Below are 57,671 nucleotides of genomic sequence, written 5' to 3'. Positions count from 1 at the left end.
ACCGTATGGCCCATAGGTCTGAAGTTTGTGGGAAAGATCGCCACTTGCAACGACAACAACGTTTCTCCCGGTATTATCTACAGCCTCTCTGATTATCTGGCCAAGTTTATAGTGATCTGTCAACGGAAGGCCCGAAAGCCCAACTCTGATTATCTTTCCTTCTTTGTATTTATTTCTGATAAACCATAAAGGAACCATTGTGCCATGGTCAAGGTCTCTGTCAATCTCTCCCATTGTTCCGGCAGGAAAATCCATCTTTACTGCAAGCTTTTCAATCTCATCCACAAGCTTTTTGTCATATTCTTCAATAAATCTGACCTGTCCCGCACCAAATTGCGCCATAGAACCTGTCGTTGCACCTCCGGGAGATATATGAAAATAATCAGCATACATAGTAGCATGCGGACTTGTAATGATTATAGTTTCAGGATGCATCATTGCAATTAAGTCTGCAACCTTTTCATAAGCCATTGATGTTTCTATTATCTGCGCTTCGCCGCCTCTTCCAACATCAGGAATAATAAGAGGTGGATGTGGCACCATAAACGCTGCTAAAATAGGCATAAAAATCTCCTCTTTTTGATCTCCTCTTTTTTACGGTTTTTTATAGCTTAAACTCACATCAAATGGTATCATTAATTTACAATAATGTGGAGTATATTTGTAGTCAATATCAGATGATTCTATCGCTTAGTATCGCATAAGTGGAGGTGACCGGATGCCACTATCTGTATCACATTTCTGACATTTGAACCAGCTTTTTCTTTAAACATCTGTATCTCCAAGCTCCTCGAGAACCGACTGGTAAATATTCTCATCTGTTGTTCCCGGGTCGGTTCTTAAACGAAATACTCGCTTGATCTTTAATGTAACACTGTTTCCATTTGCCTTTTGAATTGAGCCAACATTGGCGCTTATAAAATCTGCCAGATTATGCAGTTCTTTTCTGTCTTCAATTTGTGTCATTATTGCAAATACCGCATTTTTAGGTCTTGCAACAGCACAACCCTGTTTGGTTACTTCAATTATCTTCTTGCCGATCTCAAACAAAACCTTATCAGCAGTTTCTTTTCCATAAGTATTTATTATTCGCTTCTGATTCATGTTACAGAGCATTATAATGCCATAATTCTTGCCAAAATCATTGAACTGGATCGCATACCCTATCATGGCATCCAAACAGCCTCTGGCATTCATCAGATTTGTAATCTCGTCAACTTTTGATGGTCCTTTGGTCTTATTAACTCTGGCAAGTTCATCCTCACTATCAATGAAATAGCCGACAAGTCCAATGATCTTACCCTCATCATAAAGTGGCATCTTGTTACACATAATATTGTGAACAACACCATTTACTATGCACTGTCCTGCAGCATCTTTTACGCGGAGACCTTTATTTATAATGGCTTTTTCGGTATTGTTGTAATCATCATCCACATGCCACTGCATTTCTTCGTCAGTCTTACCGATAATGTCATCCCTTGACCTTATCCCATAAAAATCAAGGAATGCCTGACTGACTTCTTTAAATCTTCTATTCTTATCCTTAAGGAAAAACTTGATGGAACTGTTCCATACAAGATTTTCCCATATATTATGATATATCTTTTGTAATCCCAGTATGGAGTTAACATCATTGGAAACATTATGCCCTGGTGTCAACCCATCAGGCAGTGTTTTTATACAAAAGAGGTATTCTCCTGCTCCCATTCCGGTAAGCATCATAACGACAATTTCACGCCACTCGTAGGTTCCATCAGTCTGCTTTATTTTGAATGCCTCTTCTATATATCCAACTTTGTTCTCTTCTATCCTGTTTCGTAAAGTATTAAAATCAAAGAATTCTTTAAACTGGTTTCTTTGATCAGGAGCGACATAATCAAGTGTAAATGTACTAAGACCATACCTTAAGCTGTCATACAAATGATTATTATCTTCTTCCACATACCTAAAGCTACCCACTAGCGGTGTAATGCTGTCGGTATCAGGATTAATGAGATGGACCACTTCGTATAAAAGATTTAGTTCCCTGATTCTTGTTTCAATTCTGGCAGCTTCTTTCTGATCGGACGATAAATTCGTAACGTCCATTACCATCCCTTTAATCAGATATCTGCCATCAAGATGCGTAAGAACCCGGCCAATAAATTTCATATACTTGCCATTTGCAGTAAAATAGAAAATCTCTCTATTCCCGCTTTTCTCCAAAATATTTGCAAATTCGCGGAATTTTTTTGCAAGCGGCGAAGCCATATTGTAAAGACGCCTGTCAATCTCTTCATAGGAATCCTTCATGCTCATGGTACAATTCTTTCTGAAGGGCTCATTCATGAACAGTGTCTTAAAACTAACCCCATTATCAATTACTATTTCAAGCGGGCTGTCTGTATCTCTTACCGCAAAACTGGCAATATCAAGGAAGTTCTTCCACTTACGCTCCTCGAAACGTATGTTTTTTTCCTCCATATGCCTTAAAAACTCATCAAGCGGTTCCGGCTTTCCATAAAAGTAGCCCTGTATTCTGGCACAGCCAATCGACTGCAAAAAATCGAAATGTTCCTGTTTCTCAACACCCTCAGCAAGGGTCCTTATACCAAGGTCCTTTGCCATAGTAATAGCTGACCTTAATATCTGTTTGGACTTATCTGTAAATGTGGACAAAAAACGCATATCCATCTTGATAAGATCAAAATCAAAGTCTTTTAGCAGTGTAAGTGAAGAATATCCGCTTCCAAAATCATCCATCCAGACTTCATAGCCGGTACTCCTGAAATCACGGATTACCTGGCTCATAAGGTTTTCATCGGATACAATCATGCTTTCAGTAATCTCAATATGAAGCATATCCCTCGGAATATCGTATTTTGCAACGAGCTGCTCCACAAAATAGACCATATCCAGCATTTCAAAATCAAGACGCGAAAAATTAACCGATACTGGAACTACCGGCTTATTTTTCGCCATGAGATCATGAATATCCCTGCAGACGCACTCCACCATATAGCAATCAAGTTTATGAATCTGCTGGGTATTTTCAAGGGCACCTATGAACTTATCGGGAGGCAAAAAACCTATTTTAGGATCAATCCATCTTGCCAAAGACTCTGCTCCGCATAGTTCCTTAGTGATAGACCTGATTACCGGCTGGTAATAGATTTTGATCCATCCATTTTTAATTGCCTCATCAATATTTTGAACCACATAATCAAAAGCATTGAGATTTTCAGTATCCGCCATAAAAACTCCATTTTTTACCTGCTAATGTACCCGGCTCACATACAATCAAATATGAGCAGTGTTGCACACCAGGGCTTGCAAATTTATAATGTTGAATACCCAAATCCGTTGCATATCGCATCTACAGGAATTCCCTGTTTGCACAAAGGACATGAATCCTGCGGATAGCTTGCATAATCAGGAAAATCTCTCATTGTAAAGAGCGCTCTGATAGGAATATCTTCAATCTGTGTTGCAATCGAGAACACAGCAGATATTCCAACAATCTCACCACGGTAGAATCTGACTGAATCAAGCGCAGTCTTTAAAGTTCCTCCGGTAGTTGCGGAATCAATAAGGATGAGAACCTTTTTCCCATCGATCATATGCTTGTTATTATCTCTAAACATCATCTGTCCGTTGACATTGTACTCGGGCTGAGTGATGTACATAGTCTTATGAGAATTCATGGAAATAATTCCGGCTTCTGTAAGCTTATTTGCCAGATAAGAGCCCACTACTTCCATTCCATTGAGGCAAAGGATAGTATCGATAACATCGGAAGCAAGGTACATCTCTGCCAAAGCCTCACCTGTAGCTCTTGCTTCTTTCATTCTGGCTTTGGTATCACACAGATCCATATAATAATTGACATGCGAATGTGGTGTAACGAAATGGCCCGGTGTTATTCTCAAAATAACGCCACTGTTCCCTGCATACTCAACCTTTGTGTAATTTTGCATTTGCTTACCTCCCCTTATTATTAGGTATTAGAAAGATGTTTTAACTGCTAAATACAATTACCTCAATTATGAAATTATAATAACATTTAATCGTACATAAATCGACAAAAAACCACTTAGTTATTAAAAACTAAATGGTTTTTTAATATATTATTTATTTTTTTTATCGCCTTCTCTTAATTTCTTAATTCCTTCAATGGCAGTTTTATAAATTAGGGCCATATGCCTCGATGCCGGGTCGTTCATATCGCACTTATGCTGCATCAGATTAAAATGCTGCAGTGCCTCATCTATGACTGATTTGGAAATAACATACCCGTCACAATACAGTGTACCGGTCTCAACATCGAATCTCGACTCTTCAAATCTCGTTTTAGCATATTCTCCGGCGCCCATACTTGCCGCGAGCTGATTGATCAAATCTGTTCTGCTATCTGCCATAAAGTCTCCTCCTCTGCATGTATCTAACCTTAACAGCGGTAAAAACGAATAACATTTCGCACCTTTATGGAAAGATTTTAACATATATAAAAACGGTAAATCGTAAAATTTTTATAACATTTAAAATGTCAAAATCGTTTCATGACAGATAGCACATTAAATCAATATTTAAGCTCTTTTCATACCTACAGCTCTCAATTTTAAGCCCTGAATCTTTCCGCATATAACTTTAATCCGCTTCTCCTCTGCGTTCAGATCAAAGTAGTTGTCAGAAAGAAGCAGATCATCATTATCATTCATGATCTCAACGCTCTTAGCATATGCCTTCGCTGATACAATGATCTCATCCCCTTCAACTCTGTATGAAAGCTGAGGATCAACAAATTTAAAGTGCTTAGGTGGGCAGAACAGAACTGTTCCCTCCGAGATTACTTCATTATTCCGGTTCACGAGCTGATAGCTTACATAGTTCTCATGCAAAAGTGCATGATCAAGGCTCTTTTCCTCAAACCAATATGAAGAAAGCGGATCCACCTTAATATCTTCCTCATGCTGCTCAAGGATCTCTGCCCTGGCATTTCTAAGCTGCCACTTCATCTTAACATTAGCACTTTCAAGCTGTTCATTCTGAACGTTTAATCGTATCGACTTTCTTATCGGCTCAGCATCATCATTGACTGAAACTCTCTGGTCCAGATAACCTTTTTCTTCACAGGATATGAGAATCGGCGCAAAGAATCTCTTTGCATAGTATTGAAGCGCTTTCCATCTGCCCTCATAATCTATTGATGCCCAGGATGCAACCGGCCAGCAGTCATTGAGCTGCCAGTACACTGTCCCCATACATCTGCCCCTGTTTCGGCGGAAATGCTCAACGCCGTAGCGGATTGCCTCAGCCTGTAATAGTTGTGAATAATAAACAAGCTCGTCAAGACTTTCAGGATAAAGAAATGTCTGGCTCATATAATTCATTATTTTCCCATTGGCAGCTGAATTACGCTGATGTTTCTCCATTACATAGGAAAAGATATTTCTGTCCTCAGGTTCAGTAAAGGTCTCTATGGTCTTAACTGACGGGAATGACTGGAATCCAAATTCCGACAGATATCTGAAATGGAACTGACGGTACGCTGTAAATGGCTGATTTCCATGCCATACTTCCCAATAATGCGCATCACCCCTGTTTTCATCATTTGGATCATCAAATCCACCGCCTGAGGATGGGCTTGCCGGCCAGTAGTATGTCTGAGGATCTTCTTCCTTCATAATTTTTGGGAAAAGATATTCATACATCTTTACGTAATCTGACTTGAGCGTATGCTTAGCTCCCCAGTGCTCCTGTCCTACGAAAAGCTCCATCTCATTATTTCCGCACCAAAGGCCAAGACTGGCGTGATGTCTTAATCTTCTGACATTTTGTATGATCTCTTCTTTTATATTTTCTTCAAAATCTTCTGTAAGACGATAGACTGCGCAGGCAAACATAAAGTCCTGCCATACCACAAGTCCAAGCTCATCGCAGATATCATAAAAATCATCTTCCGGATAGTATCCGCCGCCCCACACTCTGATGCAGTTAAAGTGTGAATCAGCACAATGCTTCAGAAGAGTTCTGGTGCGGTCCTTATTTACCCTGCTCAGAATATTATCCTGCGGTATATAATCTGCGCCCATGGCAAAAATCTTTACGCCATTAACCACGTGCGCAAACTCTTCGCCGTATTCATCCTTTTGTCTGGAAATAGACATTGTCCTAAGACCAATTCTCTTTTCCCAGATATCAAGAACTTCTCCGTCCTGTGACTTCAGTTCAATTTTCACAGTGTATAACGGCTGCTCTCCATATCCATTAGGCCACCACAGCTGTGGAGAAACGATATTTACACCTTCAGAAGCATCCTTATCTGTGATGATTTCTTTCCCGTCTGGAGAAGTAATAGACACTTTCGAGGTGCAACCACTCTTTTTCTCCGTTGTTATGTCAAAAGAAAGCGCAACTATGTCCTCAAGGTGTTTCTGCCTGATATATACGCTCTCAAAGCGGTCCTTGCTGATTCCAAGTAAGCTTACAGTGCGCATGATACCTGCATCTGGGAGTCTTGGGCCCCAATCCCAGCCAAACATATAGTGAGCTTTTCTAAGCTTTGGAAATCCCTTGCTGCAATCCTCTGTTCCCAGTACAGGATCTTCTTCAAAAGCTTTTTTTATGAACTTATTTGGAGAATGAAGAATAACCCTTAATTCATTCTCGTCCTTGAGTATTTCTTTTACCTGATACTCGTATGTCCTGTGCATATTGCAGACGCTGCCAAGGAGAGAATCATTCAGATAAATATCTGCAACAGTATCGATCATCTCAAATCTTAATACTACTTCCTCATGGCTTCTTAGCTCATCTGAAGAACTAACCGCAAATCTTGTGCGATATTCGTAGTCATAATCCATGAGCTCTCTTGCTGCATCCTCATTGTCCCTATAATATGGATCCTCCATAAGGCCATTTTCCAGTAAATCTGTATAAACTGTGCCGGGCACTACTGCGCTATACCATTTATCCTGATCTGTGCGCCTCATCTCCCAATTGTCATGTAAATTTCGCTTGATCATTTTGTAAACCCCTTTCAACTTTCTATTATACACTACCTATTTTGATAATTTATCTTCATTTTTCTTATGAAATAAGGTAATATTGAACAGATAGATTGTTTTTTTTGAAAGGATTGTATTTGTATGGGGAAGAAGTCAATACGCGAAAATAAAAATGTTTTTTTCGAAGCTCGTGAGGATGCGGGACTTACAAGAGCACAGGCAAGCGAGCTCATGGAAGGCATCAGCGAAAGCCGCATAGAGAAGATGGAAACCGGCAAAACTGCCATTTATCCTGAAGATGTAGTAGATATGGCTGCAGCTTATAAACGTCCTGAATTATGCAATTATTATTGCACACACGAGTGCCGTATCGGAAAGGCTTCTGTTCCTGAGGTTAAGGTTTCATCCTTATCTGAGATAGTGCTTGGAATGTTATCTGCTCTTAACTCATTAGACAGACAGAAGGATCGATTTATCGACATCACAGCTGATGGCGAAATAACCGAGGATGAGCTTTCTGATTTCGTTCAGATCCAGGAACAGCTCAACCAGATAGATCAGACTGTAGAAGCTCTCAAAATCTGGGTTGCAGGAACAATTGCCGAAGGCAAGATCGATCCTGTCAAACTTGAGGAAGCGGCTTCCAAATTGAAAGCTCGTAAATAAATCGAATGATCATATACAACCGAAAACCCATCTTCCTTACCAGGGGGAGATGGGTTTTCGGTTGTATGCATAACTATTCACTTAAATCAGCCAACTAAATTAATACTGCCTATTTTACGAATAATAAGTGCTTGACTTCAATCCGGTTTTATAATATATTGTCCTTGTCACGGAAAACGTTTTCCTTAGGAGGACGCATTATGAATTTAGGATCTATATATCACAGAATGTCAGAGCAGTACTGCTATTGTCTTGACAATGAACAGCTTATTATCAATATAAAAACCGGCTACGATGTGGACAAAGTTTACATCATTTATGGTGATCCCTACGATGCCGGAATAATGGGTGGAAATGAGCGTTGGAATGGTCAAAAAGAAGAAATATATTTTAAGAAAAGACTTAAAAACCACATCTGGTGGACAACAACTCTTGTCCCCAAATACAAGCGCTGCAAATATTACTTTGAACTTCATAGCGGCGAAGAATGCATATATTTCTTCGAAGATGGTTTCTATACTGAAGAAGAAATGAATCAGGATGGTAAGACTCTCTCCTACTTTATAATGCCCTGGATGAATCCTTCTGATGTATGCAGAACCCCTGCATGGGTAAATGATACAGTATGGTATCAGATTTTTCCCGAGAGATTCTGCAACGGTGATCCATCCATAAGCCCTGAGAATACTCTCGCGTGGCACACAGGCGAAATAAGAAGTTTCGATGATTACTATGGCGGCGATATAAAGGGAATAAGAAATAAAATTCCTTATCTAAAAGATCTTGGCATCACCGGAATATACCTAAATCCAGTTTTTGAGGCTCATAGCAACCATAAATACAACACAAGAGATTATAAAAAAGTTGACCCTTGCTTTGGTACCAACGATGACCTGAGATGCCTTGTAGATGAAGCTCATGCAGCTGGGATCAAAGTTATGCTTGATGCTGTTTTCAACCATACCGGCTCCGACCACCCCATGTGGGAAGATGTACTGAAAAATGGGCAGAACTCTAAATATGCAGACTGGTACATGGTCAATAAGTGGCCTGTAACGCAGGGACAGGATACCAGGGACGGCAGATATTACTCTTTTGCATTTGCTGAGTACATGCCAAAGCTTAACACCAATAACCCTGAGGTTCAGGAATATCTGCTTGATATAATCAGGTTCTGGATTGATACATTTGACATAGATGGGCTTCGTTTTGATGTAGGTAACGAGATTTCCCACTCTTTCCTCAAGGCTATCAGATACATGACAAGCCACATGAAGCAGGATTTTTACCTGCTTGGAGAAATCTGGCACGACTCAATATCATGGCTTCTCGGTGATGAGTATGACTCTGTAATGAACTACCCTCTTTCCACGGCCATTGCAGACTTCTGGATTTATAAAAATCGCGGAAGAGAAACCTTTGAGTATGACATTAACCGTTGTTTTACTATGTACTATTCCCAGGTAAATGATGTGCTTTTTAACCTGTTGGATTCCCATGATACCAACAGACTTCTTGATAAAGCACAGCACAATTTGGATATCTTTTATCAGCAGCTTGCTGTACTCTTTACCATGCCTGGAAGTCCCTGCATATACTACGGCACAGAGGTTGCCATGGATGGTTCCTATGATCCTGACTGTAGACGCTGTATGCCTTGGGATGAAATCGTTGCAGGGCAAAAAGATACTGAAATAAATGAGATGAAAAAACTGATTTCCATGAGAAAGACTTTTCAATCCTGCAAGAGTAGAAATTTCCATTTCCCAAATGACATTCCCAAGGAAAGAGTTATCTCTTATCTGAAAATTGGTGAACAGGAAAGCATCCAGGTATACTTAAACTGTGAAGAAGAGGCAGTTACGATTCCATGTGATAATGATGCCTCTATCATCTATTCAAGAAAATGGACAAGCAGTCCTGATGGAAATGGAATGCTTGAACCAAATGGGATATTGATTATAAAGAAATAGTTACATCTAAGAATGCGTGCAAATAGGCCATTTGAAGTCGAATGCGACGAGTACCTGTTTGCACGCATTCATTATTCCATTCAAGATTGTAAGACTGTTATTTTCTGCCCTTCCTATAACATTCCTGACACACAGCATATTTGTATGACCACTTGAGTTTCTTACCACAGCACTTGCAAGACTTCATACTGAGCTTCTGCATATCAAGGATAGTAAATATCTTTTCTGAAATAGTTCTCTTTGTTTCAAGGATTAATTCCAGATCCTCTTCATCGCCAAATAGCCTGGTAAAAGAATAAAGGAAATCATATACTGCACTGCTTGTTTCCAAAATCTGAAGAGCCTGCTTATATTTAGGGCTTATTCCTGAAGTATCAAACCTCTTCATAGTTCCTTCCAAATCTACCGCTCTCTCTTCAGCTACAGCGCTATAGAACTGCTTGTACACGCCAAAAATTTCTTCATTCTTTATGTTGATTGGAATTCTGATAAACTGCCGGATTAATTCCCTATCATCTTTGATATCCTCAAGAGCACGGGCAACGGTAATCTTTTCAGCTATATCTCCTTTGTCATAATAATTTGCTGCAGGAATCTGATTCCATAGTTCCAATATAGTTGATATTTTCCCATCTTTTTCCAAAAACTCTTCCGGAATATTTATCATGGCCCTGCTTATAGGAACCGCATCATAAAAAACAAGATACTTGATAATGTCGTAGTCATAATAGGAAGTTACATATCCAACATCATATTTGCCAAATCGGCCTGCACGACCGGCAATCTGCTTAATTTCAGACACGGTAAGCGGGCGCTCTTTTATCCCATCAAACTTAACAGTCTCCAAAAAGACAACTCGCCTGATCGGAAGATTCATGCCCATTCCAATGGCATCAGTTGCCACAACAACATCAGTTTCCCCATCTGCAAACTTACCTGCCTCTCTGTGCCTTACGTCATAAGGAAGGGAACCGTATATGATGCTGCATGTTAATCCACTATCCTGCAGTTCAGCCGCAACGCTGTGCACATCTTTTCGTGAAAAGACAATAAGAGCATCTCCCTTTTGAACATATTCAGGGAATCTGAAGTTTGAGGCTTCCTCATCCATTTGAAGTGGAGTCTTTCTTTCATGATGCACAATCTCTACTGTATCGCCGCAACTCTTTATCATCCTTGTAATTAGTTTTTCAGCATCAGGCGAAGCACATACATGAATCTTTTTTGCCCGAAGCCCAAGAATTGCTGCTGTCCAGGAACCGCCACGCTGACGATCAGCTACCATCTGTGCTTCATCTATGATAGCCATATCCCATTCTTCCTTAAGGCTCATCATCTCAATTGTAGATGACTGATGGAAAGAGCCCGGCATAAGAATCCTCTCCTCTCCTGTTATCATGGAGCAAGGACATCCATTGCCATTCATGAATTCATACTGTTCATAGGCAAGAAGACGAAGTGGTGCCAGATAGATGCCACTATCAGCTGCCATAAGTTCCTGAACTGCCTGATATGTCTTTCCGGAATTAGTGGGACCTATATGAAGCACAAAATGCCTTTTCATCTGCCTTGCAAGAGGAAACAGTGTTGTATAATCATCAGGCGTTGACTCCTGGATATTGTGATAAAGGAGCCTCTTGGCTTCCATCACTTTCTTGATTCGCTCTGCAGCTTGAATATAATTGCGATTATGTGAAAGCTGCTCATAGACCACCATCTCATTGAGATGTGTCCTTATATATTCCACAATCTCTTTATCACGTTTGTTCTCGCGCAGATTATCCATAACGATTGGTACGCCAATATTCTCATTGACAGACATGGCAAAATCAACCAGCGGCATATTGTCGCAATTAAGGATAACACCATAGATTATCCTTGCATAATTTGGCACCATCTCTCTTAACATATCTACGTTAAACTTCTTAGGAAGATATTCGCAGAATTTCCCTATGTTCCCTTTATGAACTTCCTGCCTCTGACTTCGGCCATAAGGGCCTTTTAGCATCATGAATACTCTTCTTATTGTCAGCTCATCAAGAAAGGCATCATAAACAGCACTTGAAACATCATCGGAATGTTTTTTCCAATACTCAGTAAATTCTTTTTTAGGAAAAGCTTTCTCTGCCAGAAATTTCTGTTTCTTATCGTTTTCTTTTTTAGCTTTAAATGGGTTGTATCGTCCTTTTTTTCTCATTTACTTCCTTTGTAGAACTAATTATATACAGTGATTATTTCATTCAGTCTAAGTCAGCAAAAACTTGTAGTGCTTCTCAGACCTTTACTGAATAATTATAATGTATAATCCTGTCTTTGACAGTTTTAATACCAACTAAAGACGCCAAAAGCCTTAATACATCAGGCTCTTGGCGTTATTTTTGTGATTCTTGATATATAGTAATATTACCTTTGCTTGCTTTGTTTTTCTATAGTTCTCATATCAGCTTTAGTAATGAATTCGTAATCGGTTCTAAAACCGCATACTTTATGAAGGGCATCAGTAAGTTTATCACGAATGTAAGTTGGCATGTATCCCTGTCCCTTAATGTCTGCAAATTTTATTGATTTCAATTTATCCAAGATTTCTTCACAGGTGTATTTGTTTTCAAGTTGCTTTTCCAATAAACGATAAACAAGTAATGACAGGAAACATATCAGGAAGTGGGCTTCTATTCTGTCATCTCTTCTGATATAGACAGGTCTTGCAGCGAAATCTGTTTTCATGATTCTGAAGCATTCCTCGATCTGCCATCGTCCCTCGCTTACTTTCAAAATATCCTTAACATCATCGTCTATAAGATCTGTACAGACAGCGTAAAGACCGTCATATCCAGCTTCTTCGGCAACCTTTGTCTCGTCAAGATAGTAATGGATATCGGCAACTTCGCCATCTTCAGTACATGCATCCTTCCATATAAAACGGGCTGGATCATTAGGATTTTTGCGATTCTTTTTGAGCTTTCCTTTTTTTATCATGGCTTCAGCGCGCTGAACCTGAGCCTCTCGGATTGCCTTTTGATAAGCTGCATATTTGGGCGAATAGGTGATTATGAGTAGCTGATCGATATTTCCGCTGATATAAGGGATTTTTTTGTAGTACAACTCATCAGAATCAGTACTTTCAATTTCTGCAGCAGAAACCTTTTTATTATCCGCAAGCCTTTTAAAACCATCTTTACTCAGTGCGAGTTTTTTGTTTTCTGCATCAAGTTTTTTTATTGACTGGGTGGCATTTAAATCGTATTCGTACTGATGACGTTGTTTGATTGTCTTACAGATCTTATCCAGCTGGAGCTTGTAGTAAACAGCCTGAGGAAACAGATAACCGCCTTCAAATAGTTTGCGCTGTGCATAGTCTAATTCTTTATCTGCGTGGAAAACAACCTGAACAGACTTTGTTTTGCGTGCCTGTTTGTACTTCTTGGTTTCGGCAGCAACTTCGCTGCGGCACCAGGCAATAACATCATCACGAGTTGGGCCATGATCCTTTATTAATTCTGAAAGTGTGCCGAGTTTACGGACAGTAGCAGTGGTGCTTTTTCCAGAATTATCAATAAAGGATTTGGAAATATAGAATGATTCTGAATTCTTGGACTTTGAGATTGTAAGTTTCATGAATAGTATCCCCCATCCCTTATTATACCACAGATCACTATATATCACTATATATTAAAATTTGACAAAAAATACAGACCAGATGTGGTCTGCAACTATTTTTGATATGATTTAGGTTTCAAACTCCCGTGCAATAAAAAACAGACGAATTTAGATTCAAAAAAGCGTTTATTTACGCAAGTTTAACAAAAGTTTAATTATGGATAAATTTATTATTTATATATATACATGTAAAATATATTTGTACATGAATCTACGTACAATAATGTTTATTAATACATTTATAAATGGAGGGTAAAAATGGGAACAGCTTCAACTATTGGAAATAATGGAAAAAACAATTCGAGTGTAAAAAAAAGTATTGGAAAAACATTATTGATGTGTTTACTGCCTGTGATTATCATTGGAGTAGTTGTAATTATTCTTATTCTATCATTCAATGCTAAAGCTACAATTGAAGATGTATCTCTTATGGATCTTCAGGCTGAAACACAGGCTAATGCTTACAATATAGGAACCGGATTCAGAATGCTGTTGGCAAAATTTGGTCAATATTGTGATACCATGGAACAGGTTCCTTTTGAAGATGAGGAAGCAATTCTAAAATATATTGAGCCCTCTACAAATTACACAATCATTAACAATACAGGAATTTACATTGGTTATGAGGATGATACTTATGTTTTTGCCAATCATACCATACAGGCTCCTGACTGGAAGCCTACACAAAGAGATTGGTATAAACTTGCACAAGGACATGAGACATTTATTGAATCTGATCCTTATGTTGATTCATCTACCGGGCAGCTTTGTGTCTCTTTTGTAAGACAGAACAGTTTTTATAATGGAATGGAAGGAGTTTGTGCTGTTGACGTTTTCCTTGGTGATATTCAGAATGAAGCATCAAAATATACTCCCATGAAAACAGGTAATTCTATGATACTTGCCGGGGATTACATTATCAGCTATGTTAATCAGGATTTAAATGGTAAAAAAATATCTGAATCAGGAAATGCTTTTCTATCTAGCGTTAAAGCATATATTGATTCCGGTAGTACTGCGGTTACAAAAATAAAAAATCCGTTAAGCGGACTTGAATATTATGTTTGCTATTATAATATTCAGGGTACAAGTTGGAATATGGTTTCTTCTGTTCCTGTAAATGATGTTTTGGCATCATCCAACAGATTTATGATTATTGCAATGATAGCAATGATTGCATTGATTTTCATAATCACAGTTATTATTTTGATCACAATAAGCAGAGTTATTACTAAGCCTGTTAATAGTCTTTCTAATAGTATAATTAAGATTTCATCAGGGGATTTTACTACGCAGATGCCTCAAGATAAAGGTGATGAAATTGGTCTTATCAGCAAAGAAATGGAAAATTATGTTCAAGTAATGAATGATACAATTTCTAATATACAGGAGAGAGCGGAACAACTACAATTTGACTCAAACTCTTCAAAGGATGCTTCAAGTAAGATGACTGAAGGAGCTAATGAGCAGTCTAAATCGATGGAACAAATCCAGACAACAATGGATGATATTTCAAATGCAGTAGGAGAACTTGCTAATAATGCAACTATGCTTGCACAGTCAGTTGCAGAATTAACCGATAATGGAAATAAGACAAATGAGATAATGCTAAGTCTTGTAGATCAGGCTGAAGTTGGACAGAATGATATGAGCAATGTTCAGAAGAATATGGAAGTAATAACATCTTCCATGAGTGATATGAATGATGTGGTTTCTACAGTAGGAGATTCTGCAGATAAGATTACTGAAATAGTAGGGATGATTGATTCTATTTCTGAACAGACAAACCTTCTGTCACTTAATGCAAGTATTGAAGCTGCAAGAGCCGGAGAAGCAGGAAAAGGCTTTGCTGTTGTTGCTGATGAAATCGGTAAACTTGCTCAAAACAGCCAGGAAGCTGCTAAAGAAATCAGCGATATTATCGCAGAGATCACAAATCTTATTAAAGATCTTGCCGAGAAATCTCAGGCAAATATGGAGGCTATTACCAATAGTAGTGGAGCAGTTTCAAAAGCTGGAGATAGCTTTAGTAAGATTAATCAGGAGCTCAATAGTACAGCAGACACAATGCGCAACATGATTGGAATGATGGCAAATGTAAATGACATAGCATCAAGTGTTGCTGCTATATCTGAGCAACAGTCAGCTAGTTCTGAAGAAATAACAGCTACTGTAGCCAATTTGGCAGTAAGTGCTCAGGAGATTGCTGATGAATCAAAGGGTGTTGAGAATGTTGCAAATTCTGTATCTGATTCAGCTATATCCATCAATGAGCTGCTAAGCAGATTTACCATACGATAAGAAATGCAAAATTAATCGTGATTTAATAGTAATTTCACTGATAAAATCCTGCCTTTGACAGTTTTAATACCAACTAAAGACGCCAAAAGCCTTAATACATCAGGCTCTTGGCGTTATTTTTGTGATTCTTGATATATAGTAATATTATACCACAAAATCGCTATATATCACTATATATTAAAAATATAATTTGACAAAAAAATACAGACCAGATGTGGTCTGCAACTATTTTTGATATGATTTAGGTGTCAAACTCCCGTTATAATAAGCTGTTGACAATTCCCTCAAACTGATTAAAATTAAAATACGACCAAAAAACACTATGTGTTTTTGTAGGAGCGTTGCCATGGCACCGCTCCATTTTTTTGTCTCCTTTTGAGCCTCTAATACATTTACTCAAAAATCCTCTCCGGCATAGATTTTGATCTATACTGCATTTCACTGACCTTATAAACAGTAATGAATGCCTGAGGATCCACCTTATCAATAAAAGCCATGAGCTTTTGGAATTCACCTTTATCTACTATAGTAATTATCTCATTGTGCTCCTGCATTCTATAAGCACCAATGGCTTTATAAATACTTGCTCCGCTGTGAAGCTCATTAAGTATGTAGTCTCGTATTTCTTTTTCAAAGGGTGAAACAATGCAGACTCTTCGCTTAAGCTTCTGATCAAAAATGAAATGATCCAGAATCATACCGTTAAAATATGTTCCAAGAATGCTCAAAAGCAAGGTCTTTGTATCATAAACAAGAATTGAAGATGCCGCAACGCATAATCCAGCTGCTGACATAGCCTTTCCCAGGTCAATCCTCAGATACTTGTTAAGTATCTTGGCTACAATATCTATTCCTCCTGAAGAAGCATTTCTGTTAAAAAGTATCGCTATACCAATGCTCACGAAAAATATATAGCAAACTACATCAAGTGTCGCATCACCGGTAAAAGATACAAAATTTGGGAAACATTTTTCAAATATCCCGATAATTACTGGCAATAAAATCGATGTGTATATTGTCTTATAACCAAATTCCGGTCCGCAGGTAATAAAACCGATTATCAGCAAAAATATATTCATCACCAATGTTATCACCGATACACTCAATGGAATAAAGTTCGACAATACAATTGCAAGACCTGCGATACTGCTGACCGAAGCATGACTTGGCATAAGGAAAAAGAAAACTGACGCTCCAATTATCGTTGTAGCCAGTGTTAGAATACATATCTCCTTCATCAATGCGACTGTTTTCATATTTTTACAATTCCTCTCGTGAATATTCTTAATAATCTCATGTTCATATTTGGTTGATTCACCAACAAACCATTTTATCATCTGATTCTATTATAGTCATCATAAAGTCGCTAGCGCATATTTACATAATCAAAAAGGCCAAGATGTATTAGTGTACTATCTAGCTCATATTCAATCAAATATGAACAAGCCAGCACACGAGAGTTTTAACACGCTTATAAATTAATAGTTGTATATCAAACAACTAATTGATTATTGGATTGCTTAAGTTCCTTCGATATAATGAAATCACACCGGTGAATTCTACTAAGGAGATATCAAAAATGAGAATTATGTTAGGCACCAAAATCAAGGAATTGCGTAAAAGAGATGGGAGAACACAGGATGACCTTGCTACTGCTTTAGGCATAACAAATCAGGCTGTATCTCGCTGGGAAGCAAACAAGGCATATCCGGATATGGAGATGATACCTGCCATTGCCAATTACTTCCACGTTTCAATTGATGAACTGTTCGGTTACAACAATGATCGTGAAAGTACTCTTTCAAGATACATTGAGAAAGCGAACAGACTATTGGAGCCAGGTTTTAAACCTGACAAAAAGCAATTAAAAAATCACGAACAGTTTCTTCGAGAAGCATTGTCGGAGTTCCCTAACGAATGGCATTTACAGGAAAGACTGGCTACGATTCTTTGGATAACTACTTCGGTTGATAAAAGAAAAAAAGATGATACAGCCACATTAAAAGAAGCTGCTGAACTATTTGAGCAAGCTTATCAGAACAGTGACGATGCTCACATGAAAGAGCGTATTCATTCCTCACTTATTGGCGTACTTGGTACACTCAGAGATTATCAGAAGATAAAAGAGATTGCAGGTCAAAGTTCTTCTTTATCAAGTTGCAGAGAGTTGGTACGTACAGTGCTGTTACACGACAGCAATTATGACCGATATGTAAGTGAAGCTTTTCTTGCACTACTTCATCAACTGGCAGATGTGCTAAACATGAATTTTGAACACTTTGCAACTACCAACAATCCGGAGATCTATCTTTCGCTTGTTATGCTTTATAAGTCTGCTTTTGGAGATGGTAATTATGGATGGTTTAATAGCGATATATGCTTGCTTTACTTGAATGCAGCACGTATTTGTAACAGAAATAAAGATTATGAACAAGCCATAAGCTGCTTTGAAAAAGCCCATGATCATGGTGATTGCTTTACAGAAGCCGCCAAAGAGCCCATAAAAAGGCCGACCAGTGCAGGCATAAGTAACGCAACTGAATTGCCTTCCCGTTTTGTCTATATCAATGAAGAAACTTTTAAACAGTATATCGGGCTTTTCGCAGAGGAAGTAGTTTCAAAATTGCGGAGTGATTCCAAGTTTGCAGCAATCTTTTAAAGCGGAATAAATCAACATTTGTAGGCCATGTCTGCATATGTTGATAGCATTTCGAAAGGATTGGCGTGAAAAAGATTGTGCCATCTTGCTATCACTCATTTACGTTGCATCGCAAATACTATATCATATAAGAAATAACTGACCTGGCAGACATAGCTACTAAATGCAATACAAGTTTTGATCAATGGGGTAAAAAATGGGGAACTTAGAAGACGCAAAGAAAATATTTCCTAACAATATCTTCTTGAAAACTCTGAGCCACCCGTAAAACCAACATTTCCGAATGGACACCTTGAGGCTGGGCGTACGAAAAAGTCATAATGAAAGGCCACCACACTGATTAGTGCGATGGCCCATTTTAATACCTTATTTATTCCTCGTCCTCATTAAAGACTTTCTTAACTGCCAGAATGACATCTGTCGCCTTAAATGGCTTAATTATGAAGTCTTTAGCGCCTCTCTTGATTGCCATGACAATCATATTTTCATACTTTTGATCAGAGCACATGATGACATTTGCATTAGCATCATAATTTATTATCTCTGTCAAAGCATCAATGCCGTTCATCTTGGGCATATTAATGTCCAGAATAACTAAATCCGGCTTTTTCTCCTTATAGTTTTCAACCGCCTGAACCCCGTCCGTTGCTTCTGCAATAATCTGATATTTCTCAGGATCAAGAGCAGACTTGATCATCTCTCGCATAAAATTTGTATCATCCGCAATAAGTATCTTTTTTCTCATAGCTTTTGGTCTCCTTTTTGCAAATCCTGACACTTATATTATGGCTACATATTTATGTTTTTTCAAATAAAAACAATATAAAATTATGAAAAATATGTTTTACCAACATTTCCGAATGGATACCTTGGGGCTGGGCGTAAAGAAAATCTGTGTACGTTATCAGTCTTCCAGCAGATCAATGTCGTAAGTAACTCCATCAACCTGGATTTTCTTCACCCTGGAAATTGAGCTGAAAACCTTCTCATCCACATAGTTAAATTTATCAGGAGTCTGACCGGAAACCAATGTATCTATCAAAGCCTTTACTCTTGGACCATGCATCGGATTACACTCTGCAATGCAGGATATCTTGCCTTGCTTAGCGTATTCTAAAGCCTCAATATTAACACCATCAAAAGAAACAACCATGATATCGCCATTTTTGATATTAGGGCCAGCTTTAAGGCCTGCAGCTTCAATAGCATCTATTGCCCCCATGGCTTCGTTATCATTCTCACAATAAACAATATTTATGTTATCAAAGCGCTTTAATAGAGCAGCCATAACTTCGCGCCCCTTGGTTTCTGTGAAATCACCGGTTATTTCTTCCATGAGATCCCAGCCATTTTCCCTCGCAGCATTTGCAAGGCCTCTTGTTCTTCCAATCTGAGCTGTTGAACCAATTGTTCCCTGAATATTCACAATGTGCAGATCCTCAGGGACCATACCTATACTCTCCGTATAACTCTTAATCCAGGCAGCCATTTTCTTGCCTTCAAGCTCAAAATCAGAACCAACCCAGCAAGAATAAAGATTCTTATCCGTAACATCTACTCTTCTGTCAACCAGGATAACAGGAATTCCGGCATCACGAGCTTCCCCAAGAACTGAATCCCATCCACTTTCAGTGACAGGAGCCAGGACTATATAGTCAACTCCCTGCTGAATGAACATTCTTATGGCTGTTATCTGATTTGTCTGCTTCTGCTGACCATTTTTATAGAGCAAAGCATAATTATCATCAGCCGCAAAGGAAGCCTGCATGGATCTGGTATTGGCGTTTCTCCAGTCGGATTCTGCCCCAAGCTGAGAAAACCCAACAGTTATGATACTATCCTCTTCCTGTGGGTTTCCATCATCATTATTTGTTTTATTTTTTAGAGCGGTGCTCCCGCAGCCCACAAAAAGAGCGAGCAACAGGAGCATAATCATCGCAAAAGAAGCATTTTTTTTCATAAAATAATCGTTCCCGGATTTATTTTCATTTCTTCTTTTTCTGAGCCATAACAACACTCTGGATCAGCAAGAATATGCAAAGCATAGCTGCAATTGTGATACCTGTCCACCATGCATCATCAAGACCGGCTGAAGAAACGATTGCCTGAATAGTGCAAAGTGACATAACACCAAAGAGCGTGCCTATAATATTACCAACACCACCTGTAAGCATTGTTCCACCGATAATTGAAGAAGCAATCGCATTCATTTCCATGCCCATCGCATGGCTTGCAGAACCGGAACCAACATGTAAAAAGTAAACGTATCCGGCAATTCCGGCAAGAACGCTGCAGATAAGATGTGACAAGAACTTGGTTCTTCTTACATTTATGCCAAGCATCAGTGCGCTCTGCTTATTTCCGCCAACTGCGTAAAAGCTTCTTCCAAGCTTGGTAAAGCGGAGCACCATAAATAATAATATCACAATTATAAGCGCTACAATTACACCAATTTCAACATAGGCCGGAACATAGATTCCTTTTCTGGTATAAGATCCCATTCCCGGAATAATGATTCTTGTGTCCTTAAGTGCTGTAAACTCAGGGTCTTCAACGTTAAATGGCGCAGTATTTACGATAGTTGTCATTCCTCTTGCAAAGAACATTCCGGCAAGAGAAACAATGAATGGCTGAATATCAAGCACAGCCACAAGGAAGCCCTGGACAAGTCCATACAACAATCCGATACCAAGTGCAATAAGGATAGAGCCAAGAATACTTCCATCATGATAATCTAGATAAACTGCACAGCACATGGAAACCAGCGCAACCACACCACCTACTGAAATATCAATACCCCCGGTGATCATTACAATGCTTAATCCGCAGGAAGTAATTATCAGGGCAGCATTTGAATTTAAAATATTAAACAGCATCTGTGGCTTTGTAAAGCCTCCGCCCTGAAAGATAATTGCTCCTAAATACATAAGGAAAAAGATTACAATTGTTATTGTAAGGAGCAGGTTTGTATCACTTAATCTGTTAAAAATACTTGTCTTTTCATTCTGCTTTTTCATTCAGGCTGCCTCCTTTCTTGCCGGAGCCAGCTTTTTTACCATATTTCTAAAATACTCTCTTACAGTCGGAGCTGAGAATACAACGAGCAATATTACTACTACTGCCTTATAAGCTGCAAGCGCATCAGACTGAACGTTGAACTTATACAATGTAGTAGTAAGGAACTGAATTACATACGCTCCAAGAATTGATGCCCACATGTTGAATTTACCGCCTGAAAGTGCATTTCCACCAAGCGCAACTGCAAGGATTGCATCCATCTCGATGTCTTTTGCCACAACAGAGTAATTGATAGTTGACAGACGGCTGACCTTGATAAGAGCAGCAACTGCAACGCATAATCCCAGGATAACAAAAGAAAGAACCTTAATTGCTGTTGGATTGATACCATTTAATCTTGCAGAACTTTCGTTGATACCTACAGCCTGTGTGTAAAGCCCAAGATTTGTAAACTTAAGTACAAGGGCAATGATGATAATGCAGCCTATTACGATAAATACTGTCGTAGGAATCGGAATTCCAGGAATAAATCCGCCAAAATATGAGAATTTAGGGTCCGGAACTATAGGAAGCTCATTATTATTTATCCAGGCTGCAATTGATCTTCCTGCTGTAAAAAGAATCAGTGTTGCGATCATAGGCTGAATCTTAAATACAGCAACAAGAATTCCATTAAACGCGCCACAAAGCATTCCCACTACGCAAGCAACCAAAAATGCTACGATGATCGGTGCCTGAATTGTCTCAGGTCTTGAATTACCGCCGCACAATACTCTTAACATTGCAGAACCTGCAATCGCAATAGTTGCGCCAACAGAGATATCCTGTCCACCTGAAGCTGCAGTTACAAGTGTCATGCCTATTGCAAGAATTCCAAGCTCTGAACCATAATCCAAAATGGTGATCAGATAACCTGAAAGTACAGGATTTCCTGCATTATTTGTTCCTAATGTAATCTTAAAAAAGCCCGGGTCATTTACCAGATTTATTACCGCCAAAAGAATCAGCGCAATAAGCGGTATAAAAAGCTGGTTGCTCACCAGTCTCTTAAGTATATTTTGATTTTTCATACTGAACTCTCCCCTGCTATAGTGCTCATAATCTTATTCTGAGTAAGATCATCACCGGATAGTTCCCCAACTACCTTCCTATCTCTCATTACAATAAGTCTAGAGCATGTTCTAAGCATTTCGTCTGTCTCTGATGAAATGAATGTTACACTCATTCCCTCTTTTGCCAGCTCTAAAACGAGCTTCTGAATATCAACTTTGGTTCCTACGTCGATTCCTCTTGTAGGCTCATCCAGGATCAGATATTCCGGATGCATCAAAAGCCACCTTGCAAGTATGACTTTCTGCTGATTTCCGCCTGAAAGAGATTTTATCGGTGTCTCAGCAGAAGCTGTTTTAATATTTAATTTCTTAATATACTCTTCGGCAAAAGCATTTGCCTGCGCCTTGCTAAATGGTTTGAAAAATCCGTTCAAAACCTGCAGAGCCAGTATTATATTATCTTTTACAGAAAGATCCCCCACTATACCATCAATCTTTCTATCCTCAGGAAGATAAGCAATACCATGTTTCATAGCTTCGATAGGCTTGGTTATCTTAACTTCTTTTCCATGCATCTTAACCTTGCCCTTCAAGACTTTGTCAGCGCCAAAGATTGCTCTTACGCACTCACTTCGCCCTGAGCCAAGAAGGCCTGTAAATCCGTTTACTTCACCTTTTTTGATAAAGAAGTCAAAAGGCTTGATTCCCGCATTGCTCTGAAGTCCCTCAGCTTCAAATATCTTTTCCTGCTGATCTGTGCCTTCATAGCTGCCATTTTCGCCCTTTATATCTGACAGATCATCCATTTCCTTGCCCAGCATCTTTGCTACAAGCTGAACTCTTGGAAGATCTTTGATTTCATATTCACCGACAAGCTGACCATCTCTTAAAACAGTGATCTTGTCACAAACTTCATACACCTGATCAAGGAAATGAGTAACGAAAATAATTCCTACTCCCATAGCCTTCAGATCTCTCATAAGTCCAAAGAGCTTTTCAACTTCCTGTTCGTCAAGTGATGATGTAGGCTCATCCAAGATCAGAACTTTACAATCCATATCTACAGCTCTTGCGATAGCTACCATCTGCTGTACTGCTATTGAGCAATTTGCAAGCTGCTGTGTTGCTTTTGCAGGGATATCAAGCTTTTTCAAAAGAGCCTCAGCTTCCCTGTTCATTTCTTTCCAATTGGTAAAGGTCCCCTTACCTCTTCCAATAAACATATTTTCAGCTACTGTCAGGTTTGGACAAAGCGTTATTTCCTGATAAACAGTACTGATTCCGCAATTCTGCGCATCCTGCGGAGAATGTATATGTACTTCACCTTTTCCCTCAAGCGTGATTGTTCCGGCATCCTTGGAATAAACACCCGTGAGTACTTTTATAAGCGTAGATTTTCCGGCGCCATTTTCTCCCATCAGAGCATGGATTTCTCCCTTATTTAAAGAAAAATCAACATTCTGAAGAGCCTTAACACCCGGAAATTCCTTATAAATCCCTCTCATTTCCAGAACTCTAGATTCTTCCATACTTTCCGTCCCTTATCTAAAAATTACGCGGTGCGGAAATCCGCACCGCGTGAAGTTTAACTTTATAATGTTTGTTCAGGCATCTTTTATGTGAGATCAGATACCGTAGTTGTCAACATCTTCCTGTGTGATTGTAGAAGCATCAAAGCCCTTCTCATCCATGATGATTACTTTCTGTGAAAGCTTTCCGCCACTCTCAAGAGTCTTGATGATATCATCAATGTAGCTAGCCTGGAAAGGATTGCACTGTCCATCATAGTTCCAGTTCTGAGCAAGGAGTTCTTCAAGAGCCCACTTGTTGCAGTCAAAGCCCATAACAACAACGTCTTTGCCAACACCGTGTGAGATACCAGCTGCATCAAGAGCTGCTACAGCGCCCTTAGCCATATCGTCGTTCTCTGCATAGATTACGTTGAATGCTGTTCCTGCATCGATAACTGACTGAACGATCTGCTGTGCCTTTTCTGCGTTCCACTCAGCTGTCTGCTGTTTAACAATGTTCCAGTTTGATTCTGCTGCAACCTTTGTATCAAGAGCGCCACTACGTCCCTGCTGAGCTGCACTTCCCATAACACCCTGGATATGGATTACGTTGTACTCTGAAAGATTCTGACCTGCAAGCCAGTCAACTGCTGTCTGGCCTTCTTTAGCCATATCTGATACGATTGAAGCCTCGTAAAGACTATCAGGAGCATCGATTGTACGGTCGAAAAGAATAACCTTTACGCCTGCATTCTGTGCATCCTTAAGAACTGAATCCCAGCCTGCTGTATCTGCAGCTGAAAGAAGAAGATAATCTACATCGTCCTGAATGAAATTCTGAGCTGCCTGAATCTGCTCATCATTCTTTAAGCTGTATGCAAAAGATGCATCATAGCCGTTTGCCTCTGTAAATTTTGCCTTAAGATCGGCATCGTTAGCTGTACGATAACCTGATTCATTAGGGTCATTATTGATAATACCTACTTTGATAAGCCCACCGCTTGAAGCTTTTCCGTCGGTGGATGCAGCCTGCTGTGAGCTTCCGCAAGCAACAAGGCCGAGTGTCATGGCTGACGCCAAGAGTACTGACAATACTTTTTTCATCATAACTAGTTTTTCCTCCTAAAACCCGTTTTTCTTTAAGGGACCATTCCCTTTCATGCATTAATTGTAAGTTTTTAAGAAAAAAACGCCATAGAATTATAAACTAGAAAAAGTTAAAAATTTTATTATTGCCAGCTCAGCGCTAAATTTTGTTTCATTTTTTTATCATTTCGGTTAAGATTTTCGGCAAATGGATAAGTACATCTGTACCCTTGTCCTTAACACTCTTTATGGTTATTCCATATTCGTCGCCGAAATTCAGCCTGATTCGCTCATTAACGTTATATAGTCCATAGACAGTTGCCTTATCCGGGCTGTCCTGTTTAAGGCCAAGTGTCACTTCGCTCAGCCTGTTTTCATCCATTCCTATTCCATCATCACTTACATGAATGACAATTCCGTCCTTCTCCTCAACACCGGTAACTGTAATCTTGCCCCCGCCTCTGCGGTTTTTAATACCGTGATAAAGAGCATTCTCCACGATTGGCTGAATAGTGATCTTGGGAATGCTGTAGTTATAGATATCTTTGGCAACATTTATCTCATAACTAAGAATATCCTGATAGCGAACCTGCTGGATCTCAAGATAACTCTTTACATGCTGCAGTTCTTCCTTAATGGAGACAATTTCTTTTCCCTTGTTGAGAGAGGTACGGAAGAAATCAGAAAGGCTCCCCACCATGCTCACAACCTGCTTCTGATTGCCTGCCTCTGCGGACCACACAATGGCATCCAGCGTATTATAAAGGAAATGCGGGTTTATCTGAGCCTGAAGCAGCTCAAATTCTGCCTTTCGAAGCTGCTTTTGTTCCTCTTTTACCTGCTCCTCTATAGGCCTTGTTATCATGAGCGGCCACCAGAAAGAAATCATGATAATGCTCACAAGAAGTATAATAAATATAACAATTGATATCTCAAAAGTATGGATAAAAAGAGCCTTATTCTTGGCCTGAGTTACCTGAAGCTGACGATTTTCATAGTAGATATACTCATTGATAGTTTCCTGCAGCAATGACGTAACGATCTGAACATCGTTCTCCCAAATAACCATGTTGGCTTCATATTTGTTCTCATGCTCGAGATTTTCTTTTATCCTGCCAATATATGTATCTAAGTTGTTCAAATATTTTTCAGCACTCTGAAGACGCTTTTGATTATCGTGATTATCAGTATAATCCTTGAGTCCGTCAACAATAGTCCTCGCATCCCAAAGAAGCCTTGGCAGCGCAGATGATTCCCAGGATACGTTCCCCACGATCAAAAGATATGTCTCATAATCAAAATCGTCTTTAAAATCCAGACTAAACTCGCTGGCTGTAACCACCGAACTTAACATGTCATTATTTCTTTCATTGACCATCCACAGATTATGAAATGCAAATAACATGAAAACTATATTGGGTAAAAGAAGTGCCAGATAAGATAGCCTTATTTTATTGGCAAGCTTCGAATCATGCTTGTACTGTTTATATTTAAAGAACATCAGGTTGCCTCCGATCACATTAGTGAATTATTTCTGTCTGAATAGTCACTTACATTCCACCACGGTACTGAGTTATAGTCACACCTTGTGTCTTTTTAAATAAATACGAAAAATAATGTGGATCCTTGTATCCAACAAGCAGCCCTATCTCATTGCTCTTTTTGGAGGTTTTATCCAAAAGTTCTCTTGCCTGGCTCATTCTGTAATCCGTCAGGTACTTAATAAATGGCTTGCCTGTCTCCTGTTTAAATACTGCGCTTAAGTGATTTGGAGAAAAATTCACATGCGCTGCCAGGGAATTCAATGACAGATCATCTTCGCTGTAATGCTCCTCGATATAGGCAATAGTCTCTTTTACCAGCTCATGATATCTGCCGCAGTTCATGGTATCCCTTATCCCGACTGCCTTAATTATGATATTCACAAGATACTCATTGGTACGCTTCTCGTCTGCAAGGATTTCAGGCGTAGGAACAGCCATTTCTTCGTCCATGGCATCCTTTGTAATTTCCAGCTCATTTTCAACAAAATCACATACACAAAAATAAAAATCCATCGCGATATACTGCCTTAGCATGGTAGATTTTATCGCATTGGGACCCATTCCGTTAAAAAACTCCTGTAAAAAGACCTCTGCCTCCGAGCTCTCGCCCCTTCTCAGAAACTCTTTAATATGTTTCCTATCGATATGTTTAGGATCAATTTCAGAAAGGATCAGATCTTCTTTGAGCGGGTGCAATGCCTCTTCCGAGCCCACTAAGAAGCCGTTGTCAGAAGTCAGATAAATATGCGCAAACGCTCTGCTAGCCCAGTTAAAAGAAACAGGAATCTCCGTAACCCTGTTTACCACTTGTCCAACACCGCCAAAATATCTGATATGGTGGTACTGCTCCATTATCTTTTTTATCTCGTCTATACAATTAGTAATGACATCTTGCAGTTCTTCGTCCGTCTGACCTCTGACAAGAAGAGCTATTCCCTCAACATTTAAGTCAAAATACACTGCGCCAAATTTCTCTGAAACTGCCCTTATCTGCTCTTCAATCTCAACCACGCTGTTGGAATACTCACTTATATCATGCCTTGTGGACCATACCTTTAAAAGAATAATGTTGTAATACAATCCCGATATGTCGATTGAGAGCTTTTTGGCTCCGTCAATAAGCTCAGAAAAGCCCTTTCCACCTCTTAAAAGGCTCCTGAAAAACTCCTGCTTATCAAGTTCCAGCCTTTCCTTCATCTCCTCTTCATATCTGCGGGTCGCTTCTCTCTCCTGCTTCTTTTCCTCAATCTTAACAGCCAGGGCATCAATCTCTTTAAGCAGATTGTCGCCGCTTATAGGCTTGGAAAGGTAACAGGAAACACCAATTCGAATTGCCTCCCGCGCATACTGAAAATCTTCATATCCGGTTAAAAGAATAATCTCAATCCATGGAAATTCTGCCTTGATAAGGCGGCTAAGTGACAGCCCGTCCATAAAAGGCATCTTGATGTCGGTTATAACGATATCCGGCTTAAGCTTCTGGATCATAGAATAAGCAATCTCACCATCAGATGCTTCTCCGCAGAAGTCATAGCCGTGCGCCGACCAATTGATATTATTTTTGATCCCCTCTCTGACGACAAATTCGTCCTCAACCAAAAACACTTTTATCATACCTAAAACCCCGAACTTCTTCCCCATAAAACGCAACTGCGTTAAGAAATATCTTAACACGAATCTGACTGATTTTCACTGTAATTTTTTATAGTATTTTAATTGGAATGGAGCCTCTTTTGAGTGATAATAAATATGTGTTATTGCGTTTTGTTGTTTGGAAGAAGGATAAAAAAATTGCAATCAAAAAAAGCTATTTCAATACTTCTAATAAACATAATACTTGTCGTATTCTCTTTATCCGGATGTGGAAGCAGCAGCGTTCCGGAAAATGCGAATTTTTCTCAGGAAGAAACAGTCACTGTTACGGATACCCACTCTGATGATGGCCGCACTGTCATTGGCATTTCCATGCCCGATATGCTCCTTGAGAGATGGAACCGCGACGGCGCATATCTTATGTCCCAATTTGAAAAAAACGGCTGTGAAGTAATCTTAAGCTTTGCCAACAACCTTATTGATACTCAGATAAACGATATACGCTCAATGATAGCTTCCGGAGCGGATCTTCTTGTCATCGCCGCTGTAGATGGCGCAGCAATTTCAGGAGTTCTCGATGAAGCAAAAGCCGCAAATGTTAAAGTGATAGCATATGACAGACTAATTATGTCCTCAGATGTGGTTGATTACTATGTCTCTTTTGACAACTACGCAGTTGGAAGAATGCAGGCGAATTATGTCATAGGAACACTTGGCGTCAGAACTGCAGAAAAGCCGCTTTATATCGAATTTGTCAGCGGAGATCCCGTCGACAATAACTCCAGATATTTTTATAAAGGAGCTATGGATACACTGTCAGAATTCTTAGAATCAGGTATGCTAATCTCCCTTTCCAATCAGACTTCCTTTTATGAAACTGCCACTGCTCAGTGGTCCTCCGACATTGCTCAGCAGCGTCTTCAGATACTCTTAAACTCCTACTATCCCGAGGGGACAAGGCTCGATGCTGTTCTATGCGCAAATGACTCAACAGCTCTTGGAGCTGCAAGAGCAATAGAAGCAGACTATGCAGGTGATAATCAGGTGGTTTTGACCGGACAGGACGGGGATATCGCCAATATCTACAATATAATCAATGGAACTCAGAGTATGACTGTCTTTAAAGACCTAAGCGAAGAATCAATAGTAACTGTTTCTTTGGCTCTTTCTTTATTATCAGGAAACACTCCGGGAAAAGAACTTATAGACTCAGCTGACTGGGACTTCTCATGCTCTTTTAATACAGAAGACTATGATAATGGCAAAAAGATCGTCCCTTCCTACCTTCTTAAGCCCATACAGGTCACAGCAGACAACATAGAACAAAAGCTCTTTGATACCGGTTATTACAAGCGTAACTCAGCCGGGCTCATTTATTCTGCCAAATAAAGTAAATCCGTTTCTGCCCTTTTCTTTTGTCTCATAGAGCGCTTTATCAGCATTTTCCATAACCTTCCCAGGCAACTTTGTATCCACAGGATACATTGCACAGCCTATGCTTACCGTAAAATCTATTATTCCACCGGATGTACTGATGGGATTTCGCATAGCTCTTTGAATACTTCCGCAAATCTTCATGGCATCCACTTCCGAAGGATTGCTGAAAAGTCCGCAGAACTCATCTCCGCCAAGCCTTGCAAAAACAAGTCCTTTATCTGCAAGCTCCTGAAGCCTGCCTGCAACTGCGATTATCACTTCATCACCAACTTTATGACCATAAGTATCATTTATACTTTTAAAGTGGTCAACATCAAGCATGATAATGCCATAGGGCGCTTTGGCGTCCACAGCCTGATTGATATCTTCCATTATTTTCTTTCTGTTCGGCATCTGTGTCATGAAGTCAGTGCGTATCATGTTTTTCCTGCGCTGATTGGACATGTAGAGAAGCCCTATAATAAATATCATCAAAAAAGCTATGACTATTGTAAGATTACTGATAGTCTTATTTTCCCGATAAAACTTTGAAAATGTTTCCCGTTCATTGAGGATCACAGAACCATTTGGAAGCTGGCTGTACCTTATCCCGAACTGATCCATGCAGCTTTGCTCAAAATATGGAGTTGTTCCGGCAGAAGTCATTAGCTCTATCTCATCAGCCGCTTCTCCGCTAAGAATCCTCTTAGCCGCATCTCCTGCAAGTCTTCCCGCATCATAATACGAATAAGAGATACCTCCCAAAACTCCATGCTCCACATCAGAAGAAGCCAGTCTGAAAATTGGCACATTTTTTGCATTCTGTGACAAAAAAGTTGATGCATTCTGAAGTGAATAGGCATTATTATCCCCATCCATTGAAAAATCCAAAAACAGGATGATGTCTTTTTCTCCCAAAGACCCGAATGCTTCCTTAAGGCCATTCACAGTATAATAGGACGTATTTATGACAGAGCTGTTGATTTCCGGATGTTCATCACGAAACTTCATGAATTCAACATAATCACCCTGCCCCGCAACTGAAGAATCCACCACGACCACCATATGATCTCTCTTTGGAAAAAGAGACTGCATAATCAGGTAATTTCCGAAAAAATCCAGTTTTTCAGCGATTCCCGTTGCATTTTTCATAGCAGCTGCAGTAGTCGCCTCTGTCATGTTGTTGATTCCCATAAAAACAAGCGGTATATCAGGAAAAAGCTTGCTTCTATTGTTGATTGCATATCTAAGGGCCGGGTCATCTGCAACCGCCACAAGGTCATAGTCCCTGTCAGTAAAAATCTTGTACCTGACATACTTATCAAAATTCATGATATCCACGCTGCTATAATACTTTTCTGCATCCATGAATTCAAAAGTAATGTCAACATTTATTCCGTCTATTCCACTTCTAAAACCTTCGAGCTGGTCAGGCACACCTGCGTTGGAGTAGCCATAAGATGATATAAAGAGTATGTGAAATTGGCGCTCTAAATTATCCTCTGCATTTAACTTAACTGCAGGAGATACTATAAGCGCCAAAATAGAATATACTATTATAATGATGATCCTTAATCGCTTCATGGTTTAATTTTAAACCTTATATCATAAAGCAACAATCAATCGAATTCTTAAAATATGCTAAAATTTATTTAGGAAATGAATTTTATTCTCACTAAATCCGCAGTAAATACATACATCTGACTATAGAATTAAGAATTCATCCTCTGAAGGAACCTCTTCGTTCTCTCCTGCTTGGGGTTGGTTATGACTTCCTTCGCAGGACCTTTTTCAAGGATGATTCCCTCATCCATGAATATGACTTCATCTGCAACGTCTCTGGCAAACGCCATCTCATGAGTTACTATGATCATAGTCATATGCTTATTTGCAAGCTCACGAATTACTCGTAAAACTTCACCTGTAAGCTCAGGGTCAAGCGCTGACGTAGGCTCATCAAAGCACAGAATATCAGGTTTCATGGCAAGAGCCCTTGCAATAGCCACCCTTTGCTGCTGACCACCGGATAACTGATGAGGATAATTGTTCATTCTGTCAGAAAGCCCCATCTGATCAAGAAGTTCTTTTCCCATCTTCTCAATTTCAGCCATGCTCCTGCCGTCATTTAACAGCCCTGGAGCCAATGTGACATTGCCAAGTGCAGTATACTGCGGAAAAAGATTAAACTGCTGAAAGACCATTCCAAAGTGAAGTCTCTTTTCTCTCAGGATTTCAGGACTATCAAGCTCATCCGCCGCATCAAAGATCTTTTCCCCTCGAACAGTGATAATGCCCTCGTCAGCCCTCTCTAGAAGGTTCAGGCACCTTAAAAGCGTCGTTTTACCGCTTCCGGAAGAACCGATTATCGAGATAGTCTGCCCCTCTTCCATAGAAAAGCTTATTCCCTTTAAAATCTCTGTATTTTCAAATTTCTTTTTAATATTATTTACTTCAAGTATCGGCATAACAAATCCTTTATTTAAAATATGATAACCTCTCTTCAATGTAATTAAAGAGTAAGGTCAGTAATCCGCTGAAAAGCAGATAAAAAGCGCCTGTGTAGAATAGCGGCCAGATAATGCCACTGCTTTTTATGAACGTCTGGCCGTTCCATATTATCTCATACACAGCAATTACTCTGGCAAGAGATGTATCTTTTACCAGAGTGATAACTTCATTGGATATCGGCGGAACGATGCGCTTTATAAGCTGTAACAGGATTACTTTGAAAAAGATCTGGCCTCTCGTCATTCCAAGAACCTGAGCAGCTTCATATTGCCCATAGGGAATAGACTGGATTCCGCCTCTGTATATTTCAGAAAAATAACAGGCGTAATTTATCACAAAAGCAATCAACGCCGCTGTAAATCTCCCGTTTCCCGAACTTCCCCAAATATTGATTCCAAGGAAAATTCCCGGTCCGTAATAGATTATTAAAAGCTGTAACATAAGAGGCGTGCCCCTTATAACCCAGATCAGGAATTTCAGGGGCACTCTTATGATGTGGATCCTGCTCATTGAGCCCTGGCATATGACAAGTCCAAGGGGCAAGGCAAAAAGAAGCGTCAGTAAAAATAGCTTGATTGTTGCCAAAAAACCTTCAATGAGCGATAGTGTAACAGTCCAAAACATATATAAAAATCCTTCCTTACTGCGCGATTACAGCATCCTGAACGCCATATTTTTTTGCAATCTCTGTAAGGCTTCCATCAGAACCAAAGGACTTCATCTGAGAGTTGATATATTCTGCAAGATCAGAGCCCTTTCTGCAGCCAATTCCATATTCCTCAGTTGTAAGTTCCACTGTATGTGTAAGATCCGGATAACTTGTGCCATCACCAATCATTGCTCCTGCCATCAAAAGGTCAATGATGCAAGCTCCGGAAGTACCTGCCTGAACCTCCATAACAGCATCTGCCTGAGAAGTTACACTTGTAAAATCAAAACCATTGTCCTTGGCGGCCTGCTCGCCTGCAGAACCAGTCTCAACCGCAAAGCCAAATGCCTTGGCATCATCAGCTGTCTTGACCTGATCAGCCTTATCCTTGGGCACAACAACAACCTGCGCATTGTTCAGATATGGATTAGTGCAGCTCATAGCATTCTTAACTTCACTTGTAAGTGTCATTCCATTCCATACAACATCAATAGATTTATTATTAAGTTCAAGAACCTTGTTGTCCCAGTCAATCTCTACAAACTCAGCCTTTACCCCAAGTGAATCTGCAACCTTCACAGCAAGATCTGCGTCAAAACCAATCCAGTTTCCTGAATCATCCTTGTAATCCATTGGCGCAAAATCTGTTATACCAATGATAAGTGTTCCCTTCCCCTTGATATAATCTACATCTGAGCTTGAAGTACTTGCTCCACCACAGCCCATAAGTGAAAAAGCAAGCGTAGCTGCTGCAATAATACTGATAATTCTCTTTTTCATAATAATTCTCCCTCGTTAAATTTGAATATAATAATTCTGCTATATAACACTTTACCATGCTAACGCAAAAAAGTACAAGCATTTTTTCTCATATTGTTCACAAAATATGAACAAAAGGAAAACTACTTGTACTTTTTTGTATTCAAATCGATGTCAACTTATTTGCATAATATTCACGATTGTTTTACAGATTCGTATATCCCATCAGATACTCATCCACTTCTTTAGCGCAGGCTCTTCCTTCTGCGATTGCCCAAACTACCAGAGACTGACCGCGGTGCATGTCGCCGGCGCAGAAAATCTTGGTATTGGTTACATGATACCCATCATCTGCGGTAAGAACGGTGCCTCTTGGGCCTCTCTTAACGGCAAATTCATCAGCGGTGTAGTCCTCACAGCCCACAAATCCTGCTGCAATAAGAAGGATATCGCATTTTAGCTTTTGCTCAGTTCCCGGAACGTATTCAAGCTTTCCTCCATTAAACTTAACCTTAACGGTCTCAACCTGCTTGATTGCGCCCTTCTTATCCTTGACTATGCTCTTGATTGTGGTCTCATAGACTCTTGGATCTTCGCCATAAACATGAATCGCTTCCTCATGGCCATAATCAGTCTTAAGAACCTTGGGCCACTCCGGCCATGGATTGCTTGCAAGGCGCTCCACTGGAGGCTTTGGCATCATTTCAATTGCAGTAACAGATTTAGCGCCCATTCTGATGGAAGTTCCGATGCAGTCATTTCCCGTATCGCCACCTCCGACGATTATCACATGCTTGCCCTCTGCATCAATGTATCCGCCCTGCTTTTTTAAGGAAGCTACGCTTCTGTCTTTCCCTGTCAAAAGAGCTTTAGTAGTCTTTGTCAGGAAATCAACCGCATAATAAACGCCCTTATCAGTAGCCGGGTCACAAACTGCAAGCGGTCTTGCTTTCTTAGCGCCGCAGCAAAGAACAACTGCATCAAAACCTGCAAGAAGTTCTTCTGACTTCTTGTCCCTTCCCACATCAACTCCCGTATGGAAAACTACGCCTTCCTCTTCCATAAGCTTTCTTCTGCGCTTTATCACGCTTTTATCAAGCTTCATGTTAGGAATACCATACATTAAGAGACCGCCAATTTCATCCTCACGCTCAAACACCTCTACATGATGTCCTCTATGATTTAGTTCATCGGCAACGGCAAGTCCTGATGGTCCACTTCCGATGACAGCAACCTTTTTGCCGCTCCTTACGTTTATCTTCAAAGGTTTGATATAACCCTTTTCAAATGCAGTTTCTATAAGAAACAGCTCATTATCATGTACTGTAACGGCCTCTCCATTCTGACCGCACATGCAGGCTTTTTCACAAAGCGCAGGACATACTCTTCCCGTGAACTCAGGGAAATTGCTGGTCTTGTGAAGTCTGTTAAAAGCATGTTCATCATGCCCCCTATAGATTTCGTCATTCCATTCAGGAATAAGATTATGTAAAGGGCAGCCTGTCACCATGCCGCCAAGATTCATTGCTGACTGGCAAAAAGGCACTCCACAGTTCATACATCTTGCAGCCTGATTCCTGCGATCTTCTGCGATCAAAGGAGTATGAAATTCCGCAAAAGTCTTAATTCTTTCTGATGCCGGAACATCTCCGTTATTTACTCTTCTATACTCAAGAAATCCTGTTTCTTTTCCCATTTTAAAAATCTCCTTACACCATTTGATATAGTAAACCGCAGATTAATCTGCAGTTTACGCAAGCTCCTTAAAAGCTTCCAATATAGCTGTTTCATGATCGATGCCCTGCTCTTCATATTTTCCGATTGCAGTCAGCATCTTCTGATAATCATTTGGAACAATCTTTTTAAAATCAGGAATATAACTGTCAAAATCGTTAAGGATTTCTTTTGCATATTCTGAATCTGTCTCTTTTACATAATCGAGCAGTATGCTCTTAAGCTCAGCAATATCATACTTCTCAGTAAGTTCACACAGTGAAACCATATCTTTATTCATTCTAAGATAAAGAGTGTGCTCCTTATCAAGAACATACGCGATTCCGCCGCTCATACCTGCTGCGAAGTTCTTACCTGTCATTCCAAGTATAACTGCCCTTCCGCCTGTCATATACTCAAGGCCATGGTCACCGCATCCTTCTGAAACCGCTATTGCTCCGGAATTACGAACACAGAATCTCTCTCCGGCAATTCCGCATACATATGCCTTTCCTGCGGTAGCGCCATATAAAGCAACGTTTCCTATGATAATATTTTCATGAGCTTTGTAGCTTGCTTTCTTAGACGGTCTCACAATAACCTTTCCGCCTGAAAGTCCTTTTCCAAAGCCATCATTTGCATCACCGTAAAGCTTAAGAGTAACGCCTTTTGGAAGGAAGGCACCAAACGACTGTCCTCCACCTCCATTAGCCTCAACCAGAATAGAATCATCCGGAAGTGTATTCTTGAAATCTGCGGTAACGCGGCTTCCAAGCAGAGTTCCAAAGCTTCTGTCGGTACTTGAAACATCAACTGTTATCTTAATATTTTCCTTCTGTGCTCTTGAACCGGCAGTTCTTGCATCTATATTCATCAAAAGCTTGCTCTTATTCTTTTCATAGTCAGGAATAAGAACCTTAGAGTCCAAAGTGCTCTCTAACTTAAAGTCATAAACTTCTGCCGGATTGAAATGATTGTTTTCCTTAAGTACATAAGCTTTATCAAGGATTCCGCTAAGGTCAGCCGCATCTTTTCTGCGACTTACTTCAAGTGTCTCATCGGCATAGCTTCTCATCTTAAGGCAATCGGTACGTCCAACCATTTCAGCGATAGTTCTAAAGCCAAGTTCACTCATTATCTGTCTTAGCTGTCTTGCAACAAAGAGCATGAAGTTCATAACATGCTCAGGCTTTCCTGCAAATCTTTTCCTGAGTTCCTCGTTCTGTGTGGCAATGCCTACCGGACATGTATCCTTTGAACATACACGCATCATCATGCATCCCATGCATACCAACGGAGCTGTAGCAAAGCCAAATTCCTCTGCTCCAAGAAGCGCTGCGATAGCCACATCACGGCCTGTCATGAGTTTTCCGTCTGTCTCAAGAACTACCCTGCTTCTTAATCCGTTAGCCAAAAGAGACTGATGTGCTTCGCTCACACCAAGTTCCCATGGAAGTCCAGCATGATGCACGGAAGATGAAGGTGCTGCGCCTGTTCCTCCGTCATAACCTGATACAAGGATAACCTGCGCGCCTGCCTTTGCAACACCGGAAGCAATTGTTCCAACACCTGCTTCTGATACAAGTTTTACTGAGATTCTGGCTTTATCATTGGCATTTTTAAGGTCATAGATAAGCTGTGCCAGATCTTCAATAGAATAAATATCATGGTGCGGTGGCGGTGATATCAGAGCAACTCCAGGAGTTGAAAATCTTGTAGAAGCAACCCAGGGATATACCTTCTTTCCGGGAAGATGTCCACCTTCACCCGGCTTTGCTCCCTGTGCCATCTTTATCTGTATCTCTTTTGCACTCTGAAGATACTGGCTTGTAACACCAAATCTTCCTGATGCTACCTGTTTTACTGCGCTGTTTTTCTCTGTGCCAAAACGTCTCTCATCCTCACCACCTTCACCGGTATTGGACTTTCCTCCAAGTCGGTTCATGGCAATAGCAAGAGTTTCATGGGCTTCCTTTGAAAGAGAACCATAGGACATGGCGCCTGTCTGGAAACGCTTAACAATCTCTTCCTCGCTCTCAACTTCTTCAAGTGGAACAGGTTCTTTTGCCGGAACAAAAGAAAGAAGCGCTCTCAAGGTATGAGGTCTGTCCTCATCATCAACCATCTGGGCATATTCTTTAAAGAGCTCAAAGTTTCTTTCACGTACAGCTCTCTGGAGGGTAACAATAGTCTTTGGGCTGTACATATGGTCTTCTTTATCCTCACCGCTTCTAAGGGCGTGGAAGCCGATGGAATCAAGTGTTGTATCTGTAGAAAGACCAAGCGGATCAAATGCCTTATTATGTCTGAATTCAACGTCCTGGCCAAGTTCATTTATGCCAATTCCGCCCACACGGCTGATTGTTCCTGTAAAGTACTTATCAACAAGTTCTTTTGACAGACCAATAGCCTCAAAAATCCTTGCCGACTGATAGGACTGTAATGTGGAAATTCCCATCTTGGCTGCAATCTTAACAACTCCGCCGAGAAGAGCCTTATTATAATCAGCAATCGCTGTGTGATAGTCTTTATCCAAAATTCCGATATCAATAAGTTCAGCAATACACTCCTGAGCAAGATAAGGATGAATTGCACGAGCACCAAATCCAAGAAGTGTAGCGATCTGATGAACATCCCTTGGCTCACCACTTTCAAGGATAAGTGAAACTGCAGTGCGCTGCTTGGTGCGTACCAGGTGCTGCTCAACTGCAGACACAGCAAGAAGTGACGGAATAGGCATATGGTTTTCATCAACGCCTCTGTCAGAAAGGATGATGATATTTACGCCATCTGCAACTGCTCTATCCACCGAAACATCAAGCTGCTCCAGCGCTCTTTCCATAGGTGTATTCTTGTAATATAAAAGAGAAATCTTTTTTACCCTGAATCCAGGCTGATCAAGAGCCTCTATCTTCATAAGGTCAACGCCTGTCAGGATCGGGCTGTTCACCTCAAGCACCCTGCAGTTGTCGCTCTTTTCCTTGAGAAGATTACCGTCAGAACCGATATAAACTGTCGTATCAGTGACAACCTTTTCTCTAAGTGAATCGATAGGCGGATTTGTAACCTGGGCAAAAAGCTGCTTAAAATAGCAAAATAGCGGCTGATGGTGCTGGGAAAGAAATGCCAGTGGCACATCAGCTCCCATGGAAACTGTAGGCTCTATTCCGTTCATGGCCATAGGCATGATCTGCTCTTTCACGTCTTCATAAGAATAGCCGAACACTTTGTAGAGCTTATCCCTCATTTCCTGGGTGTGAGTAGGAATCTTTTTATTAGGAATATTGAGCTTATGAAGGTGCAAAAGATATCTGTCAAGCCACTCACCATAAGGCTTTGCTGTAGAGTATTTTTCTTTACACTCTTCATCAGAGATGATTCTTCCCTGCTTAGTGTCAACCAGAAGCATATGTCCCGGTGAAAGTCTTGATTTCTTAATGACATTCTCTTCAGGAATATCAAGAACGCCAACTTCAGAAGCCAGGATCAGCTTGCCATTTTTAGTGACATAATATCTTGAAGGGCGCAATCCGTTTCTATCAAGTGTTGCGCCAAATATCTCACCATCTGTAAAAAGAACTGCCGCAGGGCCATCCCATGGCTCCATCATGGTTGCGTAATAGTGATAGAAGTCCTTTTTATCTTTTCCCATGAAATCATTGTGTTTCCAGGGTTCAGGAATTGTAAGCATCATAGCAAGAGGAAGATCCATACCATTCATGTAAAGAAATTCCAACGTATTATCAAGCATTGCAGAATCTGAACCTGAAGAAGCAATAACAGGATATACCTTTGCAAGGTCTTCGCCCAAAACATCCGAAGACATAGTCTCTTCACGGGCAAGCATTCTGTCAGAATTACCACGGATTGTGTTGATCTCACCATTATGCGCGATCATTCTGTATGGATGAGCACGCTGCCAGGAAGGTGTTGTATTCGTGGAGAAACGACTGTGAACCATGGCGATTGCAGTGCGATATTCTGATGATAAAAGATCTGCATAGAACTGACGAAGCTGCCCTACCAGGAACATTCCTTTATACACAATAGTTCTGGATGAAAAAGAACAAATATAGGTGTTTTCAGAAGATTTCTCATATTCTCTTCTAAGGCAATAAAGGCGTCTGTCAAAATCTATTCCCTTATTTACATTTGACGGTCTCTCAACGAAGCACTGGCAAATATATGGCATGCAGTTTCTTGCTACTTCGCCAAGAATTTCAGGATGTGTGGGCACATCTCTCCAGCCAAGTACTTTAAGATTTTCTTTTTCCGCAATAACTTCAAGCATGCGCTTTGCAAACATGCGCTTCATTGAATCCTGAGGAAAAAAGAACATTCCTACACCATAGTCTCCGGCATTCTTAAGCTCAATACCAATCTTCTCTGCTTCCTTTGAAAAAAAGCCATGGGAAATCTGCACCAGAATACCTACACCATCACCCACTTTGCCGGTTGCATCCTTACCTGCGCGATGCTCAAGCTTTTCAACGATTGACAGTGCGTCATCCAGTACCGAATTATCCGCCGTTCCATCTATATTGATGACTGCTCCAATACCGCAGGCATCTCTCTCATTCATCCAAGTTTCCATGGGACCTCTCCTTCCAGTAGTACTGCAATATAGTTATAGTAAACGACAAGTATTTAGCCGTTTATTATAATCTCAGGTTGTAATTCAGCCTCCATGAAAGTCTCAAAAATATTTGCTCCCTTCAAACAAATATTTCTGAGCCCTTCCATGGAGGCTAACCTTCAACTAAAAAATGTAACGATGTTTTATAAATATGTTCATCTCAGTGAGAACAACATCTGACCGTATGTTGGGTAGCTGAGGTATTTATCCGGGATGAGCGCTTCGGCTTCATCTGCATATTTTCTAAGTTCATCCATATCTGCAAGGATTGTCTTCTGATAGAAGCTTGCCGTCTCAAGTCCGTCTATCTTGCCTTCAGCAGTCTTTGTATCCTCGCTGAGCTTTGAAAGTGCCTTCTTCATAGATGCTGTTGCTTCATCAAGGCTCTTTAGGATTCCAAGCTCAAGTTCACAGCAATCTCCAGAAAGAAGTTCTTTCTTCTGAACGATTTCTTTGCTGAGATCCTTTTCGTAAGCTACAATGCCTTCTGTTAAGTCTTTTCTTACCATCTCCTGCATTGTGAGAGATTCGATATGAATTGACTTTGAATAGTTCTCAAGAAGAATCTCATATCTTGAGTGAATCTCTTCTTTTGTCAAAATATGATGCTTTGTGAAGAGTTCAATTGACTCATCGGAAATCCAGTATGGCATTGCATCAGGAAGTGACTTAAGGTTTGGAAGGCCACGTTTTTCAGCTTCTGCAACCCACTCTTGTGTGTATCCGTTGCCATTGAAAAGAATTCTCTTATGAGCGTTAAGTTCTTCTCTGAGAACCTCCATAACCTTTTCTTTAAGTTTGTCGCCTGAGAAGCCTGAAAGCTTGTCATAAAGTCTTGCTACTTCTTCTGCAACAGCTGTGTTAAGAACGATATTTGCATTTGCAACAGAAACTGCTGAACCCGGCATACGGAACTCAAACTTGTTACCTGTGAATGCGAATGGTGATGTTCTGTTTCTGTCTGTGTTATCCTTTGTAAAGTGAGGAAGAACCTGTGCTCCCATTGCCATCTGAACTTTTCCTGCAGCCTGGTAAGCTGTTCCCTCTTCGATTGAATGAAGTACCTGTGCAAGCTCATCACCTACGAAAATTGAGATGATTGCTGGCGGTGCCTCGTTTCCACCAAGTCTGTGGTCGTTTCCTGCAGAAGCAACGGCAAGTCTTAAGATTGGAGCATAGTCATCAACTGCTGCGATTACTGCCATCAGGAATACAAGGAAAGGAACGTTCTCTCCAGGGTTCTTGCCCGGATCAAGAAGGTTTATGCCTGTATCTGAGCAGATTGACCAGTTGTTGTGCTTACCTGAACCATTGATTCCTTCAAATGGCTTCTCGTGAAGAAGACATGCGTAGTTGTGCTTATCTGCAACTTTCTTCATAACTTCCATAGTGAGCTGGTTGTGGTCAACAGCGATGTTTGCTGTTTCAAACACAGGAGCAAGCTCATGCTGTGATGGAGCTACTTCGTTGTGCTTTGTCTTTGCAGGAATTCCGAGTTTCCAGAGTTCTTCATCAAGATCATGCATATATGCTGAAACCTTGGGCTTGATTACACCAAAGTAATGATCTTCCATCTCCTGACCCTTTGAAGCAGGAGCACCAATAAGTGTTCTTCCTGTGAAAAGAAGGTCTTTTCTCTTCTTGTAGAAATCCTTATCGATAAGGAAATATTCCTGCTCAGAACCAATTGTTGTATTTACTCTGTTGACATCCTTATAACCAAGTAAGTGGAGCATTTTTACTGCATTTGCAGAAAGAGCCTCCATGGAACGAAGAAGAGGTGTCTTTTTATCAAGTGCTTCACCTCCATATGAGCAGAATGCTGTAGGAATATAAAGAGAACCATCCTTGATGAAAGCAGGTGATGAAGGATCCCATGCTGTATATCCTCTTGCCTCGAAAGTAGCGCGAAGACCTCCTGATGGGAAACTTGATGCATCAGGTTCGCCCTTTACAAGCTCTTTTCCTGAGAATTCCATGATGATTGAACCGTCATCTGTAGGTGAAATAAAGCTGTCATGCTTCTCAGCTGTAAGACCTGTCATAGGCTGGAACCAGTGTGTGAAATGAGTTGCTCCGTTCTCAACAGCCCATTCCTTCATTGCTGCTGCAACACAGTTAGCAACATCAAGCTCTAAGTGTGTGCCTTTTTCTATTGTCTTATGAACTGCCTTATAAATATCCTTTGGGAGACGTTCTCTCATAACCTTGTCGTTAAATACAAGACAGCCAAATTCTTCTGTAAGTTTCTTAGCTTCTATCATACCTTTTTTCCTCCTGTTTATTTACCTGATTCACCATAATTGGATAAAACTCTTGCTGATGGGTCGTTTACATTACATCCTTCCCACTCTTTGTTTGGCATCCAGAAATCAATGACCATATGGGCCTGATCTGGATAATATTTTTCAAATATATCTCTGTACAAAAGAGATTCCTTCGTAAAAGGTGTTGCAAAATCATATTTCTCTTTTGCCTTCTGATAATCATCATCTGAATACTGACTATCAGCATATTCTATAAGATCATCTCTAAGGGAATGTCCCACAGCATCCGAAAATGCTGCTTTTTCTCTCATCCTTATGGATTCCGGTATTACCTGATCTTTTTCAAAAGCTTTTCTTAATAAATACTTACCAATTCCGTAGCTGTTAAGCTTCTTTTGGGGATCTATGCTCATCACATAATCAACAAAATCAAGATCTCCGAATGGTACTCTGGCTTCAAGTGAGTTAACACTTATACACCTGTCTGCTCTAAGAACGTCATACATATGAATCTCATGAATTCTCTTTTCTGCCTCTTTTTGGAAAGCTTCGGCATCCGGTGCGAAATCAGTATATTTATAACCAAAAAGCTCATCTGATATCTCACCTGTAAGGATTACTTTTATATCAGTGTTTTCATGAATCCACTTACATAAGAGATACATTCCGATTGAAGCTCGTATCGTTGTGATATCGTATGTGCCAAGAGCTTTTATAACAGGCTCAAGGGCATCAATTACGTCCTTTTTACTGATTATTACCTCGTGATGGTTGGAATGGATAAAATCAGCAACTTCTCTCGCATATTTAAGGTCAATCGCATCAATATCCATACCTATTGCAAATGTTTCAAGCGGTTTGTCTGAAAGTCTTGCTGCTACGCCACACACCAGTGAAGAATCAAGTCCTCCTGATAAAAGAAATCCCACAGGAGCGTCTGCATCCAATCTTTTCTCAATTCCCTTCCATAACTTATCGTGTATTTTGCAGGTAACTGTTTCAAGTGAATCGGTGCTGACCTGATTAACCTTTGTCATGTCCCTGTAACAAATAAACTTTCCATCTTCATAGTAATGTCCCGGTGGAAATGGTTTAATTTCCTTGCATATACCGGTAATGTTTTTTGGCTCTGATGCGAAAAGAATATATCCTTCATCATCGTAGCCATAATAAAGTGGTCTGATGCCGATTGGATCTCTTGCCGCTATAAAGCTCTCTTTTTTGCTGTCATAAATGACACATGCAAACTCGGCATCAAGCAGACCAAACATCTTAGTTCCAAGCTTTTCATAAAGAGGAAGCAGTACCTCGCAATCACTTTCGCTCTTAAAGCTGTAGCCAAGAGATAATAAGTAATTCTTCAGATATTGAAAGCCGTAAATCTCTCCATTGCATATAACTGCATTTCCGTTTAATTCAAAAGGCTGCATACCTGCTTCATTCAGACCCATTATGGAAAGTCTGTTAAAACCAAGCCATCCTCCCTTGACTTTCAATATCCTGAGCATATCAGGTCCTCTGGAATGTGTTTTTTCCAAAAGATCTGCAAATATGCTCTCTTCTGCATCATCTCTTGCGTATGTAAGTATTGCGCACATACTGCTTTTTCCCTCCTGATTGTTTAATATTTTTTACTCGACGTCCGCAAGTGCGGCTGCACCTTCCTCGCCGGTGCGGATCTTAACTACATTGTCGAGACTGTAAACGAAAATCTTTCCATCGCCGATGTGACCTGTATAAAGTGTCTTCTTAGCTGCCTCAATAACCTTTTCTACAGGGATTGAGCTAACTACTACCTCAAGCTTAATCTTGGGAAGGAGAGTGGCATCCATCTCGACTCCACGATACATTTCGCCAGAACCCTTCTGGACACCACATCCCATGACTTGAGTAACAGTCATCCCGGTAACACCAAGATCATTCATAGCACGTCTCAATTTGTCGTAACGGGACAACTTAGCGATAATAACAACTTTATGAATACCTGATTCTGTATGTACAGGTGCTGAAACAACCGGCACCGCTGCTCTCTTCTGAATCTCTGTTGCAGCCTCATAATCACTTACACCAAGGTCTGTGTTCTCATTGACTGACATGTTAAGAGTATTTGAAACATCCATGATGGCAAATCCTGAATAAGCTGAAGCAAGTCCATGCTCTGTTGAATCAAGACCAAGAATTTCTTCTTCTTCGCTTACACGAAGTCCAAGGATAGCTTTGATTGCAAGGAAAGTTAATGAAATAGCAACTGCTGTCCATGCTGCTGTGCTGAGCATGCCTACAAACTGGATTCCAAGAAGCTTAAATCCGCCGCCATAGAAAAGACCTGTCATCTCATTGCCGGCTGCATCTGCAATTGCATAGCCCGGAGCTGAATTTGTTGCGAAAAGACCTACTGCCAATGTACCCCAGATACCGTTTAAGCAATGTACTGCAACAGCACCTACTGGATCATCAATGTGAAGCTTGTAATCAAGGAACCATACACCAAAGCAAACAAGAAGTCCTGCAACGATACCTATAATGATTGAACCAAAAGCATCTGTTACATCACAAGGAGCTGTAATAGCTACAAGACCTGCAAGTGAAGCGTTAAGACACATTGAAACATCAGGTTTTCCGTATTTTATCCATGTAAAGATCATACATGTTACAGTAGCAAGAGCAGGTGCGATTGTAGTTGTAACAAAGACTGAACCAAGCTGTTCTACTGATGTGCAGGCTGCACCGTTGAATCCGTACCAGCCAAGCCAGAGAATAAATACACCAAGTGCAGCTGCAACAAGGTTATGACCTGGGAAAGCATTTACTTTAACGATCTTGCCGTTCTTATCTTTTTCGAACTTACCAATACGAGGTCCAAGGAAAGCTGCTCCGATCAAAGCTGAGATACCACCAACCATGTGAATGCAGTTGGATCCTGCAAAATCATGGAAGCCGATCTGTGCAAGCCAGCCGCCGCCCCATGTCCAGTGAGCTTCGATAGGATAAATGATTGCTGAGATAACTGCCGAGTACACACAATATGATATAAATTTTGTTCTCTCAGCCATTGATCCTGAAACGATAGTAGCTGTTGTTGCACAGAACACCAGGTTAAATACGAAATTAGACCAGTCAAAATTTGCATAGTCTGTAAAAATGTCAAATCCGGGTTTTCCGATTATTCCAACAATGTCTTCCCCAAGGAATAATCCGAAACCAATAAGAATAAATACTACAGTACCGATACAGAAATCCATAAGGTTCTTCATTATGATATTTCCTGTATTCTTAGCTCTGGTAAAACCAGCCTCACACATTGCAAAACCGGCCTGCATCCAGAATACTAATGCTGCACCGATCAAGAACCAAACGCCAAAGACACTGGAATCTATAGCACTTAAGATTTCCTCACTCATAACTTTCTCCTCCGAATGTTTTTTAGATGAAAAAACGGCGCAACAAGACAGGTCAAATAAACCTGATGCCTCATTGCACCGTTTACATAATTCATTTTTTACTGAACACATCCCCGGGATGATTGTATTCAATATTTAAAAATTCCCACAAAGCAAAAAGCGCCTTAGAGAGTCATTCTCTAAGACGCCATTGTCTTTATAGTTTTGAATTGTACACTGGTATACAATCTGTGTCAAGGAATTTTTTTATTTTTTTGCATCACATAAGTCTTACTCTGTCAGAACACCGTTTTCATCAAATTCGTAATCTCTCCAGTATACAAATGTTGTACCTGTTGCCATTGTACCATCTTCTTTGAAGAAATATGTCTTTTCATCGATTGTCTGCCATCCATGTGCCATATCTCCATTTTCAAAGAAATAATATGTATTTCCTTCGTATGTCACAAAGCCCGTCTGCATAACACCTTCTGCGTCATAATAATGGTCGCCCCAATAATCTGCAGCCATTTTATCTTTTACCATTTTGCCGCCATTATTGCGGTCAAAGAGATAGGTCTTGCCATCTATCGTCTGCATTCCCTTAAGCATTGCGCCGTGTTCATCAAAATAGTAGCTGTCGCCATCAAGTGTAAGCCAACCCACATGGGCTGTTCCATCTGCATCAAAATAGTAGGAATCATAGTAAGGTGTCACAAACTGATTTCTTACTGCTTTACCATCCTCATCAAAGAAATAAGGCATCTCATCAACAAACTGAAGTCCAACTTTCAAAAGTCCATCATCGCCAAAATAGTACGTTTCACCACCTATTGTCTGAAGTCCCGTTAATTTCTCTTCTTTTTCATCAACGCAGTACTTATTGCCCCACTCTTCAACAATTTTGCCTGTATCTTTTTTCACATAAGTGTACTCTTCCCACTTATCGGCAGCGCCGATTATATAAATGCTGGTTTCAGAAGGGATATCAAGGTCGCTTGTCTGAGTTCCGGAATTATTGTTAAAAATAATCTTGTCAAAATCAATATCATTATCAAGAACGTAATAGTAAATACCATTATCAGCATCATAAACTGCCATAGGCTCTCCGGGCCATCCACTGTTGCTTCCGGCGCCTGCACCATTCCAGGTATAAACATATACTTCATCCCATCCGGTGGAATTTCTGAAGTATACAACTCTCTGTCCTTCAACATTTCCTTCAAAAGACTGCCAGCCACCATCCTGTCCCATTGTAAAAAGCGCCTGATAGCCCGGAAGATCAAGATTAGAAGTCTGTGTTCCTTCATTATTGTTGAATATGACATGAGAATAGCCATTATCCATATTTACATTTATCTTGTACAGATGCTCATTTCCATCAACAAGCTCCATCTGTTCACCCGGCCACTGGCTGTTATTATCGCCATTATCAGCCCACATATATGCAAATACATCATTCCAGCCCTTGTTGTTTCTAAAGTAAACTGCATACTCTTTTTCTTTTACCTGACCGTACTTATGCCATACTCCGGCCTTATCCAGGATATATTCACCGTTTTCAGGAAACTCAAGAAATCCCTCATTATAAAGCGGATACTGATGATCATTTCCATCAGAGAATATCACACCCGCATTTAAAAATCCTTTGGGAAGTACAAGTTTATAAAGCCCCGTCTCTTCATCGAAACCAAGCTCCTCACCCGGCCAGCCTGAATACTCTCCTGCCGATGAGCTGTAAATATAAGCATAAAGATGCTCTGTACTCCAACCACTTTGAGGTTCAAGGTATGCCACATTGTCTATCCATGCAGCCTTACGGAATTTATAGTCAAAAGACACATTCTTTTCATCGCTTACAGCAGTCAAAGTGAGCGTTATATCTGAATCAAAAGGCATATCTTCACCAAGTCTGATGACTGTCTCTTTAGTGAACTCCTGAGCCTTGGCTCCATTTACGCTGTACAATCCTTTTACAGCATTGGTAAGCCCTATCTCAACGTCAATGAAATCATCATAAAATGTTCCACCCTGGTTAGAAATTGTGACACCGGGATTTATTTTTTCGCCTGCATTATAGATAACTGCAATTCCAGTATCACCAATGTGTCCCTTTATCTCACCATCTTTTACCACAAATTCATTCTCTGAAACCTGATCTACATAGGTGCCATCTGCCATTGCATGAACAGACAAAGAAACATCTGATTCTTTTCCTGCTGTATTGACAATTACAGCTCCCTGGCTTCCGCGCTCATTCATCACCAGAGCATCACTGTATGACAGATATTCGCTGCTTCCTGCAAAATAATTGTGAAAATCATTAACTGCAGCAACCTCTTTATCCATCCAGTAAAAGGTTCCGATCTCACCGATATTTCCCACATGATAGCCATCTGTCCTTGCATAGAATAAAGAACTTGCATCTGCTCTGGAGGCTACTATTGCCCAGGTTTTGTTTATATCGCTGGCGCTAACCTTAGTTGTTGCTCCACCGGCATTTTGGAACTCATCGTGTGATTCTGCCCATAGAACCACATTTTTTGCCTGGACATTTTTGTAATAAGTTGTAAGTGCCGCGTTCTTACCACTGCCGCCAAGAACACCGTTCCTGATAGAAGCACTGGTACTATTGTCAGTAACATTAACATACGAAGTGTAATCCGATGCCTTAGTATTGCCACCGGGCTGATCAAGTATCTCGCCATAGCAGTACAATCTGTCTGCTGTAGTATCTGCTTTCTCCACATAATATTCTTTTGCCGCATTAACAACATTCGGGAAAAATGTATACTGCTCGCCATCTGCCGGAACTCCGATATGCTTGGCTGCATCAAATCGGAATCCATCTGCGCCATCATCGATACAAGCCTTTAAAAAATCAAGTATATACGCCTGAAGCTCTTCATTTTCCGTATTCAGATCCGGCAAAGTCCCAGGAGCACTACCCATGGAGTTTTCGATGATCGATATTCTGTTTCCATAATCTATTTCCGGAAATTCATTGTTGTGATAAAACTGTTCGTTTTTGAGATAATCCGCAATTGACTCATCATATCCGCTGCCACCTGTGCGATTACCGGCAACATGATTTGCAACTACATCTACGATAACCTTGATTCCATAGCGGTCAGCCTCTTCGCACATTGCTCTGAATTCCTGCTCTCCGCCTAAAAGGTTATCTTTTTTGGATGATGAAACTTTAAAGTCCGTTGGCTGATAAAACAACCACCAGGTATCATTAGTTTCATTTCCGGCATCTGAGGCCTGTTTATACGGCTGTACCGGCGATGTCTGAACTGCGCTGTAACCCGCATCTGCGATGGCCTTCATATTATCTTTGATATTATCAAAAGACCAGTCCCATGCATGAAGTATGACCCCATCCTGCACATCCTCTTTCAAACCATACTGCTCTCTTAAAGACTGTGCTGCACTTACTTTTAAAGACTGCGCATCAAAAGAAAGTCCTGCCGCCATAGAAAAAGCCATTACGCCCCCAAGCATGAATGTGGCCTTCTTAGATACGGCGGAAACACGTTTGTTTGTCCCCATTTTCATACCCTCCATATTTATTTGTGATTGTACTGATACCGATACCGGTAACGTTTCCATTTAATCTTATCACCGGCTATGGAGAGATTCAAGGGGATTTACTATATATCGCATTTTTTATTTGACTTATTTTAATTTGCGTTATATTATATTTTGCACAATCATATTTTTTTGTCACATTTACGGGGTGTCTCATATGGAATACAGATCAAACAAAAATGGTGAACCAATATCAATTCTCGGCTACGGATGTATGCGCTTTACCACCAAAGGCGGCTCAATAGATATTGAAAAGACAGAAAAAGAAATCATGGCTTCCTATCATAATGGTGTCAATTATTACGATACTGCCTATGTTTATACCGGTAGCGAAGCGGTTCTTGGCGAGGTCCTTGAACGCAATTCCATAAGAGAAAAAGTAAATATCGCCACAAAGCTTCCTCAATACCTTGTAAGTAGCGCAAATGCATTGGATAAGTATTTTAATGAGGAGCTTAAGCGCCTTAGAACAGACTATATAGACTATTATCTCATGCATCACATGACAGCAAAAAATCAGTGGGATAAGCTGGAAAAACTTGGAATCAAAGAATGGATTGCTCAAAAGAAAGCTTCCGGTCAGATCAGAAACATCGGCTTTTCATATCACGGAAATTCTGAAGACTTCATAGGTATACTGGACTCCTACGATTGGGATTTTTGTCAGATTCAGTACAACTACATGGACGAGCACTCTCAGGCAGGACTTGAAGGTCTTACTCATGCTGCGCAGAAGGGCATCCCAGTAGTCATCATGGAGCCTCTACGAGGCGGTAAACTTGTAAACCTTCTTCCGGAAAAGGCCAAACAGGCAATATCCTCTTATTACAAAGGCTATTCGCCCGCAGAACTTGGCCTTCGTTGGCTATGGAATCAACCCGAGGTTACATGCGTTCTGTCAGGAATGAATTCAATTGAAATGGTCAATGAAAACTGCCGAATTGCCTCTAATGCTACAGCCGGATGCTTTGACAGCGAAGATTTTGCACTTATAGATGATATCAAAAAGATAATCTCAGAAACCGAACTTGTCGGATGCACCGGCTGCAGATACTGCATGCCCTGCCCTAAGGGCGTAGATATTCCTGCTCTTTTCAGATGCTATAACATGACTGCATTAGAAAGCAAATCCGCCGCACGCTTTGAATATGCCCAGACTGTCGGACTAAAAGAAACTCCAGCCTTTGCAACTCAGTGTATTGAGTGCGGTAAATGTGAACAGCACTGCCCTCAGAACATTCCTATTCGCGATATGCTCAAAAAAGCAGATAAGGAAGTAAGGCCTCTGCCATATAAGGTTGGAATAAATGTTGTGAGAAAATTTATGCTAAGGAAGTAATTTTATAATACCCTGATTAATAATGCCAATTTATGTATAGCAAAAAGAGAGATTGTTTCACTTGCAGTCATCTTCTGCCTCCAGTTTCTATCATTCATCATTTTTAATATGTTTTTACATTATCACCCGCGCCAGCAACCCTATGAGCGCCATATGTACCGGATAATACCAGTAAAACAGCTTACCAAGCCACTTAAGTTTCCCTCTCTCCCCGTTATATAAGGATAGCAACGGAACCGTGAACCAACATGCCATGTGGATCATTCCGTAAATATGATTATTTATGATAAAAAATGCTATGGCATACAATGTTACAACTGCCATCATGTAAAGCATTTGTTTATAGAAATTTCCGCGAAAGCGCCCCATAAGCAGGATTGCAAGAGGAGCTGCACAGCTCCAGTCAGATGTGGCAGTAAGTATACATGCTGCAATTGTGATAACTACTTTAAGCCACACAGAAAACCTTTCCATATCCCATACCTTTAAAAGAATCAGTCCCCACATCAGCGGCCATGCTATACTTGTGGCATTAAAGATTAGATTAGTAAATGGATTAAAATCAGACATATTAAAATAGCAAAAAGCAAAATGACTTACCACTGCAAGTACAGCCACTCTAACTAGATATTTTTTGAAATCATGGGTATGATAATATCCCTCTGCCACGAAAAAACACATAATAGGAGCAGTCAGTCGCCCAATAATATGTAATCCTATCTGCATTGGTGTTTCCGCCTGCGCATATGTCTCAATTCCCATCCATGCAATATGGTCGATTGTCATAGCGATGATTCCTATAATTTTTAGAGCATTTCCGCTAAGCCCGAGTTTCTTTTTATCTGTATCAGACATCTGTCCCCCTATGATTAGTGTTCATTTATTATATTATTATCGTTATAGCGATTATTATTCATTATAATTATATAACGATTTGTCCCACAGATGTCCATCTTTAATTCTACAATTACCTGAACTTTTCACCTTGCCTTTATTGCATACCAATCATATCCTTTACTTTACACCACAAAAGGAAGGCCTTATTCACCATCAAAGCCTTCCTTTAGAATCCACGATTATTTATTTTTCTTTCCTTCATTCCACAATAACAACCTTACAAGGAAAAGAATTCCTCTTACGCACAGTTCGGTTGCCATCGCAATCCAGGCACCTTTCAGTCCCCAAAATGAGCCAAGAAAAGCTGCCAGTGGAATCCTAACAAACCATACACTAAATAGATTTAAAACGCTTGATAGAAGCGTCTCACCTGCTCCCCTGAATACTCCTGCCGCAACAATTGAAGCACCGTAAAATGGCTCTGCAAACGCTTCTATCCTAAGGACTATGGTCCCCAAAGTTCTTATTTCCTCATCCGGAGACAAAAGACCTATCATCTGCGGAGCAAATATCCACATGAGAACGCCGCTAAGGCCCATTATAGACATTCCAAGAAGTACTGCCATCCATCCTAATCTCTTTGCAGTCTTACGTCTGCCTGCACCTATGCACTGCCCCACTATCGTTGTTGCAGCAACACCTATTCCAAATCCCGGCATGTAGCAAAGACTTTCTGCTGTTATGGAAAAAGAGTTTGCTGCTATGGATGTAGTTCCAAAGGGTGAAACAATTCTTGTAAATGCAACATAAGCAAATCCCATGATGATATTGTCAATAGCAACAGGTATCGCAATCTTGAGGGCATCAGGCACCTCTGTTTTAATAAAATCTTGTAATCCTGCATTCTGTCCATCATTTCTGCCAATAATGCTTAATTTCTCTGATTTTACTAAGAGTATATACAGCATGATAAAAGAAATTATAACAATGGCAAGAGCTGTTCCAAGCGCAGCGCCAAGCACCCCAAACCTTGGTATAAATATCATGTTAAAAATAACATCAAGTCCACACATGATTACATTGAGAATACTGGGAATTCGAATATTTCCGCTTGACTGAATCATTCCCTGTGAAACCATCAGTAGCTCTCTGAAGGGCATTGACAATGCATATACAAGGAAATACCTCGATGCATCCTTCTGAATTGAAATATCTCCGCCCATCCACCCCGGAAGGAAAATACTGATTATTGAACAGATAAAAGATAAAACAATACCAAATATAACTGTTACTGCAAGTCCCCATTTAACTATATTCCTTGCGCTTATATCATCCTTAGCGCCTATCTTATGGGCAACTTTAACAGAAAATCCCATGCTTGCCGCAGTCATGATACCGGCAAAGAGCCATGTTGAGCTTGAAACAAGACCGATTGATGCTGACGCATTAGCTCCAAGATGCCCTACCATAGAAGCATCTATGTACTGCATTATTATTGATGATATCTGTGCCAGAATTGCAGGAAAACTTAGCTTTAAAATAAGTCCTATCTCGTCCCTCAATGTAAGCTTTTCCCCATTCCTTATGGCAATAAGTGGATCTCTCATTCCAATACCCAAACTCCTTCTTTATTCATTATTCCCCTCTTATCACGCGCTCATTACTGAGCGGTAACTTGTAATCATCCCAAATCTAACAAAAGCAAGACAATTAGCTAAATAACATTGCCCGCCCATGTATATTAACACATTTATAACAAAATAGCCGCCTAAATCTGCCAGAAAATCTTACACAAGCAATGTTCTCCAACAACCTCAGACGGCTATCTATTTGACTCAAGAATGATTCACCTTACGCATGTATCTAATTATATTCTCTACATCCCATACCCATGGTAAAATAGCTCAAGAAAACTCCTCAAACAAATCCTGCGCTGCCTTCACTATATTAGGATCAAATCCTTCATCTAGAAGTTTCTGTGCAGAAATACCATTTTTCATCTTTTTAACCGCAGTTGCTAATTCAGTAGCGCCTTCGGTTCTTCCTTCCAACTTTCCTTCAACCTTACCTTCACTTCTAGCACTATCTATCTCCGGTTTCATAAGTGTTCTTAATGCCTCACACATACCCCGTTTCTCCTTCATTCTCTCAAACAACAGATCATTTTCTGCCAGTGCCAACTGTAGCACCGAATCCGCATTCTCTTTGTCATCTTTATCGGTCAGATCATTAGCAGACATTACAAGTCGCTCTCCAACCGCTTCATCCATTTTACTCGTAAGTGACCTCAGCCACTCATGCTCTTCAGGATTTACTTTCGAAGATACAATCACCTGCGTTGGGAAAAGAACTTTCTTCCCGGTAATATAATAACTTCCCCGAGTATGCTTCATCTTAGCATATACGCAGCCACATATAAAGCAATATATAATTTTAAATTCTGTAGAAAAATTAATAATTTTCGACGGTAAATCTTAAGAATTTTATGGTAACCTTGTTTTGTTGCTCATTTCTGAGCCATCAAAAATATCTGTTGCTTTCTATTTTCGCGGCTGTTTAGCCACACAAATCCATGACAGTAACACAAGAAAGGAATTATTTAATGAAAAATAATTTATTAAAGAAACATTTTCCGGTTCTAAGAACCGAAAATGAACTCCTGGCAGAAATCTGTTCAACCCCTAAGCTGCTGACTACCTTCAATTCATGGAACGAAGAGCAGCAAAAGGAATTCCTGAAAATCTGTACCGGCGCAAAAGGTGTTAAGATGCTCTACGACGCCTATTTTAAAGAGGGCCTAAACCCCGAGTATGACCCAGACCGCCTATCAGATATGCTTAGCACCTTTATGAAAAGAAAAGTCAAAGTGAAGGAGGTTCTCCCAAATGATACAACCCGCCTTGGCGATGAGAGCTCGCTTATCATTACCGATATCGTTGTTGAGCTGGAAGGTGGAACCATCGCCAACGTCGAAGTTCAAAAGATTGGTTATGCTTATACAGGTGAAAGAGCGTCATGCTACTCTGCTGACCTCTTGCTTCGTCAATACAAGCGGGTAAGAGACCAGAGAAAGAAGCTATTCACTTACAAAGATGTTCATCCAGTCTATACTATCGTATTTATGGAAAACAGTCCAAGTATCTTTTTTGACTATCCAGAATGCTATGTACATTACTTCCAGACCACCTCAAATACCGGAATTACCCTCAATATGTTACAAAATTTTATCTTTGTTCCTGTTGATATTTTTCTTACCAATCTTCATAATAATGATATACGTAGTGACCTTGACGCATGGCTTACTTTCCTTGGGTGTGATGAACCTGAGTATATCGTGCAGCTAATTCAGAAATACCCACGTTTCAAAGTTATTTACGATGACCTTTATGAAACATGTCTAAACGTAGAGAGGGGGATGGAAATGTTTTCAAAAGAACTTCAAATCCTTGATCGTAATACTGTTACATACATGATTGATGAACTCCAGGAAGAGCTTGATACCGCAAAGGAAGAGCTAAATAATACTAAGGAAGAACTCGGTACCACCAAGGAACAGCTCGATACCACCAAAGAAGAACTCGGTACCACCAAGGAACAGCTCGATACAGCATATACTACCATTGCTGATAATGAAAAAACTATCGCTGAGCTCCAAGCTGAACTTGCAAAGTACAAAGCAATAAATGATTAGTGTTATTTACAGGCCGCCTATAAGCGGCCTTTATCATTATAACAAAATAGCCGCCTCAATCTGCCAGAAAAACTTATACTAACATTGTTCTCCAACAAACTCAGACGGCTATCAAAAAGCTTCTGTGCAGAAATACTTTTTTTCATCTTCTTACAACATATGCGGTGACTGGTACATATCCTCTTATTGTACTCTCTGCTATACCTGTTTTCTCAGAAAAAGCTTTCTGGGTCATATTCATTTCTTCAAGTTTATCGAATATCTTATCCCTTATTGTCATTATGAATTCCTTTATTGTTAAAAGTGAAATACACGTGGGTCCACAACAGTCATCGGTAATACTTCATTACCTGTTCTCTTGTTACCTTGCTGTACTCTTCATTCTTTATGACAGCAGCATAAAGAGACTCAAAATCCCCAATATATCCCTTAAGACTCTGTACCAATGCCTTAAGTCCTTTCTCTATGCCCTTGTTTTCCATCGCTGTCGCATACGTACACATTTCTGACACCTCACTTTCCACTTCCCTTGTCAGCTTAAGCCCATATGTGTCTTTTAACTTCACCACCTTGTCTGCACCTTTTATCCTCTCATCAAATAAATCTGTCAGCAGATGGATCAACTCGTTATTACTTCCCTGAGTATCATGCTTTTCACTAATATTTATAATGACTGCTGTCATTATGTCATATCTTGGATCATCTGAATTACTGCCTACAACGAATTCCCTTTTAATATCATACTTCTCAATAGAATTCGCCCTGCACTGAGCCGTTTCTGTACACAGCCATATGGAATATACCTTTTTAATATTCCCATACTTCACTGGATCGTCTGTATCTGTAGTAAACTCTACTCCCTGCTGGGCAGATATCATTCTACAGCAGTAGAACAATGCTCTGAGCGGTATATCATACCCCGGCTTGTCTTCATTCTGCGCCTCTACATTAATGAGAAGTTTTATACACTCGGTCTCTGTATCCCCAGGAATTCTGAGGTATGTGCGAACATCATATCTGTCAAGACCTTCTCCATTAAGATATGACTCCGTACTCAGGCCGTCAATTCTCTCTCCTGCATTAGTAAGTCCACCATCAACAAAAACACTGTTGACCAGCACTTCTCCTTCGATACATTTCTCAATCTCTTCGCAGCTCATATCGCGGCATTCATATACAACTTCCTTGAATATCCTTGCAAGCAGCGGCTTATATGCCAGTATATTCTTCACTGTCAGATCCAAATATATCTTATCCTGGTCGGTTCCTAAAATCGTCTTCCCCAGTCCTGTCAGTTCTTCCATTACTCCCTCATCAGTTCCCACGAAAGACCTGTGTCTCTCCTCTTAATTATACTACTCCCCATATCCTTTAACAAATACAGCAACGCAATAACTTATCCTAGAATACGGATTATATCATCAAATAAAATGCCTGTCACTTTCGAACAAGTGTTTACAAATTGTTAAAAGTGACAGGCACGTAGCTTGATTAATTATTTAAACAGATTGATTCTGAACATCCACAAGACGAAACATAATTAGTCGTTAATCCCAAAAGCGTAATTACATAAAAAGTACTTGTACAATACTGAGGATTTTCCTCAACATGTACAAGTACCTTTTCATATCTCATGATAAAATCACTATCTACAGAAAACATTAATCTTTTGTTCGATTGCGCGTTCGATTAAATCTGTGATATTATCTACTTTGTTGGCAAAATAATTATCTAAAATTCTTATGCCAACCTCTTACTTTGGCGTTTTCGCCATATATTCCAACTATTGCTTGCAAGCTTAAGTTATTACCCAAAAAACAAGGAAGGAACTATATTAAGCAATACAAAAATGAACAAAAATAATAACAAATTATCAGATTATTTCAGCAACATTCAGACCAGAGAACAGATTTTGCAGCAGATTAATGCTGACGATATCCTCAAAGAAAAATACGAAAGCTGGGAATCCTACCAGCAGAAATCCTTTTTGGATATGTGCACAGGAAACCGCGGCGCCAAGATGCTCTATGACAGCTATTTCAAGGAGATTTTCAATCCTGAGTATGATCCAGAAAGACTCTCAAACCTATTAAGCGTAATCCTGGACAAAAAAGTAAAAGTCAAAATGGTTCTTCCCAACGACAGCACCAGAATTGGTGATGAAACATCCCTCATAATCACAGACATTGTCGTTGAACTGGAAGACCACACTATAGCCAATATCGAAGTCCAAAAAATCGGTTATAAATTCGCTGGTGAAAGAGCCTCCTGCTACTCGGCAGACCTACTCCTACGTCAGTACAAGCGACTTAAGGATCAGGCAAAGGAACACTTTAGTTATAAAGATATTGCTCCAGTTTATACCATTGTATTCTTTGAAAACAGCTTTTCAAGCTTTAATGATTATCCTGATACTTACATTCACCGTTTTTCCACCACTTCTGACACCGGCATCCATCTAAATATGCTGCAAAATTATATCTTCATCCCGATTGATATTTTCCTGCAAAAGCTCCATAATGAAAATGAAGGTATAAACTGTGAGCTTGATGCCTGGCTAACCTTCCTCGGGTGTGACGAACCTGAGTATATTATCAAGCTTATCGAGAAATATCCATATTTCAGAACGTTATATGAAGACCTTTATGATATATGTCTCAATGTCGAGAGGGTGATTAATATGTATTCTAAAGAACTTGCAGAACTTGACCGTAATACAGTTAAATATATGATTGATGAACTTCAGGAAGAACTGGATTCTGCGAATGAAGAGCTTGCTAATAAAGATGCCACTATTGCCAAAAAGGATGCTGCTATCGCCGATAAAGATGCT

The 57,671-nt window shown here is 40.1% G+C and carries 39 protein-coding genes (1 of these 39 running past the window's edge); 8 read left to right on the top strand and 31 right to left on the bottom strand.

Features of this window, described 5'->3' with window-relative positions; all coding sequences use genetic code 11:
- The 5 genes from amrA to BM086_RS17145 form a co-directional block, all read right to left on the bottom strand.
- Positions 1–564: the beginning of an AmmeMemoRadiSam system protein A gene (amrA, locus tag BM086_RS17165; protein ID WP_092329999.1), read on the bottom strand. It extends 822 nt beyond the left edge of the window; only the first 564 of its 1,386 coding nucleotides appear in the window; the start codon lies at positions 562–564; its stop codon lies beyond the left edge, outside the window.
- A gap of 201 nt (positions 565–765) precedes the next feature.
- A complete protein-coding gene (locus tag BM086_RS17160) occupies positions 766–3,237 on the bottom strand; it encodes an EAL domain-containing protein (RefSeq protein WP_092329995.1) in 2,472 nt (823 codons plus the stop codon).
- 83 nt (positions 3,238–3,320) lie between these two features.
- Positions 3,321–3,959, bottom strand: a complete 639-nt coding sequence (locus tag BM086_RS17155; protein WP_092329993.1) for a phosphoribosyltransferase family protein — start codon at positions 3,957–3,959, stop codon at positions 3,321–3,323.
- Between the two features lie 150 nt (positions 3,960–4,109).
- Positions 4,110–4,400 (bottom strand): hypothetical protein, encoded by a 291-nt coding sequence (locus tag BM086_RS17150; protein WP_092329990.1) that lies wholly within the window; start codon positions 4,398–4,400, stop codon positions 4,110–4,112.
- Between the two features lie 168 nt (positions 4,401–4,568).
- Complete coding sequence (locus BM086_RS17145) at positions 4,569–7,007, bottom strand: beta-mannosidase (RefSeq protein ID WP_092329989.1); 2,439 nt, start codon at positions 7,005–7,007, stop codon at positions 4,569–4,571.
- 123 nt (positions 7,008–7,130) lie between these two features.
- On the opposite strand from BM086_RS17145, the gene BM086_RS17140 reads away from it, so the two are divergent.
- Both BM086_RS17140 and BM086_RS17135 read left to right on the top strand, forming a co-directional pair.
- The gene (locus tag BM086_RS17140) at positions 7,131–7,655 is read left to right on the top strand and encodes a helix-turn-helix domain-containing protein (protein ID WP_092329988.1); all 525 of its coding nucleotides are present in this window, start codon (positions 7,131–7,133) and stop codon (positions 7,653–7,655) included.
- 200 nt (positions 7,656–7,855) lie between these two features.
- On the top strand, positions 7,856–9,628 hold the full coding sequence (locus BM086_RS17135) for a glycoside hydrolase family 13 protein (RefSeq protein ID WP_092329983.1): 1,773 nt from the start codon (positions 7,856–7,858) through the stop codon (positions 9,626–9,628).
- A 97-nt stretch (positions 9,629–9,725) separates the two neighbouring features.
- On the opposite strand, the gene BM086_RS17130 is transcribed toward BM086_RS17135, so the two are convergent.
- Both BM086_RS17130 and BM086_RS17125 read right to left on the bottom strand, forming a co-directional pair.
- Complete coding sequence (locus tag BM086_RS17130; RefSeq protein ID WP_092329981.1) at positions 9,726–11,825, bottom strand: helicase-related protein; 2,100 nt, start codon at positions 11,823–11,825, stop codon at positions 9,726–9,728.
- Positions 11,826–12,031: 206 nt separating this feature from the next.
- Entirely contained in the window at positions 12,032–13,243 is a 1,212-nt protein-coding gene (locus BM086_RS17125) for an IS1634 family transposase (protein WP_092329979.1), read from the bottom strand.
- A 300-nt stretch (positions 13,244–13,543) separates the two neighbouring features.
- Here BM086_RS17125 and BM086_RS17120 point away from each other — a divergent pair, with 300 nt between their 5' ends.
- Positions 13,544–15,586, top strand: a complete 2,043-nt coding sequence (locus BM086_RS17120; RefSeq protein ID WP_092329976.1) for a methyl-accepting chemotaxis protein — start codon at positions 13,544–13,546, stop codon at positions 15,584–15,586.
- Positions 15,587–15,978: 392 nt separating this feature from the next.
- Here BM086_RS17120 and BM086_RS17115 read toward each other — a convergent pair whose 3' ends face one another.
- A complete protein-coding gene (locus BM086_RS17115; RefSeq protein ID WP_092329974.1) occupies positions 15,979–16,842 on the bottom strand; it encodes a YitT family protein in 864 nt (287 codons plus the stop codon).
- Positions 16,843–17,165: 323 nt separating this feature from the next.
- Between BM086_RS17115 and BM086_RS17110 the strand changes: the two genes are divergently transcribed.
- Complete coding sequence (locus BM086_RS17110; protein ID WP_092329972.1) at positions 17,166–18,245, top strand: helix-turn-helix transcriptional regulator; 1,080 nt, start codon at positions 17,166–17,168, stop codon at positions 18,243–18,245.
- A gap of 370 nt (positions 18,246–18,615) precedes the next feature.
- On the opposite strand, the gene BM086_RS17105 is transcribed toward BM086_RS17110, so the two are convergent.
- From BM086_RS17105 to BM086_RS17070, 8 genes are all read right to left on the bottom strand, one after another.
- Complete coding sequence (locus tag BM086_RS17105) at positions 18,616–18,990, bottom strand: response regulator (RefSeq protein WP_092329970.1); 375 nt, start codon at positions 18,988–18,990, stop codon at positions 18,616–18,618.
- Between the two features lie 159 nt (positions 18,991–19,149).
- A complete protein-coding gene (locus BM086_RS17100; RefSeq protein ID WP_092329968.1) occupies positions 19,150–20,205 on the bottom strand; it encodes an ABC transporter substrate-binding protein in 1,056 nt (351 codons plus the stop codon).
- 25 nt (positions 20,206–20,230) lie between these two features.
- Entirely contained in the window at positions 20,231–21,262 is a 1,032-nt protein-coding gene (locus BM086_RS17095; protein ID WP_092329966.1) for an ABC transporter permease subunit, read from the bottom strand.
- On the bottom strand, positions 21,263–22,333 hold the full coding sequence (locus BM086_RS17090; RefSeq protein ID WP_092329964.1) for an ABC transporter permease: 1,071 nt from the start codon (positions 22,331–22,333) through the stop codon (positions 21,263–21,265).
- Positions 22,330–23,844, bottom strand: coding sequence for a sugar ABC transporter ATP-binding protein (locus BM086_RS17085; RefSeq protein WP_092329961.1), 1,515 nt, complete (start codon positions 23,842–23,844; stop codon positions 22,330–22,332). Before BM086_RS17085 ends, BM086_RS17090 begins: the two co-directional genes overlap by 4 nt.
- A gap of 96 nt (positions 23,845–23,940) precedes the next feature.
- Complete coding sequence (locus tag BM086_RS17080; protein ID WP_092329958.1) at positions 23,941–24,933, bottom strand: ABC transporter substrate-binding protein; 993 nt, start codon at positions 24,931–24,933, stop codon at positions 23,941–23,943.
- A gap of 151 nt (positions 24,934–25,084) precedes the next feature.
- Positions 25,085–26,413 carry a sensor histidine kinase gene (locus BM086_RS17075; RefSeq protein ID WP_092329951.1) on the bottom strand — a complete coding sequence of 443 codons (1,329 nt, stop codon included), beginning with the start codon at positions 26,411–26,413 and terminating at the stop codon, positions 25,085–25,087.
- A 49-nt stretch (positions 26,414–26,462) separates the two neighbouring features.
- Positions 26,463–28,070, bottom strand: coding sequence for a response regulator transcription factor (locus BM086_RS17070; protein ID WP_242952251.1), 1,608 nt, complete (start codon positions 28,068–28,070; stop codon positions 26,463–26,465).
- Positions 28,071–28,247: 177 nt separating this feature from the next.
- Between BM086_RS17070 and BM086_RS17065 the strand changes: the two genes are divergently transcribed.
- A complete protein-coding gene (locus BM086_RS17065; protein WP_242952250.1) occupies positions 28,248–29,438 on the top strand; it encodes a substrate-binding domain-containing protein in 1,191 nt (396 codons plus the stop codon).
- On the opposite strand, the gene BM086_RS17060 is transcribed toward BM086_RS17065, so the two are convergent.
- The 10 genes from BM086_RS17060 to BM086_RS17015 all read right to left on the bottom strand — a co-directional run bounded on the left by BM086_RS17060 (position 29,409) and on the right by BM086_RS17015 (position 48,932).
- Positions 29,409–31,049 (bottom strand): ABC transporter substrate binding protein, encoded by a 1,641-nt coding sequence (locus BM086_RS17060; protein ID WP_092329947.1) that lies wholly within the window; start codon positions 31,047–31,049, stop codon positions 29,409–29,411. The genes BM086_RS17065 and BM086_RS17060 overlap by 30 nt on opposite strands.
- A gap of 128 nt (positions 31,050–31,177) precedes the next feature.
- Entirely contained in the window at positions 31,178–31,930 is a 753-nt protein-coding gene (locus BM086_RS17055; RefSeq protein ID WP_092329945.1) for an amino acid ABC transporter ATP-binding protein, read from the bottom strand.
- Positions 31,931–31,940: 10 nt separating this feature from the next.
- A complete protein-coding gene (locus BM086_RS17050; protein ID WP_092329941.1) occupies positions 31,941–32,597 on the bottom strand; it encodes an amino acid ABC transporter permease in 657 nt (218 codons plus the stop codon).
- 16 nt (positions 32,598–32,613) lie between these two features.
- Positions 32,614–33,402 carry a transporter substrate-binding domain-containing protein gene (locus BM086_RS17045; RefSeq protein WP_092329938.1) on the bottom strand — a complete coding sequence of 263 codons (789 nt, stop codon included), beginning with the start codon at positions 33,400–33,402 and terminating at the stop codon, positions 32,614–32,616.
- A 184-nt stretch (positions 33,403–33,586) separates the two neighbouring features.
- Positions 33,587–35,077 (bottom strand): glutamate synthase subunit beta, encoded by a 1,491-nt coding sequence (locus BM086_RS17040; RefSeq protein ID WP_092329936.1) that lies wholly within the window; start codon positions 35,075–35,077, stop codon positions 33,587–33,589.
- A gap of 54 nt (positions 35,078–35,131) precedes the next feature.
- On the bottom strand, positions 35,132–39,688 hold the full coding sequence (gltB, locus tag BM086_RS17035; RefSeq protein WP_092329934.1) for a glutamate synthase large subunit: 4,557 nt from the start codon (positions 39,686–39,688) through the stop codon (positions 35,132–35,134).
- A 197-nt stretch (positions 39,689–39,885) separates the two neighbouring features.
- The gene (locus BM086_RS17030; RefSeq protein ID WP_092329933.1) at positions 39,886–41,994 is read right to left on the bottom strand and encodes a glutamine synthetase III family protein; all 2,109 of its coding nucleotides are present in this window, start codon (positions 41,992–41,994) and stop codon (positions 39,886–39,888) included.
- A gap of 17 nt (positions 41,995–42,011) precedes the next feature.
- Positions 42,012–43,595, bottom strand: a complete 1,584-nt coding sequence (gene asnB / locus BM086_RS17025) for an asparagine synthase B (RefSeq protein WP_092329932.1) — start codon at positions 43,593–43,595, stop codon at positions 42,012–42,014.
- A gap of 33 nt (positions 43,596–43,628) precedes the next feature.
- Positions 43,629–45,398 carry an ammonium transporter gene (locus tag BM086_RS17020; protein WP_092329931.1) on the bottom strand — a complete coding sequence of 590 codons (1,770 nt, stop codon included), beginning with the start codon at positions 45,396–45,398 and terminating at the stop codon, positions 43,629–43,631.
- 270 nt (positions 45,399–45,668) lie between these two features.
- Positions 45,669–48,932, bottom strand: coding sequence for a starch-binding protein (locus tag BM086_RS17015; protein WP_175560346.1), 3,264 nt, complete (start codon positions 48,930–48,932; stop codon positions 45,669–45,671).
- A gap of 196 nt (positions 48,933–49,128) precedes the next feature.
- On the opposite strand from BM086_RS17015, the gene BM086_RS17010 reads away from it, so the two are divergent.
- A complete protein-coding gene (locus tag BM086_RS17010) occupies positions 49,129–50,310 on the top strand; it encodes an aldo/keto reductase (RefSeq protein ID WP_092329924.1) in 1,182 nt (393 codons plus the stop codon).
- 114 nt (positions 50,311–50,424) lie between these two features.
- Here BM086_RS17010 and BM086_RS17005 read toward each other — a convergent pair whose 3' ends face one another.
- From BM086_RS17005 to BM086_RS16995, 3 genes are all read right to left on the bottom strand, one after another.
- Positions 50,425–51,165 carry a TraX family protein gene (locus tag BM086_RS17005; protein WP_092329922.1) on the bottom strand — a complete coding sequence of 247 codons (741 nt, stop codon included), beginning with the start codon at positions 51,163–51,165 and terminating at the stop codon, positions 50,425–50,427.
- A gap of 221 nt (positions 51,166–51,386) precedes the next feature.
- A complete protein-coding gene (locus BM086_RS17000) occupies positions 51,387–52,754 on the bottom strand; it encodes an MATE family efflux transporter (protein WP_092329920.1) in 1,368 nt (455 codons plus the stop codon).
- Positions 52,755–53,051: 297 nt separating this feature from the next.
- The gene (locus BM086_RS16995; RefSeq protein ID WP_092329918.1) at positions 53,052–53,540 is read right to left on the bottom strand and encodes a hypothetical protein; all 489 of its coding nucleotides are present in this window, start codon (positions 53,538–53,540) and stop codon (positions 53,052–53,054) included.
- A gap of 209 nt (positions 53,541–53,749) precedes the next feature.
- On the opposite strand from BM086_RS16995, the gene BM086_RS16990 reads away from it, so the two are divergent.
- Positions 53,750–54,838, top strand: coding sequence for a PD-(D/E)XK nuclease family transposase (locus BM086_RS16990; protein WP_092329916.1), 1,089 nt, complete (start codon positions 53,750–53,752; stop codon positions 54,836–54,838).
- A 142-nt stretch (positions 54,839–54,980) separates the two neighbouring features.
- Here the strand turns inward: BM086_RS16990 and BM086_RS20620 are convergent, their stop codons facing one another.
- Both BM086_RS20620 and BM086_RS16985 read right to left on the bottom strand, forming a co-directional pair.
- Positions 54,981–55,118 (bottom strand): helix-turn-helix domain-containing protein, encoded by a 138-nt coding sequence (locus BM086_RS20620; protein WP_141107775.1) that lies wholly within the window; start codon positions 55,116–55,118, stop codon positions 54,981–54,983.
- A gap of 49 nt (positions 55,119–55,167) precedes the next feature.
- On the bottom strand, positions 55,168–56,163 hold the full coding sequence (locus BM086_RS16985; protein WP_092329914.1) for a hypothetical protein: 996 nt from the start codon (positions 56,161–56,163) through the stop codon (positions 55,168–55,170).
- Positions 56,164–56,687: 524 nt separating this feature from the next.
- Between BM086_RS16985 and BM086_RS16980 the strand changes: the two genes are divergently transcribed.
- A partial coding sequence (locus BM086_RS16980) for a PD-(D/E)XK nuclease family transposase (RefSeq protein WP_092330015.1) occupies positions 56,688–57,671 on the top strand: 984 nt, incomplete at its 3' end.

Source organism: Butyrivibrio sp. YAB3001, assembly GCF_900112195.1.
Lineage (GTDB): Bacteria > Bacillota > Clostridia > Lachnospirales > Lachnospiraceae > Butyrivibrio.
This window is presented reverse-complemented; position numbering and strand designations above follow the sequence as displayed.

Excerpts from the sequence above, each read along its gene's own strand:
- BM086_RS17085 (WP_092329961.1), bottom strand. The coding sequence starts at position 23,844 with ATGGAAGAATCTAGAGTTCTGGAAATGAGAGGGATTTATAAGGAATTT.
- BM086_RS17010 (WP_092329924.1), top strand. The coding sequence starts at position 49,129 with ATGGAATACAGATCAAACAAAAATGGTGAACCAATATCAATTCTCGGC.
- BM086_RS17050 (WP_092329941.1), bottom strand. The coding sequence starts at position 32,597 with ATGTTTTGGACTGTTACACTATCGCTCATTGAAGGTTTTTTGGCAACA.
- asnB (WP_092329932.1), bottom strand. The coding sequence starts at position 43,595 with ATGTGCGCAATACTTACATACGCAAGAGATGATGCAGAAGAGAGCATA.
- BM086_RS17075 (WP_092329951.1), bottom strand. The coding sequence starts at position 26,413 with ATGTTCTTTAAATATAAACAGTACAAGCATGATTCGAAGCTTGCCAAT.
- BM086_RS16995 (WP_092329918.1), bottom strand. The coding sequence starts at position 53,540 with ATGAAGCATACTCGGGGAAGTTATTATATTACCGGGAAGAAAGTTCTT.
- BM086_RS17030 (WP_092329933.1), bottom strand. The coding sequence starts at position 41,994 with ATGATAGAAGCTAAGAAACTTACAGAAGAATTTGGCTGTCTTGTATTT.
- BM086_RS17160 (WP_092329995.1), bottom strand. The coding sequence starts at position 3,237 with ATGGCGGATACTGAAAATCTCAATGCTTTTGATTATGTGGTTCAAAAT.
- BM086_RS17000 (WP_092329920.1), bottom strand. The coding sequence starts at position 52,754 with ATGAGAGATCCACTTATTGCCATAAGGAATGGGGAAAAGCTTACATTG.
- BM086_RS17060 (WP_092329947.1), bottom strand. The coding sequence starts at position 31,049 with ATGAAGCGATTAAGGATCATCATTATAATAGTATATTCTATTTTGGCG.
- BM086_RS17125 (WP_092329979.1), bottom strand. The coding sequence starts at position 13,243 with ATGAAACTTACAATCTCAAAGTCCAAGAATTCAGAATCATTCTATATT.
- BM086_RS17040 (WP_092329936.1), bottom strand. The coding sequence starts at position 35,077 with ATGGGAAAAGAAACAGGATTTCTTGAGTATAGAAGAGTAAATAACGGA.
- BM086_RS17090 (WP_092329964.1), bottom strand. The coding sequence starts at position 22,333 with ATGAAAAATCAAAATATACTTAAGAGACTGGTGAGCAACCAGCTTTTT.
- BM086_RS17105 (WP_092329970.1), bottom strand. The coding sequence starts at position 18,990 with ATGAGAAAAAAGATACTTATTGCGGATGATACAAATTTTATGCGAGAG.
- BM086_RS17020 (WP_092329931.1), bottom strand. The coding sequence starts at position 45,398 with ATGAGTGAGGAAATCTTAAGTGCTATAGATTCCAGTGTCTTTGGCGTT.
- BM086_RS16990 (WP_092329916.1), top strand. The coding sequence starts at position 53,750 with ATGAAAAATAATTTATTAAAGAAACATTTTCCGGTTCTAAGAACCGAA.
- BM086_RS17015 (WP_175560346.1), bottom strand. The coding sequence starts at position 48,932 with ATGGGGACAAACAAACGTGTTTCCGCCGTATCTAAGAAGGCCACATTC.
- BM086_RS17140 (WP_092329988.1), top strand. The coding sequence starts at position 7,131 with ATGGGGAAGAAGTCAATACGCGAAAATAAAAATGTTTTTTTCGAAGCT.
- BM086_RS20620 (WP_141107775.1), bottom strand. The coding sequence starts at position 55,118 with ATGACAATAAGGGATAAGATATTCGATAAACTTGAAGAAATGAATATG.
- BM086_RS17055 (WP_092329945.1), bottom strand. The coding sequence starts at position 31,930 with ATGCCGATACTTGAAGTAAATAATATTAAAAAGAAATTTGAAAATACA.
- BM086_RS17045 (WP_092329938.1), bottom strand. The coding sequence starts at position 33,402 with ATGAAAAAGAGAATTATCAGTATTATTGCAGCAGCTACGCTTGCTTTT.
- BM086_RS17070 (WP_242952251.1), bottom strand. The coding sequence starts at position 28,070 with ATGATAAAAGTGTTTTTGGTTGAGGACGAATTTGTCGTCAGAGAGGGG.
- BM086_RS17150 (WP_092329990.1), bottom strand. The coding sequence starts at position 4,400 with ATGGCAGATAGCAGAACAGATTTGATCAATCAGCTCGCGGCAAGTATG.
- BM086_RS17100 (WP_092329968.1), bottom strand. The coding sequence starts at position 20,205 with ATGAAAAAAAATGCTTCTTTTGCGATGATTATGCTCCTGTTGCTCGCT.
- BM086_RS17120 (WP_092329976.1), top strand. The coding sequence starts at position 13,544 with ATGGGAACAGCTTCAACTATTGGAAATAATGGAAAAAACAATTCGAGT.
- gltB (WP_092329934.1), bottom strand. The coding sequence starts at position 39,688 with ATGGAAACTTGGATGAATGAGAGAGATGCCTGCGGTATTGGAGCAGTC.
- BM086_RS17135 (WP_092329983.1), top strand. The coding sequence starts at position 7,856 with ATGAATTTAGGATCTATATATCACAGAATGTCAGAGCAGTACTGCTAT.
- BM086_RS17115 (WP_092329974.1), bottom strand. The coding sequence starts at position 16,842 with ATGAAAACAGTCGCATTGATGAAGGAGATATGTATTCTAACACTGGCT.
- BM086_RS17130 (WP_092329981.1), bottom strand. The coding sequence starts at position 11,825 with ATGAGAAAAAAAGGACGATACAACCCATTTAAAGCTAAAAAAGAAAAC.
- BM086_RS17005 (WP_092329922.1), bottom strand. The coding sequence starts at position 51,165 with ATGTCTGATACAGATAAAAAGAAACTCGGGCTTAGCGGAAATGCTCTA.
- BM086_RS17145 (WP_092329989.1), bottom strand. The coding sequence starts at position 7,007 with ATGATCAAGCGAAATTTACATGACAATTGGGAGATGAGGCGCACAGAT.
- BM086_RS17155 (WP_092329993.1), bottom strand. The coding sequence starts at position 3,959 with ATGCAAAATTACACAAAGGTTGAGTATGCAGGGAACAGTGGCGTTATT.
- BM086_RS17110 (WP_092329972.1), top strand. The coding sequence starts at position 17,166 with ATGAGAATTATGTTAGGCACCAAAATCAAGGAATTGCGTAAAAGAGAT.
- BM086_RS17095 (WP_092329966.1), bottom strand. The coding sequence starts at position 21,262 with ATGAAAAAGCAGAATGAAAAGACAAGTATTTTTAACAGATTAAGTGAT.
- BM086_RS17080 (WP_092329958.1), bottom strand. The coding sequence starts at position 24,933 with ATGATGAAAAAAGTATTGTCAGTACTCTTGGCGTCAGCCATGACACTC.